Origin of the sequence: Cobetia sp. 10Alg 146, from assembly GCF_029846385.1 — a bacterium.
GTDB classification, from domain to species: Bacteria; Pseudomonadota; Gammaproteobacteria; order Pseudomonadales; family Halomonadaceae; genus Cobetia; species Cobetia marina.
Genome location: NZ_JARWKT010000013.1, coordinates 1 through 52,526, shown reverse-complemented (window position 1 = coordinate 52,526; position 52,526 = coordinate 1). Strand labels below are relative to the sequence as shown.

45 protein-coding genes, 3 tRNA genes and 1 pseudogene are annotated in these 52,526 nt (G+C 64.0%); 26 read left to right on the top strand and 23 right to left on the bottom strand.

From position 1 onward, the window contains the following. Positions 1 to 107 precede the first annotated feature (107 nt). The 10 genes from QD172_RS17085 to ffh all read right to left on the bottom strand — a co-directional run bounded on the left by QD172_RS17085 (position 108) and on the right by ffh (position 10,858). Positions 108 to 1,958: a DHHA1 domain-containing protein gene (locus QD172_RS17085; protein WP_279856346.1), complete on the bottom strand. Its 1,851-nt coding sequence runs from the start codon at positions 1,956 to 1,958 to the stop codon at positions 108 to 110. 114 nt (positions 1,959 to 2,072) lie between these two features. Continuing rightward, the gene (thrC, locus tag QD172_RS17080; protein ID WP_279856345.1) at positions 2,073 to 3,464 is read right to left on the bottom strand and encodes a threonine synthase; all 1,392 of its coding nucleotides are present in this window, start codon (positions 3,462 to 3,464) and stop codon (positions 2,073 to 2,075) included. Positions 3,465 to 3,579: 115 nt separating this feature from the next. Continuing rightward, positions 3,580 to 4,896: a homoserine dehydrogenase gene (locus QD172_RS17075; RefSeq protein WP_077373629.1), complete on the bottom strand. Its 1,317-nt coding sequence runs from the start codon at positions 4,894 to 4,896 to the stop codon at positions 3,580 to 3,582. 175 nt (positions 4,897 to 5,071) lie between these two features. Continuing rightward, the gene (locus QD172_RS17070; RefSeq protein ID WP_191237731.1) at positions 5,072 to 5,842 is read right to left on the bottom strand and encodes a DsbC family protein; all 771 of its coding nucleotides are present in this window, start codon (positions 5,840 to 5,842) and stop codon (positions 5,072 to 5,074) included. Between the two features lie 39 nt (positions 5,843 to 5,881). Further along, positions 5,882 to 6,790, bottom strand: coding sequence for a site-specific tyrosine recombinase XerD (gene xerD / locus QD172_RS17065; RefSeq protein WP_077373623.1), 909 nt, complete (start codon positions 6,788 to 6,790; stop codon positions 5,882 to 5,884). Positions 6,791 to 7,031: 241 nt separating this feature from the next. Continuing rightward, positions 7,032 to 7,388 carry a 50S ribosomal protein L19 gene (gene rplS / locus QD172_RS17060; protein ID WP_043336437.1) on the bottom strand — a complete coding sequence of 119 codons (357 nt, stop codon included), beginning with the start codon at positions 7,386 to 7,388 and terminating at the stop codon, positions 7,032 to 7,034. Between the two features lie 196 nt (positions 7,389 to 7,584). Then, the gene (gene trmD, locus QD172_RS17055) at positions 7,585 to 8,337 is read right to left on the bottom strand and encodes a tRNA (guanosine(37)-N1)-methyltransferase TrmD (RefSeq protein ID WP_065392606.1); all 753 of its coding nucleotides are present in this window, start codon (positions 8,335 to 8,337) and stop codon (positions 7,585 to 7,587) included. A 25-nt stretch (positions 8,338 to 8,362) separates the two neighbouring features. Next, positions 8,363 to 8,929, bottom strand: a complete 567-nt coding sequence (gene rimM, locus QD172_RS17050; RefSeq protein WP_065392605.1) for a ribosome maturation factor RimM — start codon at positions 8,927 to 8,929, stop codon at positions 8,363 to 8,365. A gap of 8 nt (positions 8,930 to 8,937) precedes the next feature. Further along, complete coding sequence (gene rpsP / locus QD172_RS17045) at positions 8,938 to 9,189, bottom strand: 30S ribosomal protein S16 (protein WP_065392604.1); 252 nt, start codon at positions 9,187 to 9,189, stop codon at positions 8,938 to 8,940. A gap of 226 nt (positions 9,190 to 9,415) precedes the next feature. Further along, positions 9,416 to 10,858 (bottom strand): signal recognition particle protein, encoded by a 1,443-nt coding sequence (ffh, locus tag QD172_RS17040; protein WP_077373620.1) that lies wholly within the window; start codon positions 10,856 to 10,858, stop codon positions 9,416 to 9,418. A gap of 342 nt (positions 10,859 to 11,200) precedes the next feature. On the opposite strand from ffh, the gene ccsA reads away from it, so the two are divergent. The 3 genes from ccsA (at position 11,201) to QD172_RS17025 (ending at position 14,872) form a co-directional block, all read left to right on the top strand. Further along, positions 11,201 to 11,998, top strand: coding sequence for a cytochrome c biogenesis protein CcsA (gene ccsA, locus QD172_RS17035; RefSeq protein WP_077373617.1), 798 nt, complete (start codon positions 11,201 to 11,203; stop codon positions 11,996 to 11,998). Between the two features lie 99 nt (positions 11,999 to 12,097). Next, positions 12,098 to 13,375, top strand: coding sequence for an HlyC/CorC family transporter (locus tag QD172_RS17030; protein WP_077373614.1), 1,278 nt, complete (start codon positions 12,098 to 12,100; stop codon positions 13,373 to 13,375). A 237-nt stretch (positions 13,376 to 13,612) separates the two neighbouring features. Further along, positions 13,613 to 14,872: a multidrug effflux MFS transporter gene (locus tag QD172_RS17025; RefSeq protein WP_279856344.1), complete on the top strand. Its 1,260-nt coding sequence runs from the start codon at positions 13,613 to 13,615 to the stop codon at positions 14,870 to 14,872. A 143-nt stretch (positions 14,873 to 15,015) separates the two neighbouring features. On the opposite strand, the gene QD172_RS17020 is transcribed toward QD172_RS17025, so the two are convergent. Continuing rightward, positions 15,016 to 16,908, bottom strand: coding sequence for an MFS transporter (locus QD172_RS17020; RefSeq protein WP_279856343.1), 1,893 nt, complete (start codon positions 16,906 to 16,908; stop codon positions 15,016 to 15,018). Continuing rightward, complete coding sequence (locus QD172_RS17015; protein WP_077373605.1) at positions 16,905 to 17,549, bottom strand: TetR-like C-terminal domain-containing protein; 645 nt, start codon at positions 17,547 to 17,549, stop codon at positions 16,905 to 16,907. The genes QD172_RS17020 and QD172_RS17015 overlap by 4 nt, the downstream gene beginning before the upstream one ends. 299 nt (positions 17,550 to 17,848) lie before the next feature. On the opposite strand from QD172_RS17015, the gene QD172_RS17010 reads away from it, so the two are divergent. Together QD172_RS17010 and QD172_RS17005 are read left to right on the top strand one after the other, a co-directional pair. Then, positions 17,849 to 18,559 carry an SOS response-associated peptidase family protein gene (locus QD172_RS17010; protein ID WP_279856342.1) on the top strand — a complete coding sequence of 237 codons (711 nt, stop codon included), beginning with the start codon at positions 17,849 to 17,851 and terminating at the stop codon, positions 18,557 to 18,559. A gap of 209 nt (positions 18,560 to 18,768) precedes the next feature. Then, positions 18,769 to 21,732 (top strand): insulinase family protein, encoded by a 2,964-nt coding sequence (locus QD172_RS17005; RefSeq protein WP_279856341.1) that lies wholly within the window; start codon positions 18,769 to 18,771, stop codon positions 21,730 to 21,732. Between the two features lie 184 nt (positions 21,733 to 21,916). Here QD172_RS17005 and sbcB read toward each other — a convergent pair whose 3' ends face one another. From sbcB to minC, 4 genes are all read right to left on the bottom strand, one after another. Next, positions 21,917 to 23,392, bottom strand: coding sequence for an exodeoxyribonuclease I (gene sbcB, locus QD172_RS17000; RefSeq protein ID WP_077373596.1), 1,476 nt, complete (start codon positions 23,390 to 23,392; stop codon positions 21,917 to 21,919). Positions 23,393 to 23,501: 109 nt separating this feature from the next. Continuing rightward, positions 23,502 to 23,762, bottom strand: a complete 261-nt coding sequence (gene minE, locus QD172_RS16995; RefSeq protein ID WP_043336475.1) for a cell division topological specificity factor MinE — start codon at positions 23,760 to 23,762, stop codon at positions 23,502 to 23,504. Next, positions 23,759 to 24,577, bottom strand: coding sequence for a septum site-determining protein MinD (gene minD, locus QD172_RS16990; RefSeq protein WP_077373593.1), 819 nt, complete (start codon positions 24,575 to 24,577; stop codon positions 23,759 to 23,761). Before minD ends, minE begins: the two co-directional genes overlap by 4 nt. Before the next feature lie 83 nt (positions 24,578 to 24,660). Further along, positions 24,661 to 25,443 carry a septum site-determining protein MinC gene (gene minC / locus QD172_RS16985; RefSeq protein ID WP_191237736.1) on the bottom strand — a complete coding sequence of 261 codons (783 nt, stop codon included), beginning with the start codon at positions 25,441 to 25,443 and terminating at the stop codon, positions 24,661 to 24,663. A gap of 605 nt (positions 25,444 to 26,048) precedes the next feature. On the opposite strand from minC, the gene QD172_RS16980 reads away from it, so the two are divergent. After that, entirely contained in the window at positions 26,049 to 28,871 is a 2,823-nt protein-coding gene (locus QD172_RS16980) for a DUF349 domain-containing protein (protein ID WP_279856340.1), read from the top strand. A gap of 251 nt (positions 28,872 to 29,122) precedes the next feature. Here QD172_RS16980 and phbB read toward each other — a convergent pair whose 3' ends face one another. Beyond that, complete coding sequence (phbB, locus tag QD172_RS16975; protein ID WP_077373584.1) at positions 29,123 to 29,869, bottom strand: acetoacetyl-CoA reductase; 747 nt, start codon at positions 29,867 to 29,869, stop codon at positions 29,123 to 29,125. A gap of 369 nt (positions 29,870 to 30,238) precedes the next feature. Here phbB and QD172_RS16970 point away from each other — a divergent pair. The 5 genes from QD172_RS16970 (at position 30,239) to QD172_RS16950 (ending at position 32,278) form a co-directional block, all read left to right on the top strand. Beyond that, positions 30,239 to 30,315: transfer RNA gene (locus QD172_RS16970), tRNA-Met, on the top strand. A 42-nt stretch (positions 30,316 to 30,357) separates the two neighbouring features. Beyond that, positions 30,358 to 30,434 (top strand) — tRNA-Met (locus QD172_RS16965). 43 nt (positions 30,435 to 30,477) lie between these two features. Then, positions 30,478 to 30,554 (top strand) — tRNA-Met (locus tag QD172_RS16960). A gap of 158 nt (positions 30,555 to 30,712) precedes the next feature. Next, positions 30,713 to 31,192, top strand: a complete 480-nt coding sequence (locus QD172_RS16955; protein ID WP_176504123.1) for an EVE domain-containing protein — start codon at positions 30,713 to 30,715, stop codon at positions 31,190 to 31,192. A 120-nt stretch (positions 31,193 to 31,312) separates the two neighbouring features. Beyond that, positions 31,313 to 32,278, top strand: a complete 966-nt coding sequence (locus QD172_RS16950) for a tetratricopeptide repeat protein (protein WP_347882037.1) — start codon at positions 31,313 to 31,315, stop codon at positions 32,276 to 32,278. A 517-nt stretch (positions 32,279 to 32,795) separates the two neighbouring features. On the opposite strand, the gene QD172_RS16945 is transcribed toward QD172_RS16950, so the two are convergent. Then, positions 32,796 to 33,959: a PatB family C-S lyase gene (locus tag QD172_RS16945; RefSeq protein ID WP_279856339.1), complete on the bottom strand. Its 1,164-nt coding sequence runs from the start codon at positions 33,957 to 33,959 to the stop codon at positions 32,796 to 32,798. 121 nt (positions 33,960 to 34,080) lie between these two features. Between QD172_RS16945 and QD172_RS16940 the strand changes: the two genes are divergently transcribed. The 9 genes and pseudogenes from QD172_RS16940 to QD172_RS16900 all read left to right on the top strand — a co-directional run bounded on the left by QD172_RS16940 (position 34,081) and on the right by QD172_RS16900 (position 40,913). Beyond that, positions 34,081 to 34,506 (top strand): hypothetical protein, encoded by a 426-nt coding sequence (locus QD172_RS16940; RefSeq protein WP_279856338.1) that lies wholly within the window; start codon positions 34,081 to 34,083, stop codon positions 34,504 to 34,506. A gap of 398 nt (positions 34,507 to 34,904) precedes the next feature. After that, positions 34,905 to 35,342 (top strand): universal stress protein, encoded by a 438-nt coding sequence (locus tag QD172_RS16935; RefSeq protein WP_077373569.1) that lies wholly within the window; start codon positions 34,905 to 34,907, stop codon positions 35,340 to 35,342. Positions 35,343 to 35,409: 67 nt separating this feature from the next. Then, the gene (locus QD172_RS16930; RefSeq protein WP_077373566.1) at positions 35,410 to 36,951 is read left to right on the top strand and encodes an alanine/glycine:cation symporter family protein; all 1,542 of its coding nucleotides are present in this window, start codon (positions 35,410 to 35,412) and stop codon (positions 36,949 to 36,951) included. A 216-nt stretch (positions 36,952 to 37,167) separates the two neighbouring features. Beyond that, entirely contained in the window at positions 37,168 to 38,187 is a 1,020-nt protein-coding gene (locus QD172_RS16925; RefSeq protein WP_279856337.1) for a zinc-binding dehydrogenase, read from the top strand. After that, positions 38,187 to 39,008 (top strand): hypothetical protein, encoded by an 822-nt coding sequence (locus QD172_RS16920; RefSeq protein WP_084207779.1) that lies wholly within the window; start codon positions 38,187 to 38,189, stop codon positions 39,006 to 39,008. The genes QD172_RS16925 and QD172_RS16920 overlap by 1 nt, the downstream gene beginning before the upstream one ends. A 48-nt stretch (positions 39,009 to 39,056) precedes the next feature. Further along, positions 39,057 to 39,455 (top strand): annotated as a pseudogene (locus QD172_RS16915) (thioesterase family protein); the annotation flags it as partial. Positions 39,456 to 39,541: 86 nt separating this feature from the next. Then, on the top strand, positions 39,542 to 40,021 hold the full coding sequence (locus tag QD172_RS16910; protein WP_279856336.1) for an aminoacyl-tRNA deacylase: 480 nt from the start codon (positions 39,542 to 39,544) through the stop codon (positions 40,019 to 40,021). A 57-nt stretch (positions 40,022 to 40,078) separates the two neighbouring features. Further along, positions 40,079 to 40,408: a hypothetical protein gene (locus QD172_RS16905; protein WP_077373554.1), complete on the top strand. Its 330-nt coding sequence runs from the start codon at positions 40,079 to 40,081 to the stop codon at positions 40,406 to 40,408. Then, positions 40,386 to 40,913: a DUF501 domain-containing protein gene (locus tag QD172_RS16900; protein WP_077373551.1), complete on the top strand. Its 528-nt coding sequence runs from the start codon at positions 40,386 to 40,388 to the stop codon at positions 40,911 to 40,913. The genes QD172_RS16905 and QD172_RS16900 overlap by 23 nt, the downstream gene beginning before the upstream one ends. 120 nt (positions 40,914 to 41,033) lie before the next feature. Here the strand turns inward: QD172_RS16900 and QD172_RS16895 are convergent, their stop codons facing one another. Then, positions 41,034 to 42,374, bottom strand: coding sequence for a sodium-dependent transporter (locus QD172_RS16895; protein WP_077373548.1), 1,341 nt, complete (start codon positions 42,372 to 42,374; stop codon positions 41,034 to 41,036). A 300-nt stretch (positions 42,375 to 42,674) separates the two neighbouring features. On the opposite strand from QD172_RS16895, the gene QD172_RS16890 reads away from it, so the two are divergent. Beyond that, entirely contained in the window at positions 42,675 to 43,229 is a 555-nt protein-coding gene (locus tag QD172_RS16890) for a TIGR00730 family Rossman fold protein (protein WP_279856335.1), read from the top strand. Between the two features lie 15 nt (positions 43,230 to 43,244). On the opposite strand, the gene QD172_RS16885 is transcribed toward QD172_RS16890, so the two are convergent. Continuing rightward, a complete protein-coding gene (locus QD172_RS16885) occupies positions 43,245 to 45,011 on the bottom strand; it encodes a lysophospholipid acyltransferase family protein (RefSeq protein WP_279856334.1) in 1,767 nt (588 codons plus the stop codon). A 186-nt stretch (positions 45,012 to 45,197) separates the two neighbouring features. On the opposite strand from QD172_RS16885, the gene QD172_RS16880 reads away from it, so the two are divergent. Continuing rightward, on the top strand, positions 45,198 to 46,166 hold the full coding sequence (locus tag QD172_RS16880; RefSeq protein WP_279856333.1) for an NAD(P)H-quinone oxidoreductase: 969 nt from the start codon (positions 45,198 to 45,200) through the stop codon (positions 46,164 to 46,166). A gap of 94 nt (positions 46,167 to 46,260) precedes the next feature. On the opposite strand, the gene QD172_RS16875 is transcribed toward QD172_RS16880, so the two are convergent. Then, entirely contained in the window at positions 46,261 to 46,761 is a 501-nt protein-coding gene (locus QD172_RS16875; RefSeq protein ID WP_077373537.1) for a hypothetical protein, read from the bottom strand. A gap of 198 nt (positions 46,762 to 46,959) precedes the next feature. Further along, entirely contained in the window at positions 46,960 to 47,445 is a 486-nt protein-coding gene (locus tag QD172_RS16870; protein ID WP_077373534.1) for a sel1 repeat family protein, read from the bottom strand. Positions 47,446 to 47,759: 314 nt separating this feature from the next. Between QD172_RS16870 and QD172_RS16865 the strand changes: the two genes are divergently transcribed. The 3 genes from QD172_RS16865 (at position 47,760) to yaaA (ending at position 50,209) form a co-directional block, all read left to right on the top strand. Further along, positions 47,760 to 48,791, top strand: coding sequence for an NADP(H)-dependent aldo-keto reductase (locus QD172_RS16865; RefSeq protein WP_077373531.1), 1,032 nt, complete (start codon positions 47,760 to 47,762; stop codon positions 48,789 to 48,791). 68 nt (positions 48,792 to 48,859) lie between these two features. Then, positions 48,860 to 49,312 (top strand): DMT family transporter, encoded by a 453-nt coding sequence (locus QD172_RS16860; RefSeq protein ID WP_077373528.1) that lies wholly within the window; start codon positions 48,860 to 48,862, stop codon positions 49,310 to 49,312. A gap of 108 nt (positions 49,313 to 49,420) precedes the next feature. Then, the gene (gene yaaA / locus QD172_RS16855) at positions 49,421 to 50,209 is read left to right on the top strand and encodes a peroxide stress protein YaaA (protein ID WP_279856332.1); all 789 of its coding nucleotides are present in this window, start codon (positions 49,421 to 49,423) and stop codon (positions 50,207 to 50,209) included. A 27-nt stretch (positions 50,210 to 50,236) separates the two neighbouring features. Here yaaA and QD172_RS16850 read toward each other — a convergent pair whose 3' ends face one another. Next, positions 50,237 to 50,842, bottom strand: a complete 606-nt coding sequence (locus tag QD172_RS16850) for an isochorismatase family protein (protein ID WP_279856331.1) — start codon at positions 50,840 to 50,842, stop codon at positions 50,237 to 50,239. Positions 50,843 to 50,916: 74 nt separating this feature from the next. Here QD172_RS16850 and QD172_RS16845 point away from each other — a divergent pair, with 74 nt between their 5' ends. After that, entirely contained in the window at positions 50,917 to 51,813 is an 897-nt protein-coding gene (locus QD172_RS16845; RefSeq protein ID WP_077373522.1) for a Tim44-like domain-containing protein, read from the top strand. The last annotated feature ends 713 nt before the right edge of the window (positions 51,814 to 52,526 follow it).

Genomic DNA, 52,526 nt, shown 5'->3' with positions numbered 1-52,526 from the left:
ACCGCTGGTAACGCCATGCGTCCCCGGCAGCGGATGCGTACTTTACGCACGATCCTGGCTGAGGGCAAGGGCTTTCTGGCCAGATACCGCAATTCATTCAAACACGCTCATGCTGGTACGGCATGCTCCAGCATCAGCTGCAGCGACTCTCTCCCCCGCCAGCGATTGCGCGACAGCTTGTAAGCACACTTCAGAGCGGCCCCCACGCCGAATGCCGGCGATTCCCCCGGCGACAGCGCCCGGAACCAGATCGCCTTGAGGCGTGTACGCCCGAGCGAGAGCTCAAGCGACAGATGTGTGCCATCGGCACCTACCGGTCGCAGACTCTCGACCAGGAAACTGCCCTCGAAGAGAGGCGCCTCGAACTCACGCCCGAAAGGTGCCAGACGCTCGAGTTCATCCAGGGTCTCCAGGCTCAACTGCCCTTCTGCCAGTTCACCATCACTGAGAATCAAGGGGTTGAGCGCCCTTTCACCCAATTGCTCCGCGGCCGCCTGTTGCAGAGCACGAGTGAAGGTACCCTTCTCCGCCAGGGGCAAGCCCACCCCTGCCGCACCTCTGTGCCCACCGAAACGCGGCAGACACTGCGGTGCCAGGTCATGCGCTCGCTGCAACGCATCCCGCAGATGCAATCCTTCGATGGAGCGCCCGGACCCCGTCAACATGCCGGGCACCGCGGCTGGTGTCAGCACGACGGTCGGACGCCCGAACTGCTGCACGAGACGTGAAGCGACGATGCCCTGCACTCCCGGGTGACCATCTTCCAGATGCACCACGATCACCTGATGCCCTTCCCGCAACGAGGCGAGCGCCAAGGCGCGCGCCGACTCCACCATCTCGGCCTCGATCGCCTTGCGCGACTGATTGTCCTGATCGAGCACCTCCAGCGCGCGCTGAGCAGCCTCATCTTCACGCGCCAGCATGAAATGCAGCGCGGCGTAAGGATCATCCAGTCGTGAGCGGGCATTGATGCGCGGCCCCATCTGGAAGGCCAGCGTCTCGGCATCGAAGGGCACGCTATCGGCACCGAGCCGCTCTGCCATGGCTCGCCAGCAGGGCTCCTGCATGCGATTGATCAACGTCAGACCCAGATTGACCACCGCACGATTGATCGCACTGCCCCCCAGTGACACACAGTCCGCCACCGTCCCCAGCGCCACATACGACAGCCATGGCGACAACTTGGGCGCATCCCCCGGCAATCTGCCTTGCTCGATCAGCACATTGCGCGTCAATGACATGGTCAACCAGGCCACCATGCAACCGGCGATGGTCGCATCCGGATAGGCACAATCGTCACGTGTCGGATTGACGGTCGCGTAGGCGGAAGCCGGCGGCCCTTCCTGAGGCAACGCATGGTGATCCGTCACCACGACCTCTATCCCCGCTTCCTTGAGCAGCGCCAGGCGCGCCTCATCACTGGAACCACAATCCGCGGTGACGATCAGGCTCGGGCGCGGCGACAATGTCATGATGCGCTCGACCAGCGGCAGACTGATGCCGTAACCATCGTGGATGCGATGACCGATCAGACTGTGCACGCGGTCGTAGGGCACATCGAACAGCTCCGTCAGCGTGCGCAGCATCACCACATGCGAGGTGATGCCGTCCACGTCATAGTCCGTGAGGATGCCGATGTGCTCACCCTCGGCGACAGCACGCGCGATGCGCTCTGCCGCCCGCCGGGCATCCGCCAGCCGCTCGGGATGCTCGATGTGCCGGAGCGCCGGCGTGACCAGCGCCTCCAGCGGCGCCTTGCAGCTCTCCAGCGTCAACCGCCCTGCCAATACCCGTGCCTGCAGTTCGCTGAGCCCCGTCGCGATCCCCTGCTGGTAGAGACGCTCATCTCTGACGCGAGGCTGGATGACCCGCGCGATGCTGGCCGCCAGCGTACGCTCATCAGGGCGCGATGCGGTGCCTTGTGCCAAGGAGGGTGACAAGGAGGGAGTGACAGACATGAAGAACTCCTGACAAACGACATGGCCGTCATTTCGACAGCGGACTGCGAAAATGACGGCCATGAAAGAAGGACGACGGCTCAGCCCCGGAGGCCTGAGCCGTCGTTGATGCGATCACCCGCGGCGATTCTCGCGCACGAAGTCCTGCACGGCAGCCAGCTCGGCCGGCAGCACGCTGTAGCGCTCTTCGCGCTCCAGCAGGTCATGCAGATGTGGCGGCAGATCGACACCCGCGAAACCAGCACGCGCCACCGCTTCGGCGAACTTGGCCGGATGCGCCGTCGCCAGCGTGATCATCGGCGTCGCGGTATCCGTCCGGCAGACTTCTGCCGCGCGATAGCCTGTCGCCGTATGCGGATCGAGGATCTCGCCGGTGCGCTGATGCGCTTCACGGATGACCTCGAGAATCGTCTCGTCGTCGACACTGTGGCTGGAGAACAGCTCACGCAGCCTGGCCAGCGGGGCATCTGCCAGCGCCGCCGGTTCGCGCGAGAAGTGCTCGAGCAGTTCACGGATCGCCTGACCATCACGGCCATAGGCTTCGAACAGCAGACGCTCGAAGTTGGAGGACACCACGATATCCATTGACGGTGCCAGCGTCGCCTTCAGCTCCTGACGCGAGAAGTCGTTGGAGGAGATGGTGCGATGCAGGATGTCGTTGGCGTTGGTGGCGATCACCAGCTGACGTACCGGCAGCCCCATGCGCGAGGCCAGATAGCCGGCAAAGATGTTGCCGAAGTTGGCCGACGGCACCGTGAAGCTGACCTGACGCGCCGGAGCGCCCAGCGCCACACCGGCGGCCACGTAGTAGACGGTCTGGGCCATGATGCGCGCCCAGTTGATCGAGTTGACCGCGACCAGACGCGTGCCATCCAGGAAATCCTGGTCGGCGAAGCTGGCCTTCACCATCGCCTGGGCATCGTCGAAGTTGCCTTCGATGGCGACATTGAAGACATTGGGCGCCAGCACGGAAGTCATCTGGCGGCGCTGCACTTCGGAGACGCGGTTGTGCGGATGCAGGATGAAGATATCCACATGATCGCAGGCACGGCAGCCCTCGATGGCGGCAGAACCGGTATCACCGGAGGTCGCGCCCATGATCACCGCACGCTCGCCACGCTTGGCGAGGAAGTGATCGAGCAGGCGACCCAGCAGCTGCAGCGCGACATCCTTGAAGGCCAGCGTCGGGCCGTGAAACAGCTCCAGCAGGTAATGGTTGCTGTCGAGCTGATTGAGCGGCACGACCGCATCGTGACTGAAGGTCGCGTAGGTCTCGCGCACGAGTTCACGGAAGGTCTCGTCATCGATGGCACCATCGACGAAGGGCTTCATGACACGGAAGGCGACTTCCGCATAGGACTCACCAGCCATCGCCGTCAGTTCTTCGGCACTGAACTGCGGCAGGGTTTCCGGCACATACAGGCCACCATCGCTGGCAAGCCCCGTGAGGACCACATCTTCAAAACCGAGCGCCGGCGCCTGGCCGCGCGTGGAGATATAACGCATGTCGTGTCTTCCCGTGGCGTTCGCCACCGTTATGATTCTTGCTCTTCCGGCCTGCGCCGGCTGCCCAGCGGTACCGAGCCATCTACCTCGATGACCCGGTACCGTTTGCCCGCGATCAGGCGTTGTCGTCGAGATCCTCGACGCGAATGCGCACCACGGAACCGGCGACATCCACCAGCGCTTCCAGCTGGCGAATCGCTTCGTTCATGTGCAGTTCGCGCGCGCGGTGCGTGAGCAGAATGATCGGCACCAGCTCGCCTTCGGTGGCCTCCTTCTGGATGATCGCCTCGATGGAGATACCCTGTTCGGAGAGAATCGACGCGACACGCGCCAGGACCCCCGGACGATCCACCGCATGCAGACGCAGGTAGCAGGCCGTCTCGATCTCTTCCATCGGCAGGATCGGCAGGGTGTCACCGTGCTGATTGATCTCGGCGAAGGCCAGATACGGCACGCGGTAGCGGTGGTCGGTGGCGATATCGCGCGCCACATCGAGCAGATCCGCCACGACGGCAGAGGCCGTCGGCTCGGCACCGGCGCCGGCACCATAGTAGAGGGTGGGGCCCACTGCATCGCCCATCACCTCGATGGCATTCTTGACACCATGCACGTTGGCCAGCAGGCGCTCCTTGGGAATCAGCGTCGGATGCACGCGCAGCTCAAGGCCCTTGGCCGTGGCGCGGGTGATCCCCAGGTGCTTGATGATATAGCCCAGGTTGTCGGCCTGCTCGATGTCATCAGCCGTGATGCGCGAGATGCCTTCGGTGTAGGCCTTGTCGAACTGCAGCGGCACGCCGAAGGCAATGGAGGCCAGGATGGTCAGCTTGTGGGCAGCATCGATGCCTTCAACGTCGAAGGTCGGGTCCGCTTCGGCATAGCCCAGCGCCTGCGCCTCGGCCAGCACGTCATCGAAACTGCGACCTTCATCGCGCATCGCGCTGAGAATGAAGTTGCCGGTGCCGTTGATGATACCGGCCAGCCACTGGATACGGTTGGCGCCCAGGCCTTCCCGCAGGGACTTGATGACCGGGATGCCACCGGCGACCGCTGCCTCGAAGGCCACCATCACCCCTTTCTCGGCCGCGGCGCGGAAGATCTCGTTGCCGTGCACGGCGATCAGCGCCTTGTTGGCGGTCACGACATGCTTGCCGTTGGCGATCGCTTCCATCACCAACTCATAGGCCACGTCATAGCCACCGATCAGTTCGACCAGCACATCGATCTCGGGGTTGCGCGCGACCTCGAAGATGTCATGCGTGCGGCTGACGCCGGTGATATCGCAGTCAGGGTTGTCACGACGAGCGCCAACCTGTTCGACGATAATCGGGCGTCCAGCACGACGCGCAATCTCATCGGCATTGCGTACCAGCACGTTGAACGTGCCGCCGCCTACGGTACCCAGACCACAGATTCCTACTTTCACCGGTTTCAACGTCGCTTTCCTCTCTTGTTACGGTATCCAGCCTTGGAGGCCGCGCCGGAGCGCCAGGGCCTTGCCGACCTGTCGTCGGTCTATTATCCAGACGGCTCGCGTCTGTGTCTTTCGTGACCACGGTAGCAAGGCAGGACGCCCTGTCAACGCACAGCCACTCTGAGGCGTCACGCCATCAGCCATCCAGTCCCAACATGGTGGTCAGGCGATCCACCGGCAGATAGCCCGGCACCATCTTGCCATCCGGCATCACGATGGCCGGTGTGCCCTGCACGCCCATGCGCGTACCGAGCTGATACTGGCTTTCCACCGGGGCATCACAGCTGGCTTCCTGCTTGGGCGCCTGCCTCTGATTCTTGATCTGGTTCATCGCCTCGGTGCGATTCTCGGCACACCATACCTGAGCCAGTTCGCGTGCGCCCTGCGAGCGCAGACCGCCACGCGGGAAGGCCAGATAACGCACTTCGACACCACGCGCATTGAGCTCCGGCACTTCCTCATGCAGCTTGCGGCAATAGGGGCAGGTGGTGTCAGTGAAGACGCTGATCACCGCCTTGACCTCACCCGCCGGGCGGAAGATGACCATGTCGTCCTCACTGACCTCGGCCAGCAGCTTCTGGCGCTCGCCATTGGCCTTCTGCTCGCTGAGATTCACCAGCCCCTTGTCACCGTCGTTGCGGTACATGTCCCCGACGATCAGGTGCTTGCCCGTCGCATCGGTGAAGAAGGTCTCGCCGCTGGTGAGCTTCACCTCGAAGAGACCCTCGATCGGACTGGAAGCCAGCGACTCCACCGGCAACGGCTGGCCATTGACCACCAGCTTGTCACGCAGATCATCCAGCGCGTCAGCCTGGGCGAGCGGTGCCATCACGCTCAGCAGGGTAGCAGCGCTCAACAGACGCAACGCCTGTGGCAGGCGCTGCGGGCGGCGGGTGAACTTGCTCATCAGACTCTCCTTGGCGTCCGCGGGGCGAAGTGCCTGGTATCAACCACGCGGATGATGTTCGGCGTGCAGGCGTTCCAGACGCGCCTGAGCCACATGGGTATAGATCTGGGTCGTGGATAGATCACGATGACCCAGCAACAGCTGCACGACACGCAGGTTGGCACCATGATTGAGCAGGTGCGTCGCAAAGGCGTGGCGCAGGGTATGCGGTGACAGGGGCTTGTCGATACCGGCCGTGACGGCGTGGCGCCGGATGCGGTGCCAGAAGGTCTGCCGCGTCATGGCCTTGTCATGCCGACCGGGAAACAGCGCCGGGCGCGTCTGGTCGGCCATCATCGCAGGTCGGCCAGCCGACAGCCAGCGTGACAACCAGTCACAGGCCTCCTCGCCCAACGGCACCAGACGCTCGCGATCGCCCTTGCCGATCACTCTGACCACACCCTGGCGCAGATTGAGCGCATCGACCCGCAGACCGACCAGTTCACTGATGCGCAATCCCGCGCCATAGAGCACCTCCAGCATGGTACGGTCGCGCAGGCCGATGGCCGTCTCGAGATCCGGCGCCTCCAGCAGGCGCTCGACTTCCTCCTCGTCGAGCGTGCCAGGCAGGCTGGGGATCACGCGGGGAAGGCGCACCTCATGCACGGGATCCGCCTCGATCATGCCCTCGGCCAGTGCCCAGCGATAGAACCGCCGCAACGCAGACAACAGTCGCGCGGTGGAGCGCAGCGCATGCGATTCACGTCGTGAGTCACAGAATGCCTGCACCTGCACAGGGGTCGCCTCCAGCAATGGCGTGGCTTCGCCTCCGGACTCCTGCTGCTCCAGCAACCACCGCTGCCAGCTCTCGAGGTCACTTCGATAGGCACCAAGCGTGTTGTCACTGGCGCCGCGTTCCAGCCACAACGTATCGAGAAATGCCGCGACCAGCGTCTCGTCATCCTTCATGCCTGCCTCCTCCTTCCCGATGCGCGCAACCGACACCTTCCGGCGCGACGACTGCCGAATTCTACCGTGACGCCCTGACGTTGAAATGAATCCGACGGTCACTGCGGCAACTTTCCCTCATCCACAGACACAAAGACCCCGCCATGCGAGGCATGGCGGGGTCTTTGTGAGGCGGAGGAGCAAGTGGCAATTCGCTCCTCCGCCGTACTGCCGAGTTCTGCAGTCAGGGAATGCGGAGCGCTTAGCCCAGCTTTTCCTTGATGCGTGCAGACTTGCCGCTACGCTCACGGAGGTAGTACAGCTTGGCCTGACGGACGTCACCACGACGCTTGACGTCGATGGCAGCAACCTGCGGGCTGTAGGTCTGGAAAGTACGCTCGACGCCCACACCGTGGGAGATCTTGCGGACGGTGAAGGCGGAGTTCAGACCGCGGTTACGCTTGCCGATCACCACGCCTTCGAAGGCCTGCAGACGCTCGCGGGTACCTTCGACGACCTTGACCTGGACGACGATGGTGTCGCCCGGTGCAAAGGCCGGGATTTCCTTGGCCATCTGCTCGTTTTCGATCGCCTGGATCAGTTTGTTCTTGCTGCTCATCGCTAGCTCCAAATTCGTTAGCATCAACCCTGAGGCTGATGTTCGTCATGACCCCGGCACCGCAAACGGCCTTGAACACGGGGATCGACCTTGTGTGTGACGCGCCACGGGGCTCCCGCAAGATGACTCCGGGCCGTGCCGCACCTCCGCCACGGTGGCGGCCTTCTCCTGACGGCGAACGCGAGGTCCGCGAAGGTCAGGCCTTGCCTTTCCGGGCGTGCTGCGCGATGAACTCGTCGAGCAGCTTGCGCTCCTCACGAGTCAACGTGCGGCTCTCCAGCAGATCCGGACGCCTGAGCCAGGTACGTCCCAGAGACTGTTGCAACCGCCAGCGCTTGATCAGGGCATGATTGCCACTGAGCAGCACTTCCGGCACTCGCTTGCCGTCGATGACTTCGGGGCGAGTGTAGTGCGGACAATCGAGCAGGCCGTCGGTGAAGGAATCCTCCTCCGCACTGGCTTCATGCCCGAGTACGCCCGGCACCAGGCGCGCTACCGTATCGATCAGGACCATGGCTGGCAGTTCCCCGCCAGACAGGACGTAATCGCCGATCGACCATTCCTCGTCGATCTCCTCTTCCACCACGCGTTCGTCAATGCCTTCATAGCGTCCGGCCACCACGATCAGGCGCTCATTCGTCGCCAGTTCGCGGGCACCGGCCTGATCCAGCTTGCGGCCTTGCGGGGAGAGATAGATCACGCGGGCGTCGTCACCGCCAGCGGCACGGGCGTCACGAATGGCGCCTCGCAGGGTCTCGACCTTCATCAACATGCCGGGACCACCGCCGTAGGGACGATCATCGACCGTACGGTGCCTGTCGGTGGCGTAGTCACGCGGGTTCCAGAAATCGACCTCGAGCAGGCCCTTGTCGACCGCTCGGCCGGTCACGCCACTGGCGGTAATCGCCGTGAACATTTCCGGAAACAGACTTACTACACCAATCCACACAGGCGTCAGCTCTCTGTGCTTTTCATCAGAATTCGGGATCCCAATCGACGCTCATGCGTCCATTGACGAGATCCACATCGCGAACCACCTGATCGGGCAGGTACGGCACGAGCCGTTCCTTCTCATCGATGCTGTCATCGTTCGGCTTGATCACCAGAACGTCGTTGGCACCGGTTTCCATCAGGGTGTTCACTTGTCCGAGGCGCTGGCCATCCAGCGTCACCACCTCGAGACCTTCCAGTTGATGCCAGTAGTACTCACCCACCTCGAGCTGCGGCAGTTGCTGCTTGGGCAGGAGAATCTCCGCCCCGGCCAGCGCCTGCGCCGCTTCGCGATCGTCGACACCTTCCAGCTGCGCCACCAGACCCTTGCCATGACGACGTGCCTGGGCAAGTCGCGCGGGAATCTGCTTCCCGTCAAGCTTCAGGATCCAGCCGGCATAGTCGAAGATGCCATCGATCGGGCTGGTGTAGGAGTACACCTTGAGCCAGCCTTTCACGCCATAGGGGCTGGTAAGCTTCCCCATGACCACCACATCATCGCCATGCGAGGTGTGTGCGGTCGGCTGCGGGTTGTTCGAGTGAGTAGGCATCCTGGAAATCAAGCCTGCTGCTTGCCAGCTTCCTTGATCAGCTGAGCGACACGGTCAGAGACCTGTGCGCCCTGCTGCTGCCAGTGAGCGATGCGCTCGAGATCGATGCGCAGACGCTCTTCCTGGCCGCGAGCGACCGGGTTGAAGAAGCCGACGCGCTCGATGAAGCGGCCATCACGGGCTGTGCGGGAATCAGCTACAGCCAGGTGGTAGAAGGGACGCTTCTTGGCGCCACCACGTGCCAGACGAATGGTAACCATTGCGTAATCTGTCCTTCGTGTTGAAGTGAAAATCGTGCCACAGAACTCGGCTTCGCATGGAGGGTCCACACGAAGAGGCGACATTCTACGGAAAATGCCAAGCCTTGGAAACCTTTTTCCATGGCCATACGCGCGCCCCGCGACACGAGCCGTGTCACGGGGCGCGATTCGTGACTCTGACGCCACGAAATCCTGTCGGCGAGAACCTCAGTGCCTTGCCGGAGACTCAGCGACGCGGGAAGCGTCCGCCGCCCGGGCCACCCATGCCTCCCATCCCGCCGGGACCGCCCATGCCGCCGGGGCCACCCATGCCACCGGGACCGCCGCCGCCCATCATGCCGGACATGCCACGCATCATCTTCTGCATGCCACCTTTCTTGCCGGCCTTCTTCATCATCTTGGCCATCTGCTTGTGCTGCTTGAGCAGACGATTGAGGTCCGGCACCTGGGTACCGGAGCCCATGCAGATGCGACGCTTGCGCGAGCCATTGATGAGATCCGGGTTGCGACGCTCCTTGGGTGTCATGGAGTTGATCATCGCCTCGAGCTTGCCCAGTTCCTTCTCGCTGGCCTGGCTCTGGGCGACTTCCGCCAGTTGCCCCATGCCCGGCAGCTTGGACATCAGGCTGCCCATGCCACCCATGTTCTTGAGCTGCTGAAGCTGGTCGCGGAAGTCCTCGAGATCGAAGCCCGAGCCTTTCTGGACCTTCTTGGCCAGCTGCTCGGCCTTGGTCTTGTCGACGCTGCGCTCGGCTTCCTCGATCAGCGACAGCATGTCGCCCATGCCGAGGATGCGCGAGGCGATGCGGTCCGGGTGGAAGGGCTCGAGGGCATCGACCTTCTCCCCCATCCCCATGAACTTGATCGGCTTGCCGGTGATGTGGCGAACGGACAGCGCCGCACCACCACGCGCATCACCATCGGCCTTGGTCAGCACGACACCGGTCAGCGGCAGGGCTTCATGGAAGGCCTTGGCGGTATTGGCGGCATCCTGACCGGTCATCGCATCGACGACGAACAGCGTCTCATCAGGATTGACGCTGCGATGCAGCGCCGCGATCTCGTCCATCATGTCGGCATCGACATGCAGACGGCCGGCGGTATCTACCAGCACCACGTCGTGGAACTGGATACGCGCGTGCTTCATCGCCGCTTCAGCGATGGCGACAGGCTGCTGGGAGGAGTCGGAGGGGAAGAAATCCACCTCGACTTCCCTGGCCAGCGTTTCCAGCTGGTCGATGGCGGCCGGACGATAGACGTCCGCCGAGACCACCAGCACCTTCTTCTTCTCGCGCTCACGCAGATAACGCGCCAGCTTGGCGACGGTGGTCGTCTTGCCCGCACCCTGCAGACCCGCCATCAGAATGACGGCCGGGCTGCCCTTGAGCACCAGACCTTCATTGGCTTCGCCCATGATCGCTTCCAGCTCCTGCTGGACGATCTTGACGAACTGCTGACCCGGCGACAGGCTCTTGGACACTTCCTGGCCGACGGCACGCTCGCGCACGCGGTCGATGAAGGCCTTGACCACCGGCAGTGCGACATCCGCCTCAAGCAACGCACGGCGCACTTCACGCAGCGTGTCCTTGATGTTGTCTTCCGTCAGCTTGGCCTGGCCGGTAATCGACTTCAGCGTCTGCGACAGGCGATCACTCAAACTTTGAAACATGGGCCTCTCCGGCTAGGGACGTCTGGGGGCCGCTCGCAGCGGCTCGAGAACAGTGCTGTCCTCGATTCCGGGGGTCACGGCATGACGCCCCAGCGCGTGAATGGTTCATCCTGTGGCGCATTATACGCACAGGGCGGGTCTGTCTCCATGATGGGGACACTCAAGCGCCGACCAAATCCTCTCTCGCCGGGAATTCTCTCCCCGACACGGCTCCGCCAGCCTCCTCAAAGCGCGTGGCGTGGATGCAATCACATGAGTGCATTCGGTATAGTCACATCATATAGGCAGCGTCTCGTACAGGACCTGCCTCCTCGTACATCCTCGGCACCTGGACAACAGCACATGCAGGCTCTGCCCTTTGCCTTTCTGGCCATCATCTTCTATCTCGGCGCCGGCCTGTGGCAGGGCCTGACGCTCATCCGCCGGGTACCGTCCAGACCACGTCTGGTACGCGGCCTGGCACTGGTAGCCGTCGCCTGCCATGCCGTGATCGTCTGGCTCACCATCAGCCATGGCGGCGAGCTGCACCTCGGACTGTTCGAGAGCGCCTCGCTGGTCAGCTGGGCCATCAGCCTGCTGCTGATCCTGGCCAGCATGTTCAAGCCGGTGATTGCCGGCGGTGCTGCCCTCTTCCCCGTGGCGGCCATCTGCGTCCTTGGCGTGATGAATCTTCCCAGCGCCAATACCGAGAATCCACTTTCCGCGGGGCTCATCGCCCACATCCTCACCTCGGTGGCGGCACTGGCCTTCTTCAGCATCTCGGCCATGCAGGCCGGTCTGCTGTCATTGCAGCAACATGCGCTGAAGAAGCGTCACACCCGCGGCATCGTCCAGGTACTGCCCGCGCTGACCAGCATGGAGCGCGCACTGTTCGAGCTGATCTGGGCCGGAATGATCCTGCTCAGCGTGTCGATTCTCAGCGGCATGATCTACCTCGACAACCTGTTCGCCCAGCACCTCGCGCACAAGACGGTCCTGAGCTTCGGCGCCTGGGTGATCTTCGCCGTGCTGCTGTTCGGCCATCATGTCCTGGGCTGGCGCGGACAGCGCGCGGCGCGCTGGACGCTGGGCGGCTGCCTGGTGCTGGCGCTGGCCTTCTTCGGCACCAAGTTCGCCCTGCAGGTCGTGTTTTCCCACTGAGCGTCGCTGTCGTGACGGGCAGCACCCGCAGCAGCTGGTGCATTGCCGTCACGGCAGCAGTATCATGCGCGTAAATCCGCCACCGAGGACCCTTCACTCTTGAGCGACGACACCCCGCTGGGGCTGCTGTTCGGCCTGCTGGTCATCCTGATCTTCCTGTCTGCCTTCTTCTCGAGCTCCGAGACCGGCATGATGTCGATCAACCGCTATCGCCTGAGCCACCGCGAGAAGAGCGGTGAGCGCGGCGCCAAGCGCGTTACCCGCCTGCTATCTCGCCCGGACCGTCTGATCGGCGTCATCCTGATCGGCAACAACTTCGTCAACAATCTGGCAGCGTCTCTGGCCACCATCATTGCCATCCATTACTTCGGTGATGTCTCCGGCCCTGCCATCTCCACTGCCGTCCTCACCATCGTGGTGCTGATCTTCGCCGAAGTGACGCCCAAGACCATGGCCGCCGTGAATCCCGAGCGTATCGCCTACCCGGCGTCGGTGATTCTCGAGCCCATGCTCAAGCTGCTCTATCCGCTGGTCTGGCTGGTCAATGGCATTTCCAATGGCCTGCTGCGCCTGTTCGGCGTTCGCGATGTCAGCGGCGGGGCCGACAGCCTGACCCGTGACGAGCTGCGCACCGTGGTCCACGAGGCTGGCAGCATGATCCCGCGCCGTCACCAGGGCATGCTGCTGTCGATCCTCGACCTCGAGAACGTCACCGTCGATGACATCATGGTGCCGCGTCAGGAAATCTTCGGTATCGACCTCGATGATGATCTCGACATCATTCTCAGTCATATCCGCGCCAGTCAGCACACACGAGTGCCGATCTACAAGGGTGACATCAACAACATCATCGGCATCCTGCACCTGCGCAATGCGGCCCGTTTCCTGTCACTGGACGAGGTCACCAAGGCCTCCATCATCCAGGAGGCCCGCGAGCCCTACTTCATCCCGGAATCCACCCCGCTGCATACCCAGCTGCTCAATTTCCAGAAGCAGAAGCGCCGCATCGGCATCGTGGTCGACGAGTATGGCGATGTGCAGGGGCTGGCGACACTGGAGGATATCCTTGAGGAGATCGTCGGCGAGTTCACCACCGACGTGGCCGGCACCCATCAGGAAATCCATCCTCAGGACAACGGCAGCTACGTGATCGAGGGTACCGCCAACATCCGCGAGATCAACAAGGCCATCGGCTGGCAGCTGCCGACCGATGGCCCCAAGACGCTCAATGGTCTGATCCTCGAGCACCTGGAATCCTTCCCGGATGCGCCAGCCAGTCTGGCCATCGGCACGACCCGCATCGAGATCCAGCAGGTCAAGGACAACCAGATCACCTCGGCACGCTGCTGGCAGGCCTCGCGCACCACGCGTACCTGATCCAGCGCCTGCAGGGTAACGTTGCAGCGTCATGCGCGAAGGGCCCGCCATCTGGCGGGCCCTTCGCGTTCACGTCCATTGCAATGCGGTGTTGCACGCCACGGGGCGGCCAATGCCGGAGACACACGCTATCCTGTGCCTGCCCGGAACGCCGGGCCGCCGGATCGCCGGATCGCCGGATCGCCGGATCGCCGGACCACCTTTTTCTGCACTGCCCACTACCCGCAAATGGCCCTCATGACCCAAGCCTCTTCCCCGACGACTGTCCTGCACCACCACCCCGCACGCTTCACGCTGATGCTGGCACTGATGGTGGCGCTCGCGCCTCTGGCGACCGACGCCTATCTACCCGCCATGCCTTCCATGGCAGGCGACTTCGGTGTGGACGAGCATCGCATCGGCCTGACCATCACCATGTTCTTCTTCGGCTACGCGATGGGTCAGCTGGGCGGTGGCCCGCTGTCCGACAGTCTCGGACGCCGCCCCGTCGCCCTGACTGGTTTCGTGCTGTTTCTCGTCGCCGGACTCGGTTGCGCACTGACACGAGACTTCCACTGGCTGCTGGTCTGGCGAGTGCTTCAGGGCATCGCCACCGGCATGACCGGCGGTGTCTCGCGCACCGTGGTGAGAGACGTCGCGACCGGCAAGGACGCCGCGCGCCTGATGACCAACGTGACCATGGTACTGATGACGGCGCCACTGATAGCGCCGTCCCTGGGCGCCCTGGTGATCTCGCTGAGCCACTGGACGACGATCTTCTTCGCGCTGGGAGTCTACGGGCTGATAGTCGGCCTGATCATCCATCGCTGGCTGCCGGAGACTCACCTCGCCAGCGAGCGCACGCCCTTCAGACCACGCAACGTGCTGCGCAGCTATGGCGACGTCCTCACCACCCGGGGAGTCCCGGGGCACCTGATGCTGATCCTGTGCGGGCCCGGCATCATGTTCACCTTCATCACCAATGCCAGCTACCTGTATCAAGGGCTGCTCGGGATGACACCGCCGCAGTTCGCGCTGGCCTTCGGCGCCAATGTGGTCGCGATGTTCGTCGGCAACCGTCTCAATCACCTCGGCCTCAAGCACCTGCGCACGCGCACGCTGGTCAAGCTGGCATTGAGCGTCCAGCTGACCGGCATCACCTGGCTGCTGGGGCTGGGTCTCACTGGCACGATCAGCGCCGCCACCCTGATTCCCGGCATGCTGGTGGTACTTGGCGCAGGCGCCATGATCACCCCCAACGTGATGGCGGACTACCAGTCGCTGTTCACCCGCGGCCACGGGGTCGCCAACGCCATCTCGGGCACCGCGCTCTTCCTGGGCGGCGGACTCTACGGTGCGATTGCCAGCCTGTGGCTGAACGGCTCCAACATGCTGCCGGTACCGCTGGTCATGCTTGCCGCATGCCTGGTGGGCGGCATCGGCTTCTGGGTAACCCGCCACACCGCGCCATCCAATCAGCCTGCCGCCCACGGCAGCAGTTCCAGCGCCCCCGCGTAAGCGCCATCACTGTCCACAGAACGTGAACCGCATACGCAAAGACGCCGCCCGTGAAGCCACGGACGGCGTCTTTTTTTCAGGGAACGCTCTCGCGCTCACCACGTGAGGGGGCTGCCACCCTCGACCAGAGCAGCTTCACCCCGTCATTGGCAGTCCGCCAGGCGTGTCGCCTTGCGATGCAGATCGCGCACGGCCTCTTCCAGCTCCGCAGCCTTGACGTTCTCCGGCGCGAAGGTGCGACCGACGCACAACTCCACCCGACCACGCAGGCGACGCGGCCACTTGGCAAAGGCCGGTCCGCCGCCGTGGGAGAACCACGACCCCCACAAGCCCCCCAGAGCCATCGGGATCACCGGCGCCGGATCACGCGCGAGGATCAGCTCCAGCCCACGCCGGAAGCGTCCCACTTCCCCATCTCGCGTCAGCTTGCCTTCCGGGAAGATCATGACCACCTCGCCCTCGCGCAGCGCCATGCCGACCTCTTCCAGTGAACGACGCACACCGGCGGGGTCCTTGCGCGAGGAATCCACCGGAATGGCCCCCGCAATACGGAAGAACCACTTGAGCCAGGGAGAGTGATAGATCTCGGCATCCATCAGAAACCGCAATGGGCGCGGGCTGGCGCCGCCGAGTATCAGCGCATCCATGAAGCTGACGTGGTTGCACACCACCAGTGCCGCGCCTTCCGCCGGTATCCGCCAGCGCCCCTTGAGGTGCAGCCGATACATCAGGTGAATGAGGATGAAGATGATCAGCCGCAGGAAGGGCCGCGGGTCACGCAGCATGCAGATCACCGCGATCAATCCACTGATCAAGGACAGCAGCAGCAGGAAGTCCGGAATATCACGCCCCATCACGCCCAGCACCAGAATGCCGGCACCGGCCGAGAGCACCATCAGCAAGGCATTGAGCACATTGTTGGCCGCGATCATGCGCGCGCGATGGTCCTCGGGGCTGCGCAGCTGCAACAGCGTGTAGAGCGGCACGATATACAGGCCGCCGCCGAAGCCGATGACGCCGAGATCCAGCCACATGCGCCAGAATCCGGCGATGCCCAGCAGCTCGATCAGCGGCGTGGCCATCTGGGCCTCAGCCAGCGCCGGGCGCAAGGCAAGGTCCAGCCCGCCGGCAAAGATGATCAGCGCCCCGAAGGGCACAAGCCCTGTCTCGAGTCGTCCACGCGAGACACGCTCACAGGCCAGCGACCCCAGGCCAATGCCGATGGCAAAGGCCGCCAGCAGGGCCGATGTCGCCCCTTCGGCCCCATGGACGATATCCCGCGCATACGCCGGTAATTGCGTCAGATAGCTCGCGCCGAGGAACCAGAACGCACTGATGCCGAGCAGCGCCCAGCGTAGCCGACGATTGCTCAGCCCCTCGCGCATCACCGCCACGCTGCCGGACAGCGGCCGCCAGGGCACCGGCCCCGGAGAAGCGGAAGGCGCCGGAGGAATGCGCATGGCAGCCAGTACGCCCAGCACCGCCAGCGACACCAGCGATGCCGACAGCGCCCAGCGCGCCAGCTCACCGCCCAGCGCCATCAAGGCCGCGGCCGCCAGGGTACCGACCAGAATGGCGAGGAAGGTACCCAGTTCGACCCAGGCGTTGCCACTGACCAGCTCATCGGCCTTGAGATGCTGAGGCAGGATGGCGTACTTGACCGGGCCGAACAGCGCGGACTGGGTGCCCATCATGAACAGCAGCGCCAGCAAGAGCTCCCAGGCCTCGAAGATCAAGGCACCCGCCGCCACGCTCATGGTGGCAAGCTCCAGCCACTTGAGCCTGACGATCAGCCGCTGCTTGTCGAGGCGGTCCGCCAGCAGGCCGCCCCAGGCGGAAAACAGCAGAAAAGGCAGGATGAACAATCCGGCGGCCAGATTGTTGACGACGCCGGTGTCCCAACCGCGCTGCTCGATGACCACGAAGGTCAGCAGCAGCAGCAGCGCGTTCTTGAAGAGATTGTCATTGAAGGCCCCGAGGGCCTGGGTCCAGAAGAAGGGGGCAAAGCGTGGCCGCCGCAGAAGGTCTCGACTCATCGCCCTGCTTCCGTGGCATCCCCCGAGCCTGCAGCCTCGCTGCGCACCTTGAGCCCCGCCAGCATGGTATCCAGCAGCTGGTCGAGCAGTTCCGTGACTTCCAGCGGCTGTCCTTGCCACAGACCCAGGCGTTCATTCATGCCCAGCTGGACCAGGCCATGCACGCTGCCCCACAGGGTTCGCGCCATGCGCTTGGCTTCCACTGACTCCACCTTGGGAGCGTACTCGACCAGAGCCAGCTCCACTCGCTCGAACAAGCCTTCGATCATGGCGTTCTGACGCTGATCCAGCTCCCCTTCCTGAGCCAGCGGGAAATCGAACAGCAGCTGCCAGCGATAGGGGTCGCGCTGGGCAAAGCCCCAATAGGCTCGCGCCAATGCCTTGAGACGCTGGGAGGGGCTCGGGGTCTCCTGCCCGGCAATCGCATCGCGCAGACGGTCCAGGGTCGTCAGATTGACGTGCTGGAGCAGGTTGCCAAAACTGCCGTAGAGCTTGAGCAGGGTACTGGGGGCGCAACCGACTTCGCGAGCCAGGTTGCGCAAGGACAAGGCGTGAACGGGCTGCTGCTTGAGCCATTCATCGCATGTCTCCATTACCCGCGCATGCAGCGCTTCCGGTGCATGCTGACGTGGACGGGCCATCGAATTCCTCTGGTGCTGAGATGCGTTACCGCGCAGCGAATCTGGCGCGGTGTGTGTCCGGACTGCGCGGGTTGGCAGAGAGAGTCACGATGCCTGAGCATCCTGCTCTTGAAGCGCCCCATGTCAGCCATTGAATCGAACAGTGTTTCCGTCCAGCATATCGAGACTGAGCACAAACGCAAGCGCCACCAAGGTGTGGCATGCTGGCGACTGCCGCGTGCAGCGGGGCTCTCGCGCTCATGATTGGGCAATGCGTCGCCCTGCATGTTCCCCCCTGCCCTTAATCTCAAAGGATTTCCGTGGCCGGACGCCTGTACCTTCCCCCGTTTCCCGAAGACCTGCCGCCCAGTGAACTGTTCGGATCACTCGCGACGCCTGCCCTCACGCGTCAACTGCGGGAGGAGCGCCTGGTGAGCGCCAATCGCGCTCCGCGCCTGCCGGTCTCGATGCTGCGCCTGGAAGGCCCGAGGCTTCGCCAGGTGCCAGCGCTCTGGGGGCTGACGCCCAGCTGGCTGGAGGTCATGGACCACGCGCCCCACGTGGCGCGCGCCGAGTCGCTGGAAACGCGACGCATGTTCCGCGAATCCTTTACCAGTCAACGGGCACTGATTCCCGTCGGTGGGGTCTATGTCTGGAAGGAACAGCCGCGCATGAAGCAGCCCTTTCTGGTCACGCACGCCACCCGCGCTCCGCTGTTGCTCGCCGCGCTGTGGACCCGCCACTTCAGCCCCCCGCTGATGGAAGGACTGCCCCCCGAGGGGCGCGACAGCTTTGCCTTGATCAGCGTGGCGTGCGCGGGTGTCACCGCACGTCTGACCGACCGCATGCCGGCGGTGATCGCACCGCATCAGGTGCGGGAATGGCTGAGCGCCGATACCCCGCTGGACAGGGTACGTGCCATGCTGACACCGGACGCCAGCCTCGCGGCCTTCCCCGTCGCTCGCCGGGTCAATGATCCCGCGCACCAGGAATGGAGCGTCGCGCATCCCACTGGCCCGAAGCTGAGCTGAGAGACGCCACTCGGCGCCCGGACAGCATGCTCAGATCGGGAACGCTGAATCCAGGCCGGTCAGACACGCGTATCGCTAGAAGGGGAGCACATCCTCGGACCTGCACTGCTCGTGAGGCGTTGCTGATCTACCTGCGCGCTTGCGACGCATGAATCGCCCTTATCGAACCACCATGCCAGTGTCATCGGTGCCGTGAACCAGGAGAGAAGATGTCCTTGCCATCAGGATTCCGTCCGCTCGCATTGAGCGCTGCCATTGCCGCCATCGTCATCACCGGCCTATCGCCCGGCGTCAGCCTGGCCGATTCCTCCACGCCCCCCGCACCGTCCTCCATGACGTCAGCCACCTCGGCCTCTGCCATCACCCAGGCAGGCCCGGTGATCAAGAGCGCCAATGACCAGCGCGACTATCGCAGCCTGACGCTCGACAATGGCCTCAAGGTGCTGCTGGTGAGCGACCCGGCGGCTGACAAGGCTGCCGCTGCCATGGACGTGGAGGTGGGCAGCGCCCAGGACCCCGATGACGTTCCCGGACTTGCTCACTTCCTCGAGCATATGCTGTTCCTCGGCACCGATCGTTATCCAGAGCCTGATGCCTATCAGGAATTCATCACCCGTCACGGCGGGCAGCACAACGCCTTCACCGCCAGCCAGGACACCAACTACTTCTTCGATATCGCACCGGATGCCTTCGCCGAGGCCCTGCCGCGCTTTGCCCGCTTCTTCGTCGCACCACAGTTCAATGCCGACTACGTCGACCGCGAGCGTCATGCCGTGCATTCCGAATATCAGGCACGCCTGCAGGATGACGGGCGGCGCGTGAATGAGGCTGTCGAGCAGGCACTCAATCCAGATCACCCCTTCAACCGCTTCAGCGTCGGCAGCCTCGAGACACTCAAGGACAGCGAGGCCGGCAGCCTGCGCCAACGCCTGGTGGACTTCTATCAGGCGCATTACGGCGCCGGCGTGATGCGCCTCACCCTGGTCGGCCCCCAAACGCTGGACACGCTGGAGTCACTGACGCGCCACAATTTCTCCGATGTCCCGAATCGCGAGCTCTCACGGCCACAGATCGACGCGCCGCTGGTCACTGCCGATGAGCTGCCCGCACGCGTGGAGGTCAAGGCACTCAAGCAGGAGCGCGAGCTCGACTTCATGTTCCCCATCGAGGACCCCATCGCGCAGTATCGCGTCAAACCGGTCAGCTACCTTGCCAATCTCATCGGACATGAAGGGGAAGGCAGCCTGCTGGCGGTGCTCAAGGACAAGGGCTGGGCGGATGGGCTCTCGGCCGGCGGCGGCCCCAGCGATGGCGAGAATGCCCTGCTCAGCATCAGTGTCACCCTGACGCCCGAAGGCGCCCGGCATCAGCCGGAAATCCGCGCCGCGCTGTTCGACTATCTGGCATTGATTCGCCAGCAGGGCCTGGAGGAGTGGCGCTACAAGGAGCAGGCGGCGCTGGGCGAGCAGGAATTCCGCTTCCAGCAGCGCAGCTCTCCCGTGGACCTGGCCAGCAGCCTGGCCATGATGATGACGCGCTATCCGGTCAAGGATGTGCTGGCCGCGCCCTACCTGATGCAGGACTATGACGCCGAGCTGATCGAGTCGACCCTTGATCGCCTGACGCCAGAGAATCTGCTGGAGGTCTACTCCGGCCCTGATGTCACGGGAGAGCAACAGGGCAAATGGTTCAAGGCGCCCTATACCCTGACGCGCCTCACGGACGATGCCGTCGCCCGTGCCGGAGACGATCCCTCGCTGGCCGCCCGGCTTGCCCTTCCGGCCCCCAATCCTTATCTGGCCAGCGACTTCCAGGTCCTGAATCTGCCCGATGCGCCGCCACGTCAGCTGATCGACGAGCCCGGCGCCGAACTCTGGTATCAGGGTGATGACAGTTTCGGGGTCCCGAAGGCCGAGTGGCGCTTCGGGCTGCTCAACCCCGCCGTGAGTGCCTCGGTCGAGGATGAAGTCATGAGTCGCGTATTGGCGGCATGGCTGAACGACAGCCTGAATGCCCGCCTGTACCCGGCACGTCTGGCCGGACAGGATGCTCTGGCCTATGCCCATGGCCGCGGCATCACGCTGCAGTTCAGTGGCTGGCGCGACGGCCAGCAGCCGGAAATGCGCGAGGTGCTGGATCAACTGGTCAATGGTGACATCGACTCTCAACGACTGGCACGCATCACGCAGCGCATGACACGCAGCCTGAGCAATCGCGCCCAGGCGCCCCTGTATACGCAGCTGGGCCGCAGTCTCAGTGAAGCGCTGGTCGGCCAGCCCACCACCGTCTCGCAGCAGCAGGACGTGCTGGCGCAGGTCACCAGCGAACGTCTGGACGCCTTCCGCAAGCGCTTCCTGGCACGCCTGCATGTCCAGGCCATGGTGACAGGCAACCTGAGCGACACTCAGGCACGCGAGACCGGTCAGCTGGTGATCAATGGCCTGGCCCCCCGCGTCACGCGCAACGGCATCCCGGAGCTTGCCATCCACCGGGTGGACCAGCCCCTCGCGTTGCGACCGGAGAGCTCACGCGGTGATGCCGGCGCACTGCGCTACCTGCAGGGCAAGGATCGCACGCTCGAGAGTCAGGCCAGTCTGGCCGTGCTGGGCCAGCTGATCGAAGCCCCGTTCTACAGCCGGCTGCGCACCGATGAGCAACTGGGCTACATCGTCTCGGCCAGCTACTCCCCCATGCTGGATGCCCCGGGCCTGAGCCTGCTGGTCCAGTCGCCTTCCAAGGACAGCAAGACCCTGTTCTCGCGCATGGATGCCTTCTTCACGACCTTCGATGAGCGCATCACGGCGCTGGATGAAGCCACGCTCGCCAGCTATCGCAGCGCAGTGATCGATGGTCTCGAGCAGAAGCCGCGCCGCCTCTCCGAGCTTGCATCACGCAACTGGAGCGAACTGAGCTTCGGCTGGACCGACTTTGATCGCCGCCAGCAGCTGATCCACGCCGTGGAGCAGGTCAGCGTCCAGGATATCCGTGACGCCTGGCAGCAGGTGACTCAGGCGGCGCCACTGGAACTGGCCTTTGATCCCGAGATCCCCAGCGACTTCGATCAGCGCCTGCCGACGCTCGCGCTCCCCCTGCTGCCGGAGGCGCCACGTGCCGAGCACGGTGCCACCACCGCCGCTCCCTCGGCGCAACCTGCGGGCAATGCCCAGCATTGATCGCGCCACGCGTGCATGCCCGACGGCCAGGCGGGTCAGTCAGAACGCTTCCGTGAAGGACGGAGCCGTGAAGTGAAGAGCAGATCAGAGACGAGTGGAGCGTCAGTTTTTTCCGAGAGATGAACGACACGACCCCGGCGAATTCGCCGGGGTCGTGTCGTTGTGGCTGCGAGAATTTCGAGAATCAGCCAAAGGCCTGTGGCGGCATGATGCCTTCCACATACATCGCCAGTTCTTCCAGAATCTGCACGCGCGCCGGATCCTGCTCGTTCTGGGCCAGACGCTGGATCTCGCTGACGAAGCCCTTCACGGTCAGGCTGGCGACCTGCTCGTCATTCATGCGCTCCCAGCGCCACTGCTCCCAGCGCTCCCGCTCGGCTGAATCAAGCGTGTAGCCGTAGCTGCGTGCGCGGTAGCGGAACAGCATCTCCTCGAGTCGCCCATCCTGGAAGGCGAAGGGCGTGTCATCCAGTGCCTCGGGGTGAGAGGCCCGCACGCGCTCCATCTCCTTGCGGTCCGCGGGCGAGAAGAAGCCTCCCGAATAGAGCATCAGGTCCGGGTCAGCCGGGCCGGCCGGCGGCGTCTCGGCAAACACCTGGGCGACCTTCACGCCGACCCCCGCATTGTCCTTGAGCCACTTCCAGTGCTCACGACATCGTGCAGGGTCGAGCTTGAGGCGCGCGACGATCTCGCCGTATTCCCCCTGGTGAGGGCCGGAGACATCCTTGAGCGCCGTCGCCGGCATCAGCACCGGGCTCTTGTTGAGATGAATGACCTTGAGGGGGATGCGCTCCTCACCTTCCGCCAGGTCATCCGCGCTGGCGAACACCCGCGCCCGAATCTCCTCGGGAGTGAGATCCATCAGCGGTGCCGGGTCCACCGACAGGTCATAGACGATGACGCCATTGGCATTGGAGGGGTGCTCCGCCAGCGGCACCACCAGCGCACCGCATGCTCGCGAGGCCGGATAGCGACGTGAGATGTGCAGCATCGGCTTGCGCGCACCGATGTCCAGCAGGCTGGCGACATGACGCTTGTTGCGCAGCTTGAGCAGATACTCGAACAGCCGGGCATTGCGTGACTTGAGCAGACGCGCCAGGGCGATGGTGGCCCGCACATCGACCAGGGCATCGTGCGCGCCGGCATGCTCGATGCCATTGGCGGCCGTCAAATCTTCCAGACGGAAGCTGGGGGCTCCGTCCTCGCGTCGCGGCCACTCGATCCCCTCGGGGCGCAGCGCATGGAAGGCGCGCACCACATCGATCAGGTCCCAGCGCGAATTGCCGTTCTGCCACTCACGCCCGTAGGGGTCGAGGAAGTTGCGATAGAACAGGTGACGGCTGACTTCATCATCGAAACGCAGGCTGTTGTAGCCCACCGAGCAGGTGCCCGGCACGCTCATCTCGTCGTTGATGCGCCCGGCGAACTCGGCCTCCGGCAGGCCGCGACGCTCGGCCTGCTGCGGCGTGATCCCCGTGATCAGGCACGCCATCGGATGAGGCAGGAAGTCGTCAGCGGGCTTGCAGAAGAGCGTCAGCGGCTCACCGATCTCGTTGAGCTCCGCATCAGTACGAATGGCGGCAAACTGCGATGGACGGTCGCGGCGCGGGTCAGCACCGAAGGTCTCGTAGTCGTGCCACAGGAAGGTGGGCTCTGCCACAGGAAATCTCCACGCGGACGGTCAGAAAATGCACCTGCCAGAACACCGCGCCCGAGGGGGGCGATGTTCTGGCAGGAAAGTCGTACGAATCAGCGGTTGTCGAGTCTGCTCATGCCTCGCCGGGGCGCGGCAGAGTGACGTTCAGCTCGAGCACCGAACAATCATCCTCGCGGTCCAGCGAGATGTTGATGGCATCCTGATCGACCTGAACGTACTTGCGAATCACCTCCAGCAGCTCACGCTCCAGCATCGGCATGTAATCCGGCTGATCACGCTGACTGCGCTGGTGAGCCACGATGATCTGCAGCCGCTCCTTGGCGACATTGGCCGTCTTCTTGCGCTCTCGCTTCAGAAAATCCAGTAATTTCACTTGCGCCCCCCTCCAAACATTCTGGCCAGCAGACCGCGCTTCTCGACTTCATGGAAGCGCAGCTGGACTTCCTCGCCCAACAGGCGGGAAACGCAGTCCACATAGGCCTGACCAGCATCGCTCTTCTGGTCGTGGGTCACCGGCACCCCCTGGTTGGAGGCGCGCAGCACGGCCTCCGACTCGGGAATCAGGCCGATCAGCGGGATCGACAGGATTTCCTGGATGTCCGTCAGATTCAGCATGTCACCCCCGGTCACGCGCGCCGGATGGTAGCGGGTGATCAACAGGTGTTCGCGCACCGGAGAATCGCCGTTCTCGGCACGGCGTGTCTTGGAAGACAGCAGACCGATGATGCGATCGGAATCGCGCACCGAGCTGACTTCCGGGTTGGTGACCACCACCGCTTCATCCGCGAAGTACATCGCCAGCTGGGCACCGCGCTCGATACCGGCCGGGGAGTCACAGATGACGTAGTCGAATTCTTCCCGCAGGCTTTCGAGCACCTTCTCGACGCCTTCCAGCGTCAGCGCATCCTTGTCACGGGTCTGGGAGGCCGGAAGGATATGCAGGTTGTCGATGCGCTTGTCGCGGATCAGCGCCTGCTTGAGATTGGCCTCGCCCTGGATGACGTTGACGAGGTCGTAGACCACGCGCCGCTCGCAACCCATGATCAGATCCAGGTTGCGCAGACCCACATCGAAATCGATCACGACGGTCTTGTTGCCGCGCAGAGCCAGTCCGGTGGCAATGGCGGCGGCGCTGGTCGTCTTGCCGACTCCGCCCTTGCCTGACGTCACTACGATAATCTTGGCCAAAGGTATCTTCCTTGCTGAGAGTCCCCCGTGAAACGGGGATCACCGGTAAATATTGGATATCGTTCGAGGCACGCCGGCATCACTCAACCGAGGCGTGCGATACAAAGCTGGTCGTGTTCGAGCACGACTTCGACACTGGCACCCAGCAGACGATTGTCGATGTCGTCCAGGCGCTTGTAGGTTCCCGCTACCGAAAGCAGCTCGGCATGCAGTTCCTTGCAGTAGATGCTGGCGTTGCGATCGCCATGGATGCCGGCCAGCGCCCGGCCGCGAAGGGCGCCATAGATGTGCACGCTGCCGGCGGCCAGAATCTCGGCACCGGCATTCACGGCACCGATGATCACCAGATCACCCTCTGGCGCGCTGACCTGCTGCCCTGAGCGCACGGTACCACGGTAAACCTTGCTGGCATGGGCCGGCACCTCAACGACCGCGGCTTTTTCGTCCGCGACAGTCGCCTGTGGCTCGTCGGCGGGAGTCGCTTTCGCCTCAGGCTCGACAGTCGTGACCGGCGGCACGGACTCCAGCGTCCGGCCGCGATTTTCCTGGGGCGGGAACCACCCGAGACCCAATGCCCAGGCAGACTGGCGCACCGGGTCGCCACCACCGCGCACCGCCACCGGCAACAGCTTGTGGCCGCGACACACGGCGCAGATACGCTCCAGCGCCAGGTGCGGCTCGTCGAGCTTCTCGACGCTCAACACCACCGGCGTGTGCTGAAAGAAGGCGGGGGACTGGCTGAGTTTGCTGACCAGTTGGGCACGGATCTGCTCCGGGTCTCCACTGACCAGTTCCATGACCGTCATCGGCAGCATGCCGCCTTTGAAGGTGAAGGCCTGGGAGGCCCTGTCCGTACTGAGACTCATGACCTGACTCCGGGTTGCGTGAGGGAAGTGACACCCTCCGACACTCGTGAAAGAAGCTCGTGACGCTCGAGACATCCCTGGGATGGCATCCCGAAGCAGAAGGCCATCTGCCCGGCAGGCAGATACCTGCCCGACGACTCATGCGGTGAAACGCCGAGGCCAGACGCCCCATCTCCCCGCGACGCAGTGCGACTTCTGCAGGAAGCGAGCTTCGTGATGACGTATCACCCGAGCGAGGAATGGCCTTTCATGAACCATCGCTCTGCTGAACAAAGCTATGTGAGCTGACACGGCGCTGCAACTGATGATACGGCCAGCAGTCCACACTGTCAGGTGTCGCGAGGCCACGACGCACGAAAGAGTCATCTCGTGATGACCTGACTCATCCCGCGCGAAGGCGCTCGGCAGACACTCTCCCCCGGTTTCCCTGCACCGATGGGCGCGTGAGACCACACAACATGGCCTCGTGACTGATAAGATAGCGGGGTGACGAAATTCATGCGCCGTCACCCCGGTTCACCGACAGACCCGAGTGTCCTGGTCCTGTCCGAGTGACTGGCCGCTGTTGCGCCCCTCTATTTTTTTGCCTGGATAACCGCTCTCTCATGACCGGACTGCTTTCCCGCCTCACTGGCCGCCTGTTCGCCCCTCGCTGGCAGCATGCCAACCCGACCATTCGCTCCGCTGCCGCGGCCCAGCTGGACCCTGAAACGCCGGATCAGCGCCAGATACTCGAGTCTCTGATTCTCGAGGACCCTGCGCTTGAGGTGCGTCATGCCGCTCTGGCACGCATGGCGACACCGGAGCGACTGCTGCCGCTGCTGGACCGGGCCGACGGGCTGGTACGCGAGCGACTCGTCGAGCTGCTGAGCGGTGGTCAGGACGCCCCCTCCCTGCTGGATCGCGAACAGCTGGTCGCACGCCTCGATGACAATGAGCTGCTGGCCGCCATCGCGGCGCGCGGGGACAATCAACAGTTGCGTCTGGTCGCGCTGGAACGTCTCACCGATGAAGCCGCCCTGATCCATCAGGCCTGCCACAACAGCATCGCGGCGGTGCGCCATGCCGCCGCCGCTCGCATCACCAGTCAGGACGGGCTGGAGCAGCTGGTGCGCGGCGCCAGACGCGATCGTCACGTCCAGCGTCAGGCCCGCGACACGCTCGCCCAGCGCCGCGCGGATGCCCAGCAGGCAGACGCTCTCAATGCCAGCCGTGACAACCTGCTGCGCCAGATGGAGAAGCTGCCGCGTCAGGCCTGGGAAGACAGCGTGCCATCACGCTATCGCTCACTGCTGCGCGAGTGGGAGCGACTGCCGGCCGCCGACCACGACGTCCAGCAGCGTTTCGAGGAAGCGCGTCTGCAGGCGTACAAGGTCATCAGCGATCACGAAGCCCGTGAACAGGCCATCCGTGAGCATGAACGCCTGAGCGCCAACCTGAGCACCCACCTGGAAGAGATCCTCACGGCCCTGCACCAGGCGCGCGCGGACCTCCTCAGTCGCGAGTGCGTCAATGATCATGACTTCGCCAGCCTTCAGGCTCAGCGTCGTCTGCAAGGCGAACGCTGGCGCGAGCTGACCGACCAGTTCTCGGCCCCTGCCGAGCTGCTCGAACGTCATCAGCGCCTGCAGCAACAGCTGCAGGACCCGCTCGATGCCTGGTATCGCCATCAGCTGTGCCAGGGCGAGATGGACGCGGCGCTGGTCGACAATGACCTGGAACAGATGGCACGTCTCGAGCGCGAGATCGCCTGGCCAGCAGAGCTGCCGCTCACCAGAACGCTGCATGCCGTGCGCCAGGCGCTGGAGGCAGCTGCACCGCCGGCGACGACCGATGAAGAGAGTGCCGACGAGGCCGCCGCGACCGATGAGCCCGCCACGGACAGCAGCGACAAGCCCAGAACGCTTGATCTGGAAGCCATCAGCGCCGAACTGGATCAGCTGGACACCTACCTGGAAGCCGGCAAGCTCAAGCCCGCCAGTCGCCTGCATCGTTCACTGCGCGACCGCACCGAAGGCCAGCTCGACAGCGAGCGTCAGACGCGCCTTCGTCAATTGGGCGCTCGCGTCGCGGAGCTGCGTGACTGGCAGAACTTCGTCGCCGCTCCCAAGCGTGAACAGCTGCTGGAAGCCATCTCCACATTGGCCGAGCGCGAGGACCTCAGTGATGAGCAGCGCGACCGCCAGCATCAGCAACTGATTCAGCAGTGGCGCAGCCTGGGCGATGCCGCTGCCAGCCGTGAGTCCAGCCAGTCCTTCCGCAGCGCCTCGGACAGCATCAAGCAACAGCTGCAGGATTACCGCGAAGCGCGCAAGCAGGCACGCGAGCACAACCTTGCCATGCGTGAGGCGCTCTGTGAGCAGCTGGAATCGCTCAATGGACACGCCATGGGCGATGCGGACCCGGACGCCCTGCGCCAGATCCGCGACCGCGCACGCGAAGAGTGGCGCCGTCACACTCCGGTACCGGCAGGCCCGGGCCGCCAGCTGTCGCATCGCTTCGGTGAAGCGCTGACCGCGCTGCAAGGCTTGATCGACCAGCGCGCCGGCGAGATCGCCGCGGCCAAGCAGGCATTGGTGGACGCCGCCGAAGCGCTGGCCGATGAAGACGCTCCGGCACGTGCGCGCGCCGAGCAGGCCAAGGCACTGCAGACCCGCTGGCGGGAACTGGGCCGTGCCCCCAAGGGCGAGGAGCAACGCCTGTGGTCTGCCTTCCGCGCCGCCTGCGACCGCATCTTCGCCGCACGTGATCAGGACCGTGAAGCGCGTGACACGCGCGAGCAGGTCCGCCTCGAACAATGGCAGGCCCTGATCGAGCGCCTCGATAGCTGGGAACCGACGACCCTGGAAGACGCCGCCCAGCTGGACGACGCCCTCAAGGAAGCCGACGCGCTGGGCGCCCTGCCGCGTGGCAAGCGCGGTGACGGCATGCGTCGACGCTGGAATGGCATTCTCAAGCGTCGCGAACAGCGCCTGGATGAACTCCATGCCCAGCAGCTGCGCCAGGAATGGCAGCAGTGGCGCGACCTGCTGGAGCAACATGCCGTCGCCGATGCCAGTGCACGCCAGGGCAATATCGAGGATGTCGAACTCCCCGACTCACCGGCGTTCGACGATGCCAGCCGCCAGGCCAATGCCGCGCGCAACCAGATGCGCCGTGCCGAGCCGGTCAGCGCCAACGCCGCCAATGAGCGCCTCGCGGAGCTGCGTGTCCATCTGGCGATCCTGTTCGAGGCGCCGCTGGGTGCGGAAGACGAATCGCGGCGCCTGACCGTTCAGGTGGCCCGCATCAATCAGCAACTGGGCGAGCGCCTTGAGCGTGATGAGGAACTCGACGAGGTGCTGGATGCGCTGCTGGCCAATGGTCCGCTGGACTGGGAAGCCTGGCAGGCCGAGTTGCCGCGCTTCGATGCCCTGTTCAACCACTGACGGCGTCGGGTCGGCATAGACAGTCAGCTGACCGGCACCCTACGACGACGAAGCCCCCGTCTCTCCTCGAGACGGGGGCTTCGTGGTTTTCACGACAGGAAAAGTGCGCTTGCCCCTCTCCTGTCAGATCCTGGTTCCTGTGAGTGCGCTCTGCGGCCTCTTGTACGCTTGATGGCCTCTTCCGCCCTGCCGGGTTCTGCCACCCTGCGGGTACGTCGCGAGACGCCGGGGCGCATGAGCACGAACGGACATCAGCCCATGAACTGGCCACCATTGATGTCCAGATTGGCACCGGTGATGAAACCGGATTTCTCGTCCGCGAGGAATGCCACCGCGCGAGCGATCTCGTCCGGCTGACCATAACGCTTGACCGGAATCGTCTCGCGGATGGATTCACGAATCTCTTCCGGAATCTTCATGATCATGTCGGTGGCGATATAGCCCGGCGACAGAGTATTGACGGTGATGCCCTTGGTCGCGGTTTCCTGTGCCAGCGCCATGGTCAGACCATGCATGCCCGCCTTGGCGGCCGAGTAGTTCACCTGACCGAACTGGCCCTTGCGGCCGTTGATGGAGGAAATGTTCACGATGCGGCCGTACTTGTGCTCCAGCATGTCATTGATGACGGCACGGCAGGTATTGAAGACGCTATCGAGGTTGCAGTTGATGACTTCGCGCCACTGCTCGTAGCTCATCTTGCGCATGGAGGTATCACGCGTGATCCCTGCGCAGTTGACGAGCACGGCCACCGGCCCGAAGCGCTCGCGAATTTCATTGACGCCTGCCTGACAGGCTTCGAAGTTGTCCAGCTCGATACCGGAAAGCGCGATGTTCTCGAACCCGGCAGCACGCTGTTCCTGCAACCAGCCTTCTGCCTTTTCCTTGTTCCTGTAACCGGCAATCACCTGGTACCCCTGGCTCGCCAGCTCACGACAGATGGCGGAACCGATGCCACCGGTGCCACCGGTGACCCATGCAACGGGTGCTGTTTGCGTCATGTTATTGTCTCTCCCTGTTCCTGGAACGTCCTGTGCCCGCAAGGGAGCACAGCATGGCATTTCGCCGTTGATCGCTCATCGACTGGCTGGCGATCTTCCGGTAACGACAAACACTGACAGGCGTCTCTGACAGCATGGCGACAACCGTGCGCTCGGTGAAGACTGTCACCGCCCTGCGCGAGGCGTGTCACTCTCAGTATGGACAGGATTCCCACGGAAAGTATGTAGCAGATCTCTCACATTGATTGAGGTCAATTCCATCACCCTCGCTCCCCCCCATCGCCTGGCCGCCTCAGGAAAGTCTTCCGGCTGATTACGGGATAACGGTTGACTCAGCACTGTATATCCTTATACTACGCCCCACGTTGATGCGGGGTGGAGCAGTCTGGTAGCTCGTCGGGCTCATAACCCGAAGGTCATCGGTTCAAATCCGGTCCCCGCTACCAGCAAGCGCCAGCAGTTTCGGCACTTGGGAAACAACGTGATGTTGCGGGATGGAGCAGTCTGGTAGCTCGTCGGGCTCATAACCCGAAGGTCATCGGTTCAAATCCGGTTCCCGCTACCAACCTCTGATGCGTCAGAGTTGGAGCAAAGGCAGTACCCAGTGTTGCGGGGTGGAGCAGTCTGGTAGCTCGTCGGGCTCATAACCCGAAGGTCATCGGTTCAAATCCGGTCCCCGCTACCAAGAATTCGAAAGGCCTGATGCCCTGCATCAGGCCTTTTTCGTATGCGTGACATTCCTGTGCGAGGATATCGACGAGGCCAGCGCCCGGCCCTCGTTCCTCCCATTCTCCACGCCCATCCCCTTCACACTCATCACGTCAGTCTCGAAGGAGTGCCTGCATGCGCCACTGGCTGGTCAAGACCGAACCCGACGCCTTCTCGCTGGAAGACCTGCGCCGCGAGTCGCCGGCACTCTGGGATGGCGTGCGCAACTATCAGGCGCGCAACTTCCTGCGCGAGATGCAGCTCGGGGATGTCGTGCTCATCCAGCACTCCAGCTGCAAGGTACCTGCAGTGGTCGGGCTGGCCGTGGTCAGCGAGCTCGCCCTGCCGGACCCGACAGCCAGCGACCCCGAGCACAAGGGCTTCGACCCTCGCCAGATGGCGGACCTCGAGGCCGGCAAGACGCCGCGCTGGGTCGCTCCGCGCCTGCGCTATCTGCGTTCGCTGCGTAGTGCACTTCCCATCGCGCGCCTGAAGGAGAAGCCCGAGCTGGCCGACAGTCACCTGGTCCGCCGTGCCCGCCTTTCCGTCATGCCATTGAGCGAGGACGAGATCCAGTGCATCGCCCGCCTGGCCGGGGACGACCTCAAGCCTTGAGACCCCCGCCCGCGCCAGATGAACCCTGCACATCTTGAACTCGCCCGCCGCGGCCCGCATCATCAAGCCAGCCGGCTCGCGTGCGAGCCTTGAATCGCAGACACTTCCGGGGCATGCATCATGATCATCGATCCCAATACCGGCCAGCCACTGACCGGCAATGACACCACCGCCGCCCAACCACAAGGCGTGGTAGGCGGAGCTGCTGCCAGCGCCCCCCGCCAGGCAGAAGACGCCAACACCTACATCATCGATGTCGACATGAGCAATCTGCAGCAGGTCCTCGAGGCCTCACAGCAGGTACCGGTGCTGCTGGACTGCTGGTCTCCCCAGAGCGAGCATTGTCGCGTCCTGACGCCGATTCTCGAGATGCTGGCTCGTGAATATGCCGGTGGCTTCATCCTCGCCAAGCTGAACGCCGAGGAACAGCAGGACATCGCTGCCCAGCTGGGAGTGCGCTCGGTACCCGACGTCAAGCTGGTCATCCAGGGCGGCCTGGCAGGCAACTTCACCGGCGCCCGCCCGGAAGCCGAGATTCGCCAGTTCCTCGAGCAGCACAAGGTGATGCCTGCTGCCGGTGCCGGCCCCAGCCTCGTCGAGCAGGCCGCCAGCGCACTGGAAACCGGCGACCTGGCGACCGCCAAGGCGATTTACCAGCAGCTGGCGCAGGAATCCCCCGAGACACCGGACTACCGCATCCAGCTCGCCTCGGTCCTGGTCGCCGAAGGCAACGGCAAAGAGGCCCGCCAGCTGCTGGACTCCCTCAAGCCGGAAGACCGCGATGGCCCGAAGGCGCGTGGTGTGCGTGCACGCATCGATTTCATCGCCGAGGCGCCGAGCCCGGAAGAGGTCCAGGCCATGATCGAGCGGGATGACAGCGAGGCCCGCTACCAGCGCGCCATGCGTGATCTTGCCGATGGCCACTACGAGCTGGCGCTCGATGCCCTGATCGGCCTGATGAAGACCGACCGCCAATACGGGGATGATCTGGCCCGCAAGACGCTGCTGCGCGTGTTCGATGCCCTCGGCGCGACCCATGAGCTGACCGTGCGCTTCCGCCGCCAGCTGTTCGCCCTGATGTACTGAGTCGCAGACGGCAACCACCTTCCCACGACAAGGGGCCCCGAGGACGTGAGTTGTCCTCGGGGCCCCTTGTCGCAGGTAGCGGATGAATGTCGTGAAGCGTGTGCGTGCAGCAGGACGGGAAAGGATGCGGATGAGCCCTGGATTCAGCCGCCCCGACGCGTCCACCCTTTCAGCAGTGATGGCCTCGCACGCGCTTCGCGGGCGCTGAGCGGACAGCCAGGCGGGAGCTCTTCCAGCGCGGGCGTGATGGCCCCCGCCTCCTTCGCCCTGGCCAACCGGAGACTCCCGCCCCTGCAACACCATTCTCGACATGCCATCACGCCGGACGACTCAACATCGGCTCGCGCCCAACGAGATGTCTCTGCCAGCTCATGTCTCATCATCATCCCTCCTGAGGATGCCCGCTCACGATGAACGGCCTGCCCTCAGAGTTATCGATAATGATTCTCAATTCAAGGTTTCGCTCGCCACTTCCTGCCAGCATCTCATCGGCGCTTGATCCAGATCAGACATCTGACTACCCCTGCAGCGCACCTTTCAGGCGTTCATCGAGACGCTGCAATGCCTGCTCAAGCTGCTGACGTGTGGTGGCGTAGTTCAGGCGCACGAACCCCGGCCAGCCGAAGTCGGCCCCGTCGGAAAGCGCGACACCGCACTCCTCCAGCAATGTCTGCTGAGGCGAATCGCCCAGGTCGGCCTCACGCATGTCCAGCCAGGCCAGATAGGTCGCCTGGGGGCGCGTCATGCGAACGCGCTCCCAGCCGGCCACATGCGCTTCGAGCAGATCGAGATTGCCGCGCAGCACCTCCAGCAGCTCCTGACGCCACGGCTCTCCCTCACGCCACGCCGCTTCCGTCGCCACCATGCCCAATACATTGGTATCCGGCATCAGGCCACGGGTCGCGGCGACGAAGCGCTGACGCAGGTCCGGATCGGTGATCACCGCACAGGCAAAGGTCAGTCCCGCCGTGTTGAAGGTCTTGGAAGGCGCCCACAGTGTCACGCAGCGCGCCGCCAGGCGCGGATTGAGGCTGGCCAGCGGGATATGCCGCGATGCGGGGTCCACCACCAGGTCGGCATGCAGCTCGTCGGACACCACCAGCAGATCATGACGCTCCACCAGTGCTGCCAGCGCCTCGAGCTCTTCCTCGCGCCAGACACGGCCGGTAGGATTGTGTGGATGGCACCACAGCAGCAGTTCCGTCTCGGGAGTGATCGCGGCTTCCAGTGCCTCGAGGTCCAGCTGCCACAGGCCACCTGGCTCGGCAGGCTCCGCCAATGGCGCCATCTGCGCGATACGCCCCGTCTTCTGCGCAACCTGCAGGAAGGGCGGGTAGATCGGCGTGGTCGTCACGACCCCCGCCCCTTCTGACGTCAATGCCAGGCTGGCGAGATGCAGTGCCGGCACCACGCCGGGCAGCCAGACGATGGCCTCACGCGGTATCTCCCAGCCATAGTGCTCACGGCTCCAGTCGCGCAGACTGTCGTCGAGCCCCTGAGAGGGCTTGGCATAGCCGTAGATCGGGTGAGCAACCCGTTCCGCCAGTGCACGCGTCACGGCCGGCGGCGCGCTGAAGTCCATGTCGGCGATCCACAGCGGCAGGACATCCGCGCCGTAGCGCTCCCACTTCTGGGAGGGATACTGACTGCGGTCAATGGGGGTGATGAAATCGTGCTCCATGTAGAATCTCTCCCGGTGCTGGCCCATGCGAGCCATGAAGACATGAGGCACCACCTGCCGCTCGAACCGCCGGCAACAGGCGGACAACCCCGTGGAATGACTACAGCATAAGGCTTTGTGCATGTCCGAAGACACCTTTTACCCGCAAGCACAACGCGGTCTCCCCGGCCTGTTGCGTGCCTGGCTGACCCATGGAAGAGGCGACAACCAGCGCCTGGCGGTATTGCTGGCCGATACGGCCCGCGTGGCGAAACTGGGGCAGCCTGAGAGCAATCCGGAAGGCGAGCAGCTGGAACGCTGGGCCCATGACGGCGGCGCCCCACTGTGGGCTCCCAAGGCCGCCCTGTTCCTGCTGATGCAGATGCCGGCGCGCCCGCTGCCGCAGGATGAGGACGAGGCCTGCGCCTGGGCGTACTGCTGGATACGCATGCGTGAGCACGAAAGTCCGGATGCCGCACTCATGGCACTGCCCGACCACCTCAGAAAGCCGCTGGCCTGGCCCATGGAAAGCGCCTGGAAGGATCTGACCCACCAGCGCCTGATCTAGCGCTTGTCCCGGTCGCCCCTTGACACATGGGCGCATGCCCTTCCCCGCTGCGACAACGACACCTTCCCCTGCCCCACCTCTGGCGCCCCCCCCCGTCCACAAGCGTGGTGGGGCACTCCAGGCGAACCTCGTTGCCAGCCTGACTGGTACGGCTCGTCTCTGCGGGCATGACTCTCCTCCACATGCCTCCTCCTGAGTGTCTGCCTGACTCCTTCCCCAGGCGCCTCCTGCCGCCCTTTTACGTTTAATCACCGTTTCATGAAGCATGATAAACGCAGGGATTTCTGCACCTGCCGAGGAGTAAAGTGCTTTCAACCGTCCAAGAACGGTAATTCAACAAGAATCCGCTGGCCGAGTCGCCGAGACACAGTGACCGGCAAGCTTCTGGAGAGCTCTCAATGACCACCTCCCTGATTGTCGGACTGGATGGAACGCCGGGCGGCGACAGTGCCATCGCACACGCCAAGCGCGTCGCGACGCTGGTCGGCCCCGAAACCCGCATCATTCTCTGCTATGTCGTCGAATGGTCGCCCTACAGCTTCAACACGCCGGAGGAGAACGCCCAGCGTGCGAGTCGCCGTGAAAGCGAGATCAAGCTGGCACGCGAGCGCGTTCTCGCGCCTGCCATCACGGAGCTCGAGAAGGAGGGGTATCAGGTGGAAGGCCGCGTTCGTCACGGTGACGCCGCCGAGATCCTGAGCCTGCTGGCGCGGGAAGTGAATGCCGAGCAGATCATCGTCGGTCGCAAGGGGGAGAGCATGCGCTCTCGTATCTTCGGCAGCGTGACCGCGCATCTGATCCAGGAAGCCTCGGTCCCCGTCACCGTCGTGCCCTGATGGATGACGCCAGGCGTCCGCAGACTGATCCCACAACAATGACAACATGCTCCCGAGGTCCCTTCTCATGAGTCGATTCCGCTCCCTTGCCCCCTGGGCTGCTGCCATGGCAGCGCTCATGGCCGCAGGCTCTGCCCGTGCCGAAGGCATGGATCAGGCCATCAGTGACATCGTCGGGCCGATCGTCAATCCGATCGTCTCCACCATCTTCTATTCCGTGCCGGTGGCAGGCACCCAGTTCCCGCTGATCGTCGGCTGGCTGATCATCGCTGCCGTCGTCTTCACGCTCTATTTCGGCTTCGTGCAGTTCCGTCTGTTCGGGCATGCCGTGCGTCTGGTCAAGGGCGACTACACCGACCCGAAGGATGAAGGCGAGGTGTCCCACTTCCAGGCACTGGCCACCGCGCTTTCCGGCACGGTCGGGCTGGGCAACATCGCCGGTGTCGCGGTCGCCGTCTCGCTGGGGGGGCCGGGCGCGACCTTCTGGATGATTCTGGCCGGCCTGCTCGGCATGGCCTCCAAGTTCTGCGAATGTACCCTTGGCGTGAAGTACCGCAACGTCAATGCCGACGGCTCCATCTCCGGCGGCCCGATGTACTACCTGTCCAAGGGCTTCGCGGAGAATGGCAAGGCCGGGCTTGGCAAGATCCTGGCGATCTTCTTCGCCATCTGCGCCATCGGCGGCTCCATCGGCGGCGGCAACATGTTCCAGGCCAACCAGTCCTATCAGCAGGCCGTCAACGTCACCGGCGGTGATGCCAGCTTCCTGATCGGCTACGGCTGGCTGTTCGGTCTCGTGATGGCCGCCATCGTCGGCATGGTCATCATCGGCGGCATCAAGTCCATCGCTCGCGTCACCGAGAAGCTGGTGCCGATGATGGCGGTCATCTACGTGATCGCGGCTCTCATCATCCTGGGCTTCAACTTCAGCGCGATTCCGGCGGCCTTCGGCGCCATCATCGAAGGTGCCTTCGCACCGGTCGCGGTCGGCGGCGGTATCGTCGGCGTACTGATCCAGGGCTTCAAGCGCGCCGCCTTCTCCAACGAAGCCGGTATCGGCTCCGCCGCCATCGCCCACTCTGCCGTGAAGACTTCCCAGCCGGCCACCGAAGGCATCGTCGCGCTGCTCGAACCGTTCATCGATACCGTCGTCATCTGCACCATGACCGCACTGGTCATCGTCATCACCGGTGCCTATCAGGTCGAAGGCCTCGGCGGCGTCCAGCTGACGTCCTACGCCTTCGAGACCGCCTTCCCGTGGTTCCCGTATGTGCTGGCGCTGGCGGTGCTGATGTTCGCCTTCTCCACCATGCTGTCCTGGTCCTACTACGGCCTGAAAGCCTGGACCTACCTGTTCGGTGAGAGCAAGGGTGCCGAGATCGTCTACAAGCTGATCTTCCTCGCCTTCGTGGTCATCGGCTCCTCCATGAGCCTCGGTCCGGTCATCGACTTCTCCGACGCCATGATCTTCGCCATGTCCATCGCCAACATCATCGGTCTCTACTACCTGATGCCGGTCGTGAAGCGCGAGCTGAGCCAGTACCTCGCCAAGCTGAAGTCCGGCGAGATCGCCCCGATCGACAAGGAGACCAAGCGCCAGAACGCGTGACACCTCTCCCTCTCAGGCGGGTCTGACGCAGTCGTCACCCGCCGCATGACCCAAAGCCTCTGCCCTTCGGCAGGGGCTTTTTCGTTGTCGATCATGCAATTCCGTCACCAGGACGGCGGAAACCACCCAAGTCGCATTGCCGCGGCGCAGCGCAATGGGTAGGGTGTGGCGCTCACTGGCCGAACTGGCCGGAATTCGTTTCAACGAGGACGTCTCATGCTCGCTTCCATGCACGCCATGGTGCTGCGCAACCCCGGCCCGGATGCCGACTTCGAATGCACGCAATGCCCACTGCCGGAACCCGGCCCCGGACAGGTGCGCATTCGCGTCGCCGCTTCCAGCGTCAACCCGCTCGATCTCAAGCTGGCCAGCGGGCAGGTCGCCCTTCTCCCCCCCGAACCCTGCATCCTGCATGGTGATGTCGCCGGCATCGTCGATGCCGTCGGAGACGATGTGCTGACCTTCTCACCGGGCGATGAAGTGCTCGGATTTGCCGGGGGTGTCGCGTCTCACCCCGGGGCGCTGGCGGATTACATGATCGCCGATGAGCGTCTGATCACCCGCAAGCCGCGCCGCCTGAGCTTCATGGAAGCCGCGGCATTGCCTGCAGTGTTCATCACCGCCTGGCAGGCGCTGGTGGAACGTGGCCAGCTGGAGGCGGGGCAACGCGTACTGATTCACGGCGGCGCCGGCGGTGTCGGTCATGTCGCACTGCAGATCGCCCGTTGCATCGGTGCGGAAGTCGCCACGACCGTCTCCACGGATGACAAGGCGCAGCTGGCACGTGCCTGTGGCGCGGACCACGTCATTCGCTACCGCGAGGAAGCGGTGGCCGACTACGTGGAACGCCTGACGGCTGGCCAGGGCTTTGATCTGGTCTTCGATTGCGTCGGGGGTGACAACCTGGCCGCCAGCTTCGTCGCCAGCAGGCTGGGCGGGCGCATCGTGACCATCAATGCGCGCACCACGGTAGATCTCTCGCCGCTGCATGCCGGTAGTCGCAGTCTGGAAGTGCTGTCGATCCTGCTGCCGCTCAGCGCCGGCATCGGTCACGAGCAGCAGCGTCAGGCACTGGGCAAGCTGGTAGAACTGGTCGAGGAAGGCGAGTTCAAGGTGCGCCTGGACGAGCGCCAGTTCGACTTCCGTGAAGTCGCCGAGGCACACCGACATCAGGCCTCCGGCAAGGCACTGGGCAAGATCTCCCTGCTGCGCCGCCAGTTCTGGGACGCCACTTGATGACAGCGGTACTGCATGGCGAGCTTGGCCTGCAGCTGCTCAAGCTGCTGATTTCGGTCGCGGTGGTGATCGGCCTGTCGTTGATCGCGGAGCGTCTCTCGACGCGCATGGCCGGGCTGCTGTCCGGCTATCCGCTCGGCACGGCCATCACGCTGGGCTTCATCGGGGTCGAGATTTCCCCCGAATTCGCCGGTGAGAGTGCCATCTACACGCTGGCCGGATTCTCCTCGACCCTCGCCCTGGGGGTCGGCTACTGGCTATGCGGGCGTGCAGAGGGGCTGCGCGGCGTCATCAACGGTACTCTGGGTGGCCTGCTGGGCTGGCTGGCGGCCAGCGTGATCCTGGCGCAGTTCGAGTTCACCCGCGTCAGCGGCGTGATCGTGACGCTGATCGCCATCATGCTGTGCATGCGCCTGTACCGCGACGTACCGGAAACCCGCAGTCGCAAGGCCCCGTTCTCGTGGCCTTCGCTGCTGGCGCGTGCGGGCCTCGCGGCCGGCATCGTGTTCGGCATCACCGCGCTGGCCCATCTGTTGCCACCGTCCTGGGCCGGGCTGGTGGCGGCCTTCCCTGTCACCATGTATCCGCTATTGATCATTCTGCATCTGACTCAGGGGCCGGCCGCTGTCGCCACCGTGATCAAGCACTACCCGGCGGGCCTTGGTTCGCTGCTGTGCTATTCACTGGTGGTCTCGCTCAGCTACCCGAGCATGGGGGTCGCGGCGGGCACCCTGCTGGGGTTCGTGATCGCGACGGCATGGCTGGGCGTGTTCACACCGCTGCAACGACGACTAGCCGCACGGCGTACAGCCAGCGTCTGAGCTTCCTGATAGGCTGAAAAGCCCGCAAGGACGCACAGGAGCGATGACATGTACTTCAAGACGCTGGAGCCGGCCTTCTTCGATACCGATGCCCTCGGACATATCAACAACACGCGCCTGCCGGCCTGGTTCGAGTGGGCGCGCAATGACCTGTTCCGCGTCTTCGTGCCGGATCTCGACCCGCGCAAATGGCCGCTGATCATGGCGCGCATCGAGGTCGACTTTCTCGCCGAGCTGCAATACGGCCAGGATGTCGAGATTCGCACCTGGCTGTCGCGGCTTGGCGGCAGCTCCTTCACCGTGACCCAGGAAGCCTGGCAGCGCGGTATCTGCGGGGCGCGTGGCCACTGCGTGCTGGTGCAGTTCGATCATCACGCCAAGCAATCGCAGCGCATCGAAGGCGAGCTGCGCACGACCCTGCTCTCCCACCTGCACGAACACACTGACAGCGCCGAGCTGGATCTCCCTGCCCTGCGCGAGAAGGCCCGCGCGCTCGGCACGCACAGCACGGCGCCCGCCGGGAGCGTACCGGCATGACACCCGCGCTCAAGCTGCTCAAGGGCAAGCCTCACCGTACCCTGGAATATGCCCATGACCCTCGGGCGCCTGCGTATGGCGAAGAGGCTACCCAGGCGCTGGGGCTTGAGCCGGCACGGGTCTTCAAGACACTCGTCTGTCAGCTGGAAGGCAGCAGTGCCCGCCAGTCGCTGGTGGTCGCCGTGGTGCCCGTCACCGGCACGCTGAACCTCAAGGCACTGGCGCGTGCCTGCCATGCCCGCAAGGCAGCCCTGGCCCCCCACGAGGCCGCCGAGCGCGCCACCGGCTATGTGGTCGGCGGCATCAGTCCACTGGGCCAGAAGAAGCGGCTGCCGCTGTGGGTGGACGACAGCGCCGAGGGGGTGGAGGAGATGTTCATCAGCGGTGGACGCCGAGGACTGGAGATCGGTCTCGCTCCCGCGCTACTGTGTGAACTGGGCAATGGGCAGTTCGCGCCGCTGGCGCGTGAGGACTGAGGCTCTCGCCACCTGTCACCCTGTCGCTACCTGCCGCCACGCCAGCGAGGAGGCCCGATGGGCATTCGCTACAGCAAGTGGATCTATCCGGACATGACCGAGCTGCATGCGCAGGTCGAGGCCTCGCTGGAGCAGTGGTTCGGCGAGCGCTTCGCCGACTACCCGCACATCAGCTTGCCGGGCCTTGACCCCTACGATTATGATGGCTGGTTCAATCGTCTGGCCCCGGAGCTGATGGCGCGCGGCAGTGACTACTGCGAGCGCGAGTGGCATGGCTATGTGCCGAGCCCCCAGCAGCTCAACCAGGCGTTCTTCCGGGCCGTCTCCCGGTCCAACAAGTGTGTGCTGGAGCCTGACTGCAAGCATGGTGATCCTGACCAATCATAGTCCCGACGCGCGTGAGCTCGAGATCATCGAGCGCCAGCTCGGGCGCAAGCCGCGCGGCATCCAGGCCGTGGCCGCCACCGATGGCGAGGGCACCCCGCTGGTGCTGCGCATGCATTCGCTGGTGGATGGCAAGCCCTTCCCGACCCTCTACTGGCTGTGCGACGAGCGCCTCAAGATCTCGCTGTCACGCATCGAGGCCGAAGGCGTGATCAAGGAGCTGGAAGAGAGCCTCAAGACCGACGAGGAACTGCTGGCGCGCTATCGTGCCAGTCATGAAGCCTATGTCGCCGAGCGCTGGAGCTTCATGAGCGAGGCCGAGCGCAGCGCCATCGAGTCCCAGGGCTTCGCTGAGCTGATGCGTGAGCGTGGCGTCGGCGGCATCCGCGACTGGAATCAGGTGCGCTGCCTGCACACCCAGTACGCCCAGCACCTCGCCTATGCCGAGGGCAATGCCATCGGGCACTGGGTCGATGCCAACTATGACGTGCTGTCCGAGCTGCCCTGAGCCCTGCCTGCGATCTAGCCGACACTCAGTCCCTCGAGCAGAGGCCGTCGGCCAGGAGGCACAAGACGAAGAAGCCCGCCAATTGGCGGGCTTCTTGCGTCGTGCAGGGGGCGTTTCGGCTTACAGCGAGTGCGCGAACACCAAGGCGATGCACAGCGGGCAGATCAGGCGCACGTACCACGGCCAGATCTTCCAGAACAGGCTGGACTCGATGTCCGGCGCCCCGCTCTGGATCTCCTTGAGCAGCGCATGGCGCGACATTGCCCAGCCGACCAGCAGACACATCACCAGCGCGACCAGTGGCTGGCTGTACTGGGTGGTCAACATGATCACCAGACCGAACAGCGCCCCGAAGTTGGCGGCGATGGTCAGACTGATGGCCATGATGGCGGCCCCGACGGCCAGGGTGGCGGCACGCCGTCCCAGCCAGCCACGCTCGACCACGAAGGATACCGGCACTTCCAGCATCGAGATGGAGGAGGTGATGCCCGCCACGCTCATCAGCGCGAAGAACGCCACCATCAAGACGTCTCCCGCGCCACCCATCTGACCGAACAGCGCCGGCAACGTATCGAACAGCAGCGTGTCGGAGCTCTTGAGCAGGCCGTCGGCATCGAAGATCTCGACGCCCAGATGACGCGCGGCATACATGGCCGGAATCACCAGCAGGCCGGCCAGGAAGGCGATGCCGACGTCGATCAGCGTCACCAGCACGCCGAGACGCGGCAGGTTCTGCTCCGGCCCCAGATAGGAGCCGTAGATCAGCATCGCCCCCACGCCGAGCGACAGCGAGAAGAATGCCTGGCCCATCGCGCTCAGCATCAGGTCAGCATCGAAGATGCGATCCCACTGCGGGGTCAGATAGACACTCAGGCCTTCATCGGCGCCCGGCAGGGTCAGCACGTAGCCGATCAACCCCACCAGCAGGGCCAGCAGCAGCGGCATCAGACGTGTGGACCATTTCTCGATCCCGCCGCGCACGCCACCGACCACGATCGCCATGGTCAGGGCGAGGAAGACCGCCGTCAGCGAGACATTGCGCGTGAAGTCGAATGTGGTCAGCCAGCTGGCGGCGGACGACATGCCCAGCGCCGCGCTGACCGGCGCGGCGGTATAGCCCAGCAGCCAGCCCGCGACGATGGCGTAGAAGGCCAGGATCAGGCTGGCGGTCAGCATGCCCGCCCAGCCCGCCAGCGCGCCGAAGCGCTTGGTGATGCCGCGTCCCAGACTCATGCTGGTGACGATATTGGCCTGACCATGCCGCCCGATGACCAGCTCGGCCATCAAGGCCGGCCACGCCAGCAGGAAGGCCAGCACCAGATACATCACCACGAAGGCCCCGCCTCCGTTGTTGGCGGTCTGGGACGGGAAGCCCCAGACGTTGCCAAGCCCTACTGCCGAACCAGCGGCGGCCATCAAGAAGCCCAGCCGACTGGCGAAGCGTCCGCGCACCTGCGCCATCTGTCTCTCCTGCCTTGTTGTCCCGCGCCCGCCGTCAGGACGTCGCGTCATGTTGGAGTGCACCCCGATGAAAAGGCTCATGGGCGTCAGCGCCCGCCAGCCGTCGCCTGCGGGGGCGGCAAGGGTAGCAGAGCAGGCCCGTGAATGCAGGTACCACGCCGAGCATGCTCTCTCACTCTGCAAGGCAAGGTTGCGCCAAGGCGTCATGGCCCCGCCGCACAACTCGGGTAGGATGGAGACCACGACATTCTGGCGTGGCACTCGACCTTGCGTGCCACAACACACCTTCAGGAGAGCAACATGCATCGCATCTGTGTCTATCTGGGTTCCCGCGAGGGGGCCTCCCCGCAACACCGCCAGCAGGCCGAGGCACTGGGGACCGCGATCGCCGAACGTGGCTGGGGACTGGTCTATGGAGGAGCACGTGCCGGACTGATGGGCGCTTTGGCAGATGCCGCGCTGGCCGCAGGCGGTGAGGTGGTCGGCGTGATCCCGCAGGCGCTGGTGCGCAACGAGAAGGCACACACCGGGCTGACTCGGCTGATCGAAGTGGCGGACATGCATGAGCGCAAGGCCCAGATGGCCGCGCTGGCGGATGGTTTCGTGACCCTGCCGGGCGGGATCGGCACGCTGGAGGAGCTGTTCGAGACCTGGACCTGGCAATACCTGCGCTTTCACGCCAAGCCGATCGCCGTCCTCGACAGTGACGGCTTCTACGCGCCGCTGCTGGAATTTCTGGATCGCACCGTCGAGGCGGGCTTCCTCGACGCGGATACTCGCGCCCGCCTGATCAGCGAACGCGAGATCACTCCCCTGCTTGACCGCCTGGCCCCCTCGTCAGGCGAGCAGGCCTGAAGCAAGCAGCATGGGTCAAGCCTCCGTGACGGGGTGTCGTGCACCGGCCTGATCGCGACAGGCCGGCTCCCCGAGATAGCGACTGCGCTTGCTGGCAGTGATGCGCCGGATATCGACCATCACCAGCCCATCGATGCAGTAGCCGAAATCGGCATCGACGCTGAAGTCGAGGAAGCGAGTGCCGCCGGGCTCGGTGACCTCGGCGTACTGCTTGTAGAGGGTCGGCACCGTCACGCCCATCGCGTCCAGCTGGGCGCGCAGGCGACGGAAATCACCCTCGGCATCCTGACCATCGAACAGACGCTCAGCCTCATGGGCGGCACTGCCCGGCGCACTCTGCGCGACCGGTGCCCGTGCACGGGCCAGCCCCTCCTCATCCCCGTAGTAGTGGCGGTAATAGCTGACGATCAACGCCCGAGCAGCCTCCGGGTAGCTGTTGGAGAGCGTGACCGGGCCGAACAGCCAGCGAATCTCGGGGTGACGGCGCAGATAGGCACCCAGCCCCTGCCACAGGTAATCGAGACTGCGGCGCCCCCAATAGCGTGGCTGCACGAAGCTGCGCCCCAGCTCCAGGCACTCCTGCATATGCGCGAACATCTCCGGCGTGAAGCGGAACAGGGTCGGGCTGTAGAGCCCCTTCTCGCCATGTGCCGCCATGATCTTGCCCACCTCACCGATGCGATAGGCCCCGGCGATCTCGAGATCGGCGTCATCCCACAGCACCAGATGGCGGTAATGCGCGTCGTAACGGTCAATGTCACGACGCTCTCCCGTCCCTTCGCCGACGCGGCGGAAGCTCAACTCGCGCAGCCGACCGATCTCGCGCATCACGCTGGAACCGGGAAAGGCATCGAACAGGTAGATCTTCTTGCCGTCGCGGGTCTCACCCAGCAGCTCACACGGCGTCAGTTCCTCACGCAGCGCCTGGCGCTCCTCCGGATGACCGATGGCCTTCTCGGTCACGAACAGCCCGCGCTTGCCGCGTCCGATGCGATAGAGATGCTTGCGCAGCAGGCGTGTCTTGGCATTGGTACTCAGGGCATCACTGTCGAGACGCGCCAGCGGAATCAGTTCCCCGATGCGCAGCTTGAGCTGACGTTCGCGCTGGCGAAACATCTCGTGGGCCAGCAGCGGCGTGCCGAGGCCACGGTTGATCGATGACAGGGTATAGAAGAGCGTCGAGTTGCGACCACTGACGTGAATCGGCAGTACCGGCGCGTTGGTCTTGCGCGCGAAATGCAGGAAACCCGACAGCCACTTGCCGTCACGCGGCCCGGTCGGTCCTGCGCGCGAGACCTCTCCGGCCGGGAAGATGATGACGGCCTCTTCATTCATCAGTGCTTCGCAGATCTGGGTACTGCTTCTGCGATACCCGCGGCGACTGAGGTTGTCCAGCGGCAGCAGCAAGGGCGCCAGCGGCTCGACCTTCATCAGGATGTCGTTGGCGACGATCTTCACGTCACGCCGCACCTCCCCGACCAGTTTGAGCAGCGCGAGCCCGTCCAGCGAGCCCAGCGGGTGGTTGGCGACGATCACCACTCGCCCGTAGGCAGGGATGTTCTCGCGCTCCCGCGAGGAGACGGAGTAGGCGAAGGAGAAGTGATCGAGCACACGGTCGATGAAGTCGAAACCGCGCAGACCGGCATGCTCGGCGAGGAAGGCATTGATCTCGCTCTCGTGAACCAGACGCCGCAGCAGCGCCAGCGCCGGGCGACGAATCAGAGGGTGGCGCCTGGCAAAGGCGGGATACTTGGCGGCGATGACACGGGCGGTATCGATCATGCTCACTCCTTTGCGCAACGCGGTGCGTCACTCGCAGTCTGAAACAGAGGCTTGATATCACGTCAGAATCGCGCCACTTCATGACAGGTGCGTCACAGTCCCCGTACAGTGAGATGACAGACATCCGTCTGAGGACGGAGCGATCACAGCAAGGCAGCCACGGTTGCCAAGCCAAGGAGATAGCGAATGTATGCGATAGCCGTCGAGAACGAGGCGCTGGTCTGGCAGGAAACCGAGGCCCCTTCAGGTATCGCCTCGGACGAGGTGCGTATCCAGGTGGCCTGGGCCGGCGTCAACCGCGCGGATCTGATGCAGCGCGCCGGGCAGTATCCGCCCCCGGCCGGGGAAAGCGAGATTCTCGGTCTCGAGGTCAGCGGCACCATCCTCGAGGTGGGCAGACACGTGGAACGCTTCCAGGTGGGGGACCCGGTCTGTGCCCTGCTGGCAGGCGGGGGCTATGCCGAAGAGGTGGTGGTCAATGCCCTGCAGGTACTGCCGGTGCCGGAGGGCTTCGGCCTGCGTGAGGCGGCCGCCCTGCCGGAGATGTTCGCCACCGCCTGGCTGAACCTGTTCATCGAGGGCAACCTCAAGCACAAGGAACGCGTCCTGCTGCACGCCGGGGCCAGCGGTATCGGCACCACTGCCATCCAGCTGTGCGGCCTGTTCGGCCATCCCTGCTTCGTGACCGTCGGCAGTCAGGAGAAGCTGGACACCTGCCTGCGGCTGGGGGCCGATGCCGGCTGGAATCGCCACGATGGCAGTTTCGTCGATGCCGTGAACGAATGGGGCGGCGCTGACATGATTCTCGACCCGGTCGGCGGCGGCTACCTGTCAGGCAATCAGCAGGTCCTGAATCAGGATGGCCGCATGGTATTGATCGGCCTGATGGGCGGACGCATGGACGAGCTGGATCTGGGGCGCATGCTGATGAAGCGCCAGCGGTTGATCGGCTCGACCCTGCGTTCCCGCTCGCCCAAGGGCAAGGGCATGGTGCTGGATGCACTCTATGTCCACGTCTGGCCACGCCTGGCGCGAGGCGAGATACGTCCGCATATCGACAAGAGCTGGCCGATCCAGGACGCCGAGGCTGCGCATGCCTATGTGCAGGACAACGCCAGCACTGGCAAGGTGCTGCTGGCGGTAAGCGGGGCCTGAGTCCGTCGTCGACTGGCAGAACGCAAGAAGGCAGCCCGATGGGCTGCCTTCTGCAGGGGCTTTCACGCCGGTCATCTTTCGCCGGGCTGAACGCTCAGTCGTTGCGCTCGATGGCCTGGGCCTTCTGCCAGGTCAGTTGCAGCAGACGGGCATCATCTCCAGCGCGATGGCGCTGGATGCCGCCTTCGGCGATCACGGCTTCCTTGAGCTCGGCCCAGCGATTCAGCTGCTCCTCATCCAGCAGCCGGCGCAGCGCTTCCAGCCGGAAATGCGGCAGCATGCCGGCATGATGGAACAGCAACGACAACCAGGTATTGTCGTAGCCCCAGCTATCGCTGTACGCGATACGTGTCTCGCTCAGCTCATCATTGATCCACTGCGCCACTTCCCGCACCGGGCGACCTTCACGTGCCAATCGGGCGCGTGAAATACCATGCAACAACTCAGCCTTGGGGTCCCAGTGCACCCACTCTTCCAGCGGCTGGATGAGGAAGGCACAGCTGCTGCCATCGGTACGCGCCAGACCGATCTCGATCGGGTAGCTGCCGCGGCCAAAGCCGGAGGCTTCAATATCGAGCAGAATAGGCAGCGTCACACGCGTCTCCCACGGTATCTCAGGCAGCCAAGGACCAGGCAAGAAGGGGTTGAATGTCTTCAGGTTACGGGAATTGCCCCCCGTTTGGCGAGTCCTGCTCATCCGGTGGGCATCAGAAGAGACGGAGACGACAGCGCCCTCACGAGGAGGGCGCTGTCAGAGGAGGCGATCGACGACGGCAGCAGCCGTCGGATTGGCTCAGTGGAGGGCGGCTTCGTCACCGCTGCGTGCATGCGCTTCCCAGTGCTCCGCCTTGTGCGGGCAGACCGCCAGCCCCAGCGAGCCTTCACGATAGGCACGTGCCAGGCGCTGCGCGGCAAGCGCATGATGACGCTCTGCCGCACGTGCATACCAGGTCACGGCCTTGGCCGGGTCACTCTGGTATTGCGCGCAGCCATGCTCGTAGATGCACCCTGCCTGGTACTGGGCATGGATGTCACCCGCCTGTGCCGCCTTGACGACGAAACGGGCACCCTTGGCCTTTTCCTGCGCCGAACTGCCGCGCTGGAACAGCATGTGGCCGTACAATGACAGCGCACCGGTATGACCGGCCTTGGCGCAGTGATTGAACAGACGCATGGTCAGACGATGCTTCTGCTGAGAGCCGGAAAGCCAGGAGGCGTGGAACAGACGCTCCGCCAGGCGGTATTTCAGTCCGGTCATCAGGGTTGAGGCCTGCGGCATGACGAGTAACCTTGAAACAGATAAGAGGGATGACGCCGTATCTGGCCCTTTCCTGAGCCTGCGACGCTGTTCTCCTTGCCAACGCTGTCAGTTTGCCCATGCGGGCGGCCTCGCGAGGCTGCTCCCCTGACAACGGGGCGCCAAGCATACTCGCGCAATCAGGGGGACTCAAGCCCGCCTTGTGGGTTTTTGTTACGCTGCTAATATGTGCGCCGTCCCGCGAGTGAAACCGCCGCCGCACCTGCCCTGACGCACGCAGGCGACGCACGCTCGCCTTACCCGCTTTTGCCAACCACCCGACAGGGGAATCCTGCATGCAACGTAGAGCTCTAGGCCGCACCGGCATTGACGTGAGTCTGCTGTGCCTTGGCACCATGACCTTTGGTGAGCAGAACAGCGAAGCCGATGCCCACCAGCAGCTGGATCGTGCGCTCGATGCCGGCATCGACTTCATCGATACCGCCGAGATGTACCCTGTCCCGCCCAATGGCGAGACCCAGGGCCGCACCGAGCAGTACATCGGCAGCTGGCTGGCCGCACGCGGCAACCGTGACCAGGTCAAGATCGCCACCAAGGTCACCGGCCCGGGCATGGACTACCTCCGCGGTGGTTCACGCCTGACCCGCGAGCAGATCATCGCCGCCTGTGACGACAACCTGCGCCGCCTGGGCACCGATTACATCGACCTCTATCAGCTGCATTGGCCGGATCGCAAGACCAACTTCTTCGGCAAGCTGGGTTACCAGCCGGTGGAAGACGAGGACATGACGCCGCTGGAAGAAAGCCTCTCCGCGCTTGGCGAACTGGTCACCGCGGGCAAGATTCGCGCCGTGGGTCTGTCCAACGAGACGCCCTGGGGCGTGATGCAGTGCCTGAATCTGGCCGAGCGCCTGAATCTGCCGCGCGTCGCCAGCGTCCAGAATCCCTACAACCTGGTCAACCGCAGCTTTGAGGTCGGGCTGGCCGAGTTCGCGCACCGCGAAGATGTGGGCCTGCTCGCCTATTCGCCGCTGGCCTTCGGCACCCTGTCCGGCAAGTACCTGGATGGCGCCCGTCCGGAAGGTGCGCGTCTGACCCTGTTCGAGCGCTTCCAGCGCTACAACGCGGAGCCGGCCCAGCACGTCATCGCCTGCTACGTGGATATCGCACGCCGTCATGGCCTGAACCCGGCGCAGATGGCACTCGCCTTCGTCAACACGCGTCCGTTCCTGACCAGCAACATCATCGGTGCCACCACCATGCTGCAGCTGGAGAGCAACATCAAAAGCCTCGAGGTGGAACTGAGCGACGAGGTGCTGGCCGAGATCGAGATGATCCACAACACCGCGCCGAACCCCTGCCCCTGATCTGTCCCTGACGCGCAACCCGACAGGCCGGTCGTGATGACCGGCCTGTTCGTCTCCAAGGAAACCCCATGAATCCCGCTGAACTGAGCATGATTCTCATGGCCGTGGCCGCCGGTGCCATGATGCCGATCCAGGCCGGCGTCAATTCCACGCTGGCCCTGCAGACCCACAGTTCGCTCATGGCCGCCATGGTCAGCTTCGTGATCGGCTCGATCGCCCTGATCGGTATCGTGCTGGCCATGCGATTGCCCATGCCGGGTATTGGTGCCCTGAAAGCGGCTCCCTGGTGGAGCTGGACCGGCGGTCTGCTGGGGGCCTTCTTCGTGGCAGCCAGCGTGATCCTGGTACCCAAGCTGGGCGCGGCCACCATGATGGCCACCTTCCTGGCGGGCCAGCTGACGGCTTCGGTCGTTCTGGATCACTTCGGTTGGGCAACCTTCCCGCAGCATGATCTCTCGCTGGGGCGCGTGGCGGGCGTGCTGTTGCTGTTCGCTGGCGTCTTCCTGATCCGACGCTATTGATGCCTTTGGCGTCACGCATCGCAATCTATGGCCCCGATAGTCCCGACGGACTCGGGGCCATGTTGTCTGCCTGATATACTGAGACCTTTCCCCTGTCAGGAGGTCTTCATGCTGAGTGTGATTTCGCCCGCCAAGTCGCTGGATTTCGACAGCGCCCCCGTGACCTCCCGTCATACCCAACCCGACTTTCTTGATCAGGTTCAGCCGCTGATCGATATCCTGCGCGAGCAATCACCGCAGGACATCGCAAGCCTCATGAAGCTTTCCGACAAGCTGGCCGGCCTCAATGCCGCTCGCTTTCAGGAATGGCAGCCCCCCTTCACGCCAGACAATGCCAAGCAGGCGGTACTGGCCTTTCAGGGAGATGTCTATCAGGGCATGGCGGCAGAAACGTTCAGCGAGGAAGAATTCGAGCGCGCGCAACACAGGCTGCGCATTCTCTCCGGCCTCTACGGGCTACTGCGCCCGCTGGATCTCATCCAGCCGTATCGTCTGGAGATGGGCACCCGCCTGAGCAACCCGGCCGGCAAGGACCTCTACGCCTACTGGCGCAAGACGCTGACGCCGGCACTGGAGCAGGCCGTCGAAGACAGTGGCACGCCGATACTGGTCAATCTGGCCTCCAACGAGTACTTCAAGGCCATCGACGCCAAGGCATTCCGCCACCGTATCGTGACGCCGGTCTTCAAGGACGAGAAGAACGGTCAGTCCAAGATCATCAGCTTCTACGCCAAGCGTGCACGCGGCCTGATGAGCGCCTGGATGCTCAAGCACGATATCGAGACGGCTGAGGACCTCAAGGACTTCGATGTGGCCGGCTACCGCTTCTCCAATGCCGCCTCAGAGGGCGATACGCTGGTCTTCACGCGCAGTGAGGCCGACGCGGCACGCGCCTGACGCGCGCCTTGCAGGTCGCCCTGCAACTCACCCACCCAACCCGGGGAACGCCAGGTACTCTCCTGCCCGAGGTTTGAGATAACGGCGATGAATATCACCGAAAAGGACGTGATCCGCGCTTCCAAGCCATTCGTAAGCCACCATCTCGGCGCTGACGACACTGGCCCCCGCCGCCTCGCAGCGGGTCACTCCCAATGCTGCCTCACGCGGGCGGCGACTGGCGACACCATCAGCTACCAGCGCCACTCGATACCCCGCACCGCATAGTGACAGCACGGTCTGCATCACGCAGACATGCGCCTCGGCACCACATACCACCAGCTGATCACATCCGCTCTGCTCCAGCGCCTTTCGAAAATCCTGCGCCTCCAGCGCGCTGAAGCTGCGCTTGGTGAAGCAGCGGGTTCGCTCGCTCAGCAAGTGTGTCATGGGAACACTTTCGCCCAGCTTGTCCGGACAGTGCTCCGTCAGCCACACGGGGATTTCCAGCGCCTGGGCGATGCCGCCCAGCCAGATGGCACTGTTGATGGCTTCGGTTCCGCCACTCAGTACCGGCATCAGGCGAGCCTGAAAGTCGATCAGCAACAACAATGACCGTCTCGCCATCAGGTGTTGAGACTTTTCGTCGTCCATTGGTCCTCCCACGTCGATTCTAGGGCTAGAATGGGGCTTCCACTTACACGCTAGCGCATCCAAGGAGATCCCACATGCGCCATCTGTTCATCATGCTGATGGTCGGCTTGCTCGGCTTCGGTCTGAGCGTCGAACACGCGGAGGCCAAGCGCCTCGGCGGCGGCAAGAGTTTCGGTAGCTACTCACGATCCGCTGACAGCGGAAAATCCTCCAGCTCACTGTTTGGCAGCAATAAGGCCACCAACAGCAGCACTGCAGCGAAGTCCAAGCCCTCCAGCGGTCTGTCCAAGTTTGCCGGCCCGCTGGCAGGTCTGCTGGCAGGCGGACTGCTGGCATCGCTGTTCTTCGGCGGCGCCTTCGATGGTCTGCGCATGACAGACTTCCTGATCATCGCGGTGATCGCCTTCATCGCCTTCAAGTTCCTGAGCGCGCGCAAGAAGGCCGCCATGGCGAGCGGCGGGCCGGCAGGCAGCGGTAGCGCCTCCCCCCGTCACGATGATCAGCCACGTAATGTGCAGGCACGTGAAGCGCACCAGGAGCAGGGCGAGTCGCTGGCGCCTGCTGGCGGTATCGGTGCAGGGCTGGGCGGCGGAGCTCCCGTCAGTGAGCCTGCCTGGTTCGACAAGGAACAGTTCCTCGGTGGTGCCAAGGAGCACTTCATGACCCTGCAACGCGCCTGGGACAACAATGACCTGCCGCGCATCCAGGAATACGTGACGCCGGAGCTCTACAACATGCTGCGCGAAGAACGCGCTCAGCAGCCAGCCAACAACCGTACCGAAGTCGTGCGTCTGTTCGCTGAACTGGGCAGCGTGCAGGAAATCGGCAAGCAGGCGGAAGCGACAGTGCTGTTCCACGGCGTGCTCGACGAGAATGGCGAGCAGAACGAGTTCAACGAGACCTGGCACCTGGTCCGTGAGCTGCGCGATGGTGCAGACTGGTACATTCAGGGTATCGAGCAGAACAGCTAAACAGCTCCTCCCTCCCTGATGCGGTCTTCACACTGAGGACTCCATCAGATACCAGAGCGGCCGGATGATCACTCATCCGGCCGCTTTTTCATGCCTGCAAGGCAAGGAGCCAGACGGCAGACATAAAAAAACCGGCCACTGGGGAAGTGGCCGGCGGACTGGCTGCTCGACTGCAAGGCAGGAGTGCCATATCTCAAAAAGTCTGCTGATGGGATAGCACAGACAAGTTTCTAAGCAAGGGAACGTCGAAACTCACCTACTCAGAGTCTGGCATGACGCTTTAGTTCACCCTGATGAAGAAAAAGTCGAGCAACTCCGAGGTGCGCAACCCGCGACGCTTGACGCTCGATAAAGATAAGCCGCCCTAGCACTTCCTCCGCTCTCGGAAACAACGGACTCATGCGAGCCTCACGGCGCTCACGTGCATCACCTCGACAGACACGATGTGAATACCCTGAGGAATCGTGCAGCGAGGTTTTCCACACCCTCTTGCTCTCTTGCCCCCTTGCCCCCTGCGACTCCCTGGAACTCTGCTCCCCGTCTACGGCTTCCCCTGGCAAGCACGACGCAGTCCTTCCTTTGTCTCTCTTCTCTTTCGTGCCACTTTTTCCGCGCACAAAGAGAACCGCCCCTGCAGCTGGGCTGCAGGGGCGGTTCGGTATAAGTGCCTGACGATGACCTACTCTCACATGGAGAAACTCCACACTACCATC

Coding starts and splice junctions, on each gene's coding strand:
- phbB (WP_077373584.1), bottom strand. CDS start 29,869: ATGACGCAAACAGCACCCGTTGCATGGGTCACCGGTGGCACCGGTGGC.
- xerD (WP_077373623.1), bottom strand. CDS start 6,790: ATGAAGGATGACGAGACGCTGGTCGCGGCATTTCTCGATACGTTGTGG.
- QD172_RS16900 (WP_077373551.1), top strand. CDS start 40,386: ATGGTGATCCTGACCAATCATAGTCCCGACGCGCGTGAGCTCGAGATC.
- QD172_RS16930 (WP_077373566.1), top strand. CDS start 35,410: ATGAGTCGATTCCGCTCCCTTGCCCCCTGGGCTGCTGCCATGGCAGCG.
- QD172_RS16870 (WP_077373534.1), bottom strand. CDS start 47,445: ATGCCGCAGGCCTCAACCCTGATGACCGGACTGAAATACCGCCTGGCG.
- QD172_RS16950 (WP_347882037.1), top strand. CDS start 31,313: ATGATCATCGATCCCAATACCGGCCAGCCACTGACCGGCAATGACACC.
- QD172_RS17025 (WP_279856344.1), top strand. CDS start 13,613: ATGACCCAAGCCTCTTCCCCGACGACTGTCCTGCACCACCACCCCGCA.
- QD172_RS16845 (WP_077373522.1), top strand. CDS start 50,917: ATGCGCCATCTGTTCATCATGCTGATGGTCGGCTTGCTCGGCTTCGGT.
- QD172_RS17070 (WP_191237731.1), bottom strand. CDS start 5,842: ATGAGCAAGTTCACCCGCCGCCCGCAGCGCCTGCCACAGGCGTTGCGT.
- QD172_RS16925 (WP_279856337.1), top strand. CDS start 37,168: ATGCTCGCTTCCATGCACGCCATGGTGCTGCGCAACCCCGGCCCGGAT.
- minC (WP_191237736.1), bottom strand. CDS start 25,443: ATGAGTCTCAGTACGGACAGGGCCTCCCAGGCCTTCACCTTCAAAGGC.
- QD172_RS16955 (WP_176504123.1), top strand. CDS start 30,713: ATGCGCCACTGGCTGGTCAAGACCGAACCCGACGCCTTCTCGCTGGAA.
- thrC (WP_279856345.1), bottom strand. CDS start 3,464: ATGCGTTATATCTCCACGCGCGGCCAGGCGCCGGCGCTCGGTTTTGAA.
- QD172_RS16895 (WP_077373548.1), bottom strand. CDS start 42,374: ATGGCGCAGGTGCGCGGACGCTTCGCCAGTCGGCTGGGCTTCTTGATG.
- QD172_RS16980 (WP_279856340.1), top strand. CDS start 26,049: ATGACCGGACTGCTTTCCCGCCTCACTGGCCGCCTGTTCGCCCCTCGC.
- QD172_RS16850 (WP_279856331.1), bottom strand. CDS start 50,842: ATGGACGACGAAAAGTCTCAACACCTGATGGCGAGACGGTCATTGTTG.
- QD172_RS16860 (WP_077373528.1), top strand. CDS start 48,860: ATGAATCCCGCTGAACTGAGCATGATTCTCATGGCCGTGGCCGCCGGT.
- ffh (WP_077373620.1), bottom strand. CDS start 10,858: ATGTTTCAAAGTTTGAGTGATCGCCTGTCGCAGACGCTGAAGTCGATT.
- QD172_RS16920 (WP_084207779.1), top strand. CDS start 38,187: ATGACAGCGGTACTGCATGGCGAGCTTGGCCTGCAGCTGCTCAAGCTG.
- QD172_RS16910 (WP_279856336.1), top strand. CDS start 39,542: ATGACACCCGCGCTCAAGCTGCTCAAGGGCAAGCCTCACCGTACCCTG.
- rplS (WP_043336437.1), bottom strand. CDS start 7,388: ATGAGCAGCAAGAACAAACTGATCCAGGCGATCGAAAACGAGCAGATG.
- QD172_RS16905 (WP_077373554.1), top strand. CDS start 40,079: ATGGGCATTCGCTACAGCAAGTGGATCTATCCGGACATGACCGAGCTG.
- QD172_RS16945 (WP_279856339.1), bottom strand. CDS start 33,959: ATGGAGCACGATTTCATCACCCCCATTGACCGCAGTCAGTATCCCTCC.
- QD172_RS16935 (WP_077373569.1), top strand. CDS start 34,905: ATGACCACCTCCCTGATTGTCGGACTGGATGGAACGCCGGGCGGCGAC.
- yaaA (WP_279856332.1), top strand. CDS start 49,421: ATGCTGAGTGTGATTTCGCCCGCCAAGTCGCTGGATTTCGACAGCGCC.
- QD172_RS17085 (WP_279856346.1), bottom strand. CDS start 1,958: ATGTCTGTCACTCCCTCCTTGTCACCCTCCTTGGCACAAGGCACCGCA.
- QD172_RS17020 (WP_279856343.1), bottom strand. CDS start 16,908: ATGAGTCGAGACCTTCTGCGGCGGCCACGCTTTGCCCCCTTCTTCTGG.
- QD172_RS17015 (WP_077373605.1), bottom strand. CDS start 17,549: ATGGCCCGTCCACGTCAGCATGCACCGGAAGCGCTGCATGCGCGGGTA.
- ccsA (WP_077373617.1), top strand. CDS start 11,201: ATGCAGGCTCTGCCCTTTGCCTTTCTGGCCATCATCTTCTATCTCGGC.
- QD172_RS16885 (WP_279856334.1), bottom strand. CDS start 45,011: ATGATCGATACCGCCCGTGTCATCGCCGCCAAGTATCCCGCCTTTGCC.
- QD172_RS16890 (WP_279856335.1), top strand. CDS start 42,675: ATGCATCGCATCTGTGTCTATCTGGGTTCCCGCGAGGGGGCCTCCCCG.
- QD172_RS16880 (WP_279856333.1), top strand. CDS start 45,198: ATGTATGCGATAGCCGTCGAGAACGAGGCGCTGGTCTGGCAGGAAACC.
- rpsP (WP_065392604.1), bottom strand. CDS start 9,189: ATGGTTACCATTCGTCTGGCACGTGGTGGCGCCAAGAAGCGTCCCTTC.
- QD172_RS17005 (WP_279856341.1), top strand. CDS start 18,769: ATGTCCTTGCCATCAGGATTCCGTCCGCTCGCATTGAGCGCTGCCATT.
- rimM (WP_065392605.1), bottom strand. CDS start 8,929: ATGCCTACTCACTCGAACAACCCGCAGCCGACCGCACACACCTCGCAT.
- QD172_RS16940 (WP_279856338.1), top strand. CDS start 34,081: ATGTCCGAAGACACCTTTTACCCGCAAGCACAACGCGGTCTCCCCGGC.
- QD172_RS16865 (WP_077373531.1), top strand. CDS start 47,760: ATGCAACGTAGAGCTCTAGGCCGCACCGGCATTGACGTGAGTCTGCTG.